Origin of the sequence: Enterobacter soli ATCC BAA-2102, assembly GCF_001654845.1 — a bacterium.
GTDB lineage: Bacteria > Pseudomonadota > Gammaproteobacteria > Enterobacterales > Enterobacteriaceae > Enterobacter > Enterobacter soli.
This window is the reverse complement of the sequence record NZ_LXES01000026.1, coordinates 115,344-161,805: the sequence shown is the minus strand read 5'-3', so window position 1 is coordinate 161,805 and position 46,462 is coordinate 115,344. Positions and strand designations below refer to the sequence as shown.

At 53.0% G+C, this 46,462-nt stretch carries 45 protein-coding genes (1 of these 45 running past the window's edge); 16 read left to right on the top strand and 29 right to left on the bottom strand.

Going from position 1 to position 46,462, the window contains the following annotated elements; translation table 11 throughout:
• Window positions 1-67: 67 nt before the first annotated feature.
• Window positions 68-634 carry a D-glycero-beta-D-manno-heptose 1,7-bisphosphate 7-phosphatase gene (gmhB, locus tag M987_RS09935; RefSeq protein ID WP_014068994.1) on the bottom strand — a complete coding sequence of 189 codons (567 nt, stop codon included), beginning with the start codon at window positions 632-634 and terminating at the stop codon, window positions 68-70.
• 188 nt (window positions 635-822) lie between these two features.
• Between gmhB and metN the strand changes: the two genes are divergently transcribed.
• From metN to proS, 6 genes are all read left to right on the top strand, one after another.
• Entirely contained in the window at window positions 823-1,854 is a 1,032-nt protein-coding gene (metN, locus tag M987_RS09930; RefSeq protein WP_014068993.1) for a methionine ABC transporter ATP-binding protein MetN, read from the top strand.
• Complete coding sequence (locus M987_RS09925; RefSeq protein ID WP_003856130.1) at window positions 1,847-2,500, top strand: methionine ABC transporter permease MetI; 654 nt, start codon at window positions 1,847-1,849, stop codon at window positions 2,498-2,500. The genes metN and M987_RS09925 overlap by 8 nt, the downstream gene beginning before the upstream one ends.
• Window positions 2,501-2,540: 40 nt before the next feature.
• Window positions 2,541-3,356 (top strand): methionine ABC transporter substrate-binding lipoprotein MetQ, encoded by an 816-nt coding sequence (gene metQ, locus M987_RS09920; RefSeq protein WP_014068992.1) that lies wholly within the window; start codon window positions 2,541-2,543, stop codon window positions 3,354-3,356.
• 106 nt (window positions 3,357-3,462) lie between these two features.
• Window positions 3,463-3,867, top strand: a complete 405-nt coding sequence (gene rcsF / locus M987_RS09915) for an Rcs stress response system protein RcsF (protein ID WP_014068991.1) — start codon at window positions 3,463-3,465, stop codon at window positions 3,865-3,867.
• Window positions 3,864-4,571 carry a tRNA (N6-threonylcarbamoyladenosine(37)-N6)-methyltransferase TrmO gene (gene tsaA / locus M987_RS09910; RefSeq protein WP_014068990.1) on the top strand — a complete coding sequence of 236 codons (708 nt, stop codon included), beginning with the start codon at window positions 3,864-3,866 and terminating at the stop codon, window positions 4,569-4,571. Before rcsF ends, tsaA begins: the two co-directional genes overlap by 4 nt.
• 112 nt (window positions 4,572-4,683) lie before the next feature.
• The gene (gene proS, locus M987_RS09905) at window positions 4,684-6,402 is read left to right on the top strand and encodes a proline--tRNA ligase (RefSeq protein WP_014068989.1); all 1,719 of its coding nucleotides are present in this window, start codon (window positions 4,684-4,686) and stop codon (window positions 6,400-6,402) included.
• A 49-nt stretch (window positions 6,403-6,451) separates the two neighbouring features.
• Here the strand turns inward: proS and nlpE are convergent, their stop codons facing one another.
• The 3 genes from nlpE to M987_RS09890 are packed head-to-tail and all read right to left on the bottom strand — an operon-like array spanning window position 6,452 to window position 8,150.
• Complete coding sequence (gene nlpE, locus M987_RS09900) at window positions 6,452-7,150, bottom strand: envelope stress response activation lipoprotein NlpE (RefSeq protein ID WP_014068988.1); 699 nt, start codon at window positions 7,148-7,150, stop codon at window positions 6,452-6,454.
• Window positions 7,151-7,185: 35 nt separating this feature from the next.
• Window positions 7,186-7,608, bottom strand: coding sequence for an alternative ribosome rescue aminoacyl-tRNA hydrolase ArfB (gene arfB / locus M987_RS09895; RefSeq protein WP_014068987.1), 423 nt, complete (start codon window positions 7,606-7,608; stop codon window positions 7,186-7,188).
• Window positions 7,605-8,150: a YaeQ family protein gene (locus M987_RS09890; RefSeq protein WP_014068986.1), complete on the bottom strand. Its 546-nt coding sequence runs from the start codon at window positions 8,148-8,150 to the stop codon at window positions 7,605-7,607. Before M987_RS09890 ends, arfB begins: the two co-directional genes overlap by 4 nt.
• 196 nt (window positions 8,151-8,346) lie before the next feature.
• Here M987_RS09890 and M987_RS09885 point away from each other — a divergent pair, with 196 nt between their 5' ends.
• Together M987_RS09885 and rof are read left to right on the top strand one after the other, a co-directional pair.
• A complete protein-coding gene (locus M987_RS09885; protein WP_006173580.1) occupies window positions 8,347-8,547 on the top strand; it encodes a YaeP family protein in 201 nt (66 codons plus the stop codon).
• Window positions 8,534-8,794: a Rho-binding antiterminator gene (gene rof, locus M987_RS09880; protein ID WP_010426685.1), complete on the top strand. Its 261-nt coding sequence runs from the start codon at window positions 8,534-8,536 to the stop codon at window positions 8,792-8,794. Before M987_RS09885 ends, rof begins: the two co-directional genes overlap by 14 nt.
• 29 nt (window positions 8,795-8,823) lie before the next feature.
• On the opposite strand, the gene tilS is transcribed toward rof, so the two are convergent.
• From tilS to rpsB, 20 genes are all read right to left on the bottom strand, one after another.
• The gene (gene tilS / locus M987_RS09875; protein WP_014068985.1) at window positions 8,824-10,110 is read right to left on the bottom strand and encodes a tRNA lysidine(34) synthetase TilS; all 1,287 of its coding nucleotides are present in this window, start codon (window positions 10,108-10,110) and stop codon (window positions 8,824-8,826) included.
• A gap of 58 nt (window positions 10,111-10,168) precedes the next feature.
• Window positions 10,169-10,558, bottom strand: a complete 390-nt coding sequence (locus M987_RS09870; protein ID WP_014068984.1) for a VOC family protein — start codon at window positions 10,556-10,558, stop codon at window positions 10,169-10,171.
• A gap of 65 nt (window positions 10,559-10,623) precedes the next feature.
• Window positions 10,624-12,756: a lysine decarboxylase LdcC gene (locus M987_RS09865; RefSeq protein WP_014068983.1), complete on the bottom strand. Its 2,133-nt coding sequence runs from the start codon at window positions 12,754-12,756 to the stop codon at window positions 10,624-10,626.
• A gap of 100 nt (window positions 12,757-12,856) precedes the next feature.
• Window positions 12,857-13,816, bottom strand: coding sequence for an acetyl-CoA carboxylase carboxyl transferase subunit alpha (gene accA, locus M987_RS09860; protein ID WP_014068982.1), 960 nt, complete (start codon window positions 13,814-13,816; stop codon window positions 12,857-12,859).
• A gap of 12 nt (window positions 13,817-13,828) precedes the next feature.
• Window positions 13,829-17,311, bottom strand: a complete 3,483-nt coding sequence (gene dnaE / locus M987_RS09855; RefSeq protein WP_014068981.1) for a DNA polymerase III subunit alpha — start codon at window positions 17,309-17,311, stop codon at window positions 13,829-13,831.
• Window positions 17,312-17,349: 38 nt separating this feature from the next.
• The gene (rnhB, locus tag M987_RS09850) at window positions 17,350-17,946 is read right to left on the bottom strand and encodes a ribonuclease HII (RefSeq protein WP_014068980.1); all 597 of its coding nucleotides are present in this window, start codon (window positions 17,944-17,946) and stop codon (window positions 17,350-17,352) included.
• Window positions 17,943-19,091 carry a lipid-A-disaccharide synthase gene (gene lpxB / locus M987_RS09845; protein WP_014068979.1) on the bottom strand — a complete coding sequence of 383 codons (1,149 nt, stop codon included), beginning with the start codon at window positions 19,089-19,091 and terminating at the stop codon, window positions 17,943-17,945. Before lpxB ends, rnhB begins: the two co-directional genes overlap by 4 nt.
• Window positions 19,091-19,879, bottom strand: coding sequence for an acyl-ACP--UDP-N-acetylglucosamine O-acyltransferase (gene lpxA / locus M987_RS09840; protein WP_014068978.1), 789 nt, complete (start codon window positions 19,877-19,879; stop codon window positions 19,091-19,093). The genes lpxB and lpxA overlap by 1 nt, the downstream gene beginning before the upstream one ends.
• 3 nt (window positions 19,880-19,882) lie before the next feature.
• Window positions 19,883-20,338, bottom strand: a complete 456-nt coding sequence (gene fabZ, locus M987_RS09835; RefSeq protein WP_010426706.1) for a 3-hydroxyacyl-ACP dehydratase FabZ — start codon at window positions 20,336-20,338, stop codon at window positions 19,883-19,885.
• A gap of 104 nt (window positions 20,339-20,442) precedes the next feature.
• Complete coding sequence (gene lpxD / locus M987_RS09830; RefSeq protein ID WP_014068977.1) at window positions 20,443-21,468, bottom strand: UDP-3-O-(3-hydroxymyristoyl)glucosamine N-acyltransferase; 1,026 nt, start codon at window positions 21,466-21,468, stop codon at window positions 20,443-20,445.
• 3 nt (window positions 21,469-21,471) lie between these two features.
• On the bottom strand, window positions 21,472-21,966 hold the full coding sequence (gene skp, locus M987_RS09825; protein ID WP_014068976.1) for a molecular chaperone Skp: 495 nt from the start codon (window positions 21,964-21,966) through the stop codon (window positions 21,472-21,474).
• Window positions 21,967-22,087: 121 nt separating this feature from the next.
• Window positions 22,088-24,505: an outer membrane protein assembly factor BamA gene (gene bamA, locus M987_RS09820; RefSeq protein WP_014068975.1), complete on the bottom strand. Its 2,418-nt coding sequence runs from the start codon at window positions 24,503-24,505 to the stop codon at window positions 22,088-22,090.
• Between the two features lie 29 nt (window positions 24,506-24,534).
• Window positions 24,535-25,887 (bottom strand): sigma E protease regulator RseP, encoded by a 1,353-nt coding sequence (rseP, locus tag M987_RS09815; RefSeq protein ID WP_014068974.1) that lies wholly within the window; start codon window positions 25,885-25,887, stop codon window positions 24,535-24,537.
• Between the two features lie 11 nt (window positions 25,888-25,898).
• A complete protein-coding gene (gene cdsA, locus M987_RS09810; protein WP_014068973.1) occupies window positions 25,899-26,756 on the bottom strand; it encodes a phosphatidate cytidylyltransferase in 858 nt (285 codons plus the stop codon).
• Between the two features lie 12 nt (window positions 26,757-26,768).
• Window positions 26,769-27,527, bottom strand: a complete 759-nt coding sequence (gene ispU / locus M987_RS09805; RefSeq protein WP_014068972.1) for a (2E,6E)-farnesyl-diphosphate-specific ditrans,polycis-undecaprenyl-diphosphate synthase — start codon at window positions 27,525-27,527, stop codon at window positions 26,769-26,771.
• 186 nt (window positions 27,528-27,713) lie between these two features.
• Complete coding sequence (gene ispC, locus M987_RS09800; RefSeq protein WP_014068971.1) at window positions 27,714-28,913, bottom strand: 1-deoxy-D-xylulose-5-phosphate reductoisomerase; 1,200 nt, start codon at window positions 28,911-28,913, stop codon at window positions 27,714-27,716.
• Between the two features lie 96 nt (window positions 28,914-29,009).
• The gene (gene frr, locus M987_RS09795) at window positions 29,010-29,567 is read right to left on the bottom strand and encodes a ribosome recycling factor (protein ID WP_014068970.1); all 558 of its coding nucleotides are present in this window, start codon (window positions 29,565-29,567) and stop codon (window positions 29,010-29,012) included.
• 168 nt (window positions 29,568-29,735) lie between these two features.
• Window positions 29,736-30,461, bottom strand: a complete 726-nt coding sequence (pyrH, locus tag M987_RS09790) for a UMP kinase (RefSeq protein ID WP_004098747.1) — start codon at window positions 30,459-30,461, stop codon at window positions 29,736-29,738.
• Window positions 30,462-30,611: 150 nt separating this feature from the next.
• Window positions 30,612-31,463: a translation elongation factor Ts gene (gene tsf / locus M987_RS09785; protein ID WP_006173611.1), complete on the bottom strand. Its 852-nt coding sequence runs from the start codon at window positions 31,461-31,463 to the stop codon at window positions 30,612-30,614.
• 117 nt (window positions 31,464-31,580) lie between these two features.
• Window positions 31,581-32,306 carry a 30S ribosomal protein S2 gene (gene rpsB / locus M987_RS09780; RefSeq protein WP_003856207.1) on the bottom strand — a complete coding sequence of 242 codons (726 nt, stop codon included), beginning with the start codon at window positions 32,304-32,306 and terminating at the stop codon, window positions 31,581-31,583.
• Between the two features lie 321 nt (window positions 32,307-32,627).
• Between rpsB and map the strand changes: the two genes are divergently transcribed.
• From map to M987_RS09760, 4 genes are all read left to right on the top strand, one after another.
• Window positions 32,628-33,422, top strand: coding sequence for a type I methionyl aminopeptidase (map, locus tag M987_RS09775; protein ID WP_014068969.1), 795 nt, complete (start codon window positions 32,628-32,630; stop codon window positions 33,420-33,422).
• 62 nt (window positions 33,423-33,484) lie between these two features.
• Window positions 33,485-36,160, top strand: a complete 2,676-nt coding sequence (glnD, locus tag M987_RS09770; RefSeq protein ID WP_041162188.1) for a bifunctional uridylyltransferase/uridylyl-removing protein GlnD — start codon at window positions 33,485-33,487, stop codon at window positions 36,158-36,160.
• 32 nt (window positions 36,161-36,192) lie between these two features.
• Complete coding sequence (gene dapD / locus M987_RS09765; protein WP_014068967.1) at window positions 36,193-37,017, top strand: 2,3,4,5-tetrahydropyridine-2,6-dicarboxylate N-succinyltransferase; 825 nt, start codon at window positions 36,193-36,195, stop codon at window positions 37,015-37,017.
• Between the two features lie 111 nt (window positions 37,018-37,128).
• Window positions 37,129-37,518, top strand: coding sequence for a DUF3461 family protein (locus tag M987_RS09760; RefSeq protein WP_010426739.1), 390 nt, complete (start codon window positions 37,129-37,131; stop codon window positions 37,516-37,518).
• 60 nt (window positions 37,519-37,578) lie between these two features.
• On the opposite strand, the gene cdaR is transcribed toward M987_RS09760, so the two are convergent.
• From cdaR to dgt, 3 genes are all read right to left on the bottom strand, one after another.
• Window positions 37,579-38,736, bottom strand: coding sequence for a DNA-binding transcriptional regulator CdaR (cdaR, locus tag M987_RS09755; protein WP_014068966.1), 1,158 nt, complete (start codon window positions 38,734-38,736; stop codon window positions 37,579-37,581).
• A gap of 155 nt (window positions 38,737-38,891) precedes the next feature.
• Window positions 38,892-40,337 carry a serine endoprotease DegP gene (gene degP, locus M987_RS09750; RefSeq protein ID WP_014068965.1) on the bottom strand — a complete coding sequence of 482 codons (1,446 nt, stop codon included), beginning with the start codon at window positions 40,335-40,337 and terminating at the stop codon, window positions 38,892-38,894.
• A gap of 131 nt (window positions 40,338-40,468) precedes the next feature.
• A complete protein-coding gene (gene dgt, locus M987_RS09745) occupies window positions 40,469-41,983 on the bottom strand; it encodes a dGTPase (RefSeq protein ID WP_014068964.1) in 1,515 nt (504 codons plus the stop codon).
• 83 nt (window positions 41,984-42,066) lie between these two features.
• Between dgt and mtnN the strand changes: the two genes are divergently transcribed.
• Genes mtnN through M987_RS09730 form a run of 3 tightly spaced genes read left to right on the top strand, consistent with a single transcriptional unit; the run spans window position 42,067 to window position 44,218 of the window.
• Window positions 42,067-42,765 carry a 5'-methylthioadenosine/S-adenosylhomocysteine nucleosidase gene (gene mtnN / locus M987_RS09740; RefSeq protein WP_014068963.1) on the top strand — a complete coding sequence of 233 codons (699 nt, stop codon included), beginning with the start codon at window positions 42,067-42,069 and terminating at the stop codon, window positions 42,763-42,765.
• Window positions 42,758-43,558 (top strand): vitamin B12 ABC transporter substrate-binding protein BtuF, encoded by an 801-nt coding sequence (gene btuF, locus M987_RS09735; protein WP_014068962.1) that lies wholly within the window; start codon window positions 42,758-42,760, stop codon window positions 43,556-43,558. Before mtnN ends, btuF begins: the two co-directional genes overlap by 8 nt.
• 36 nt (window positions 43,559-43,594) lie before the next feature.
• Window positions 43,595-44,218, top strand: coding sequence for a TRIC cation channel family protein (locus M987_RS09730; RefSeq protein WP_014068961.1), 624 nt, complete (start codon window positions 43,595-43,597; stop codon window positions 44,216-44,218).
• 37 nt (window positions 44,219-44,255) lie between these two features.
• On the opposite strand, the gene erpA is transcribed toward M987_RS09730, so the two are convergent.
• The gene (gene erpA, locus M987_RS09725; protein ID WP_014068960.1) at window positions 44,256-44,603 is read right to left on the bottom strand and encodes an iron-sulfur cluster insertion protein ErpA; all 348 of its coding nucleotides are present in this window, start codon (window positions 44,601-44,603) and stop codon (window positions 44,256-44,258) included.
• Window positions 44,604-44,689: 86 nt separating this feature from the next.
• Window positions 44,690-46,090 carry a H(+)/Cl(-) exchange transporter ClcA gene (gene clcA, locus M987_RS09720; RefSeq protein WP_014068959.1) on the bottom strand — a complete coding sequence of 467 codons (1,401 nt, stop codon included), beginning with the start codon at window positions 46,088-46,090 and terminating at the stop codon, window positions 44,690-44,692.
• A 177-nt stretch (window positions 46,091-46,267) separates the two neighbouring features.
• Here clcA and hemL point away from each other — a divergent pair, with 177 nt between their 5' ends.
• On the top strand, window positions 46,268-46,462 hold the 5' portion of the coding sequence (gene hemL / locus M987_RS09715; protein WP_014068958.1) for a glutamate-1-semialdehyde 2,1-aminomutase. The gene runs 1,086 nt beyond the window's last position; the window shows 195 of its 1,281 coding nt (coding positions 1-195); it begins with the start codon at window positions 46,268-46,270; the stop codon falls past the right edge of the window.

Below are 46,462 nucleotides of genomic sequence, written 5' to 3'. Positions count from 1 at the left end.
GCTTCCGAGGAATGACAAGCGGAAAAATACAATTTTATTTCAACCGCTCACCTTTTAGCCAAAACGCCTATTTTTGGTGCTTTTTAATCTCTTTTGGCAGCTCTGCCAGGCTATTAATCACCCAATCCGCTGCATTCTCTGCTTCTGCCGTCACTGGTTTGCCAGTGCGAACTAATATCCTGGTACCTACGCCAGCTGCGGTTGCGGCCTGCATATCTTCCAGTTTATCGCCCACCATATAAGAAGCAGCCATATCAATGTGCAGAAATTCCTGTGCAGAGATAAACATCCCTGGATGAGGCTTACGGCAGTCGCAGGTCTGACGGTACTCTTCTACTGTTCCTTGAGGGTGATGCGGACAATAATAGATACCGTCCAGATCGACACCGCGATCGGCTAACGACCAGTCCATCCATTCCGTCAGAGTTTCAAACTGCGCTTCGGTGAATTTACCGCGAGCAATACCAGACTGGTTGGTGACAACCACCAGCGCATAGCCCATCTCTTTCAGCTGGCGCATTGCATCTATTACGCCTTCGATAAACTCGAACTCATCTATCTCATGGACATAACCGTGATCCACATTAATGGTGCCATCACGATCGAGAAAAATTGCGGGTACTGATTTTGCCACCGGTTTGCTCCTGAAAAAGGCGTGTCCGGCTAGTATCTCATGAATCGCAGTGCAATAAAGTGCTCATCGCACAGAGTTGGATTGATTTAGACGTCTGGATGCCTTAACATCCATTTTGTTTACGGTCATCACCCGTATCTGGCAGAACAAAATGCCACGGCTAACTTACATACGATAAAAATAATCTAATGATTAAACTTTCCAATATCACCAAAGTGTTCCAGCAGGGAAACCGAACCATTCAGGCGCTGAACAACGTCAGCCTGCATGTTCCTGCTGGTCAAATTTATGGCGTCATTGGCGCATCGGGTGCAGGTAAAAGTACGCTAATCCGTTGTGTTAACCTGCTTGAGCGCCCAACCCAGGGCAGCGTAGAAGTTGGCGGACAAGAACTTACCGCCCTATCAGAGAAAGAATTAACGAAAGCGCGTCGCCAGATTGGCATGATCTTCCAGCACTTTAACCTGCTGGCATCCCGCACCGTGTTCGGCAACGTCGCTTTGCCGCTGGAGCTGGACAACACGCCTAAAGAAGAAGTTAAGCGTCGCGTGACCGAACTGCTGGACCTGGTGGGTCTGGCTGATAAACACGACAGCTATCCGGCAAACCTGTCCGGTGGCCAGAAACAGCGTGTGGCAATCGCCCGTGCGCTGGCCAGTAATCCAAAAGTGCTGCTGTGCGATGAAGCCACCAGCGCCTTAGACCCGGCAACCACACGTTCTATTCTGGAACTGCTGAAAGACATTAACCGTCGTCTGGGCCTGACTATCCTTCTTATTACCCATGAGATGGACGTTGTAAAACGCATCTGTGACTGCGTAGCCGTGATCAGCAACGGTGAACTGATTGAACAAGACACCGTAAGTGAAGTGTTCTCTCATCCGAAAACGCCGCTCGCGCAGCAGTTTATTCAATCAACGCTGCATCTGGATATTCCGGAAGATTATCTGGCGCGTTTAAAAGCAGAGCCAACTGCCGACAGTGTTCCAATGCTGCGTATGGAGTTCACCGGTCAGTCTGTGGATGCGCCACTGCTTTCCGAAACCGCGCGTCGCTTTAACGTGAACAACAACATTATTAGCGCGCAGATGGATTACGCCGGCGGCGTGAAGTTCGGCATCATGCTGACAGAAATGCACGGCACACAAGAAGAAACGCAAGGCGCGATCGCCTGGCTGCAAGAACACCATGTAAAAGTAGAGGTATTGGGTTATGTCTGAACCGATGATGTGGCTGCTGGTTCGCGGCGTTTGGGAAACGCTGGCCATGACCTTTGTATCGGGCTTTTTTGGTTTCGTCATTGGTCTGCCGGTCGGCGTACTGCTGTACGTCACTCGTCCTGGGCAAATTATTGAAAACGCGAAGCTCTATCGTACTCTTTCTGCGCTGGTGAACATCTTCCGTTCCATTCCGTTCATTATTCTTCTGGTATGGATGATTCCTTTCACTCGCGTGATTGTGGGTACCTCCATCGGCTTACAGGCCGCAATCGTCCCATTGACCGTCGGCGCTGCACCGTTTATCGCCCGTATGGTTGAGAACGCATTGCTGGAGATCCCGACAGGTCTGATTGAAGCATCCCGTGCTATGGGTGCAACTCCGATGCAGATCGTTCGCAAAGTCCTGCTGCCTGAAGCGCTGCCGGGTCTGGTTAACGCAGCAACCATTACCCTTATTACGCTGGTCGGTTATTCCGCGATGGGCGGTGCTGTCGGCGCCGGTGGTTTGGGGCAGATCGGCTATCAGTACGGCTATATTGGCTATAACGCTACCGTAATGAATACTGTTCTGGTATTGCTGGTTGTTCTGGTTTACTTAATCCAATTCTCTGGCGATCGCATCGTCCGGGCTGTTACTCACAAATAACGTTACACACAACACAAACTCGACGAGTTAAGGATATAACATGGCGTTTAAATTAAAGACCTTTGCAGCGGTAGGCGCGCTGATCGGCTCTCTGGCACTGGTGGGTTGCGGTCAGGACGAAAAAGATCCAAACCACATTAAAGTGGGCGTTATCGTGGGTGCAGAACAGCAGGTAGCTGAAGTCGCTCAGAAAGTGGCGAAAGAAAAATACGGTCTGGACGTTGAGCTGGTCACCTTCAACGACTACGTACTGCCGAACGAAGCGCTGAGCAAAGGTGATATCGACGCTAACGCCTTCCAGCATAAGCCATACCTGGATCAGCAGATCAAAGACCGCGGTTACAAGCTGGTTGCGGCAGGTAACACTTTTGTTTACCCAATTGCCGGTTACTCCAAGAAGATTAAATCTCTGGACGAACTGCAACCTGGCTCCCAGGTCGCTGTGCCTAACGACCCGACTAACCTCGGTCGCTCCCTGCTGCTGTTGCAGAAAGTGGGCCTGATCAAACTGAAAGACGGTGTTGGCCTGCTGCCGACCGTTCTGGATGTGACAGAGAACCCGAAAAATCTGAAAATTGTTGAGCTGGAAGCGCCGCAACTGCCACGTTCCCTGGACGATGCACAGATTGCCTTGGCGGTTATCAACACCACCTACGCCAGCCAGATTGGCCTGACGCCAGCAAAAGACGGTATCTTTGTTGAAGATAAAGACTCTCCATACGTGAACCTGATCGTGACTCGCGAAGACAACAAAGACGCGGAAAACGTGAAGAAATTCGTTCAGGCTTATCAGTCTGACGAAGTATACCAGGAAGCCAACAAGGTGTTTAACGGCGGCGCTGTTAAAGGCTGGTAATCTCACCGCAGTGTAATATCATCAGGACGGGCGAAAGCCCGTCTTGTCATTTATGCAGGCAACTGATTCAATATCTGACGATTTGATTATCCATTGAGGAACTATTATGCGTGCTTTACCGATCTGTCTTTTAGCACTGATGCTGAGCGGCTGTTCTATGCTAAGCAGATCTCCTGTTGAGCCTGTTCAAAGCACTGCAACCCCGCCAAAAGCGGAGCCCGCAAAACCGAAAGCGCCACGTCCTGCGCCGGTGCGCATTATTACCAAAGCCGACGATCTCGTGGGCAAGCCTTTCCGTGAGCTGGGTGATGTGAGCGGCGAATCCTGCCAGGCAACCAATCAGGACTCTCCACCAAACATCCCAACGGCGCGTAAACGCCTACAGATTAACGCCGCAAAAATGAAAGCTAACGCGGTTCTGCTGCACAGCTGTGAAGTGACCAGCGGTACGCCAGGCTGCTACCGTCAGGCGGTTTGTCTGGGAACAGCGCTAACCATTTCGGCGAAATGAGTTCATTTCAGTTCGAGCAGATAGGCGTTATCCGCTCCCCTTATAAAGAGAAGTTCGCCGTACCGCGCCAGCCGGGTCTGGTCAAAAGCGGCGGTGGCGAACTTCACTTCATCGCGCCTTATAATCAGGCCGATGCGGTACGCGGGCTCGAGGCATTCAGCCACTTATGGGTTGTCTTTGTCTTTCACCAGACGATGGAAGGTGGCTGGCGTCCAACCGTTCGCCCTCCGCGTCTGGGTGGCAATGCCAGAATGGGCGTGTTCGCAACCCGTTCAACCTTTCGCCCTAACCCCATTGGCATGTCTCTGGTCGAGCTGAAAGGCATTCGGACGCAGAAAGATCAGGTCATACTGGAGTTAGGCAGCCTTGATCTTGTGGATGGCACCCCGGTTATCGACATCAAGCCTTACCTGCCCTTTGCTGAAGCCCTGCCGGATGCGCGCGCGAGCTATGCCCAGGAAGCGCCGCAGGCTGATATGCCTGTACACTTCACGTCAGAGTTAGCCGCCCAGATAACGCTGCTGGAAAAGCGCTATCCCCGCCTGCGCGATTTTATCGTTGAGGTTCTGGCTCAGGATCCACGTCCGGCCTACCGTAAAGGAGAGGAAACCGGGAAAACCTACGCCGTCTGGCTGCTGGATTTTAACGTTCGCTGGCGCGTGACTGAGACGGGATTTGAAGTCTTTGCCCTTGAACCCAGGTAATTTTATTTTCCTCTCTTTTGGCATCTTTGCCACACTGGTAAACTAAACCACTTTTTTTGTGTCAGGTTGACCATTCAGCCTGTCCTACTCGTCGAAACGGAACCGTAACAACATGCGTACTAGCCAATATCTGCTCTCCACTCTGAAGGAGACACCTGCCGACGCCGAGGTGATCAGCCACCAGCTGATGCTGCGCGCCGGGATGATCCGCAAGCTGGCCTCCGGGTTATACACCTGGCTGCCGACCGGCGTGCGCGTCCTGAAAAAAGTCGAAAACATCGTGCGTGAAGAGATGAACAACGCCGGTGCTATCGAGGTGTTAATGCCGGTAGTTCAGCCCTCTGAACTGTGGCAGGAGAGTGGTCGCTGGGAACAGTACGGTCCTGAACTGCTGCGTATTGCCGATCGCGGCGATCGTCCGTTTGTCCTCGGCCCAACGCATGAAGAAGTCATTACCGATCTTATCCGTAACGAGCTGAGCTCTTACAAACAGCTGCCGCTGAACTTCTTCCAGATCCAGACCAAGTTCCGTGATGAAGTGCGCCCACGTTTTGGCGTCATGCGCTCCCGCGAATTCCTGATGAAAGATGCGTACTCTTTCCACACATCTCAGGAATCTCTGCAAGAGACTTACGACAAGATGTACGAAGCGTACAGCAAAATCTTCTCCCGCATGGGTCTGGATTTCCGTGCGGTACAGGCTGACACCGGCTCTATCGGTGGTAGCGCATCTCATGAATTCCAGGTACTGGCACAGAGCGGTGAAGACGATGTTATCTTCTCTGACTCCTCTGATTACGCCGCTAACATCGAGTTTGCAGAAGCTCTGGCACCAAAAGCGCCACGTGCAGCAGCAACTGAAGAGATGAAACTGGTTGATACGCCAAACGCGAAAACCATTGCTGAGCTGGTTGAGCAGTTCAATCTGCCAGTCGAAAAAACGGTCAAAACGCTGCTGGTGAAATCCACCGAAGGCAGTGCATACCCGCTGGTCGCCCTGCTGGTTCGCGGCGATCACGAACTGAACGAAGTCAAAGCAGAGAAACTGCCGCAGGTTGCCAGCCCGCTGACTTTCGCAACTGAAGCGGAAATCCGCGCGGTGGTAAACGCGGGTCCAGGTTCCCTGGGTCCAGTGAATATGCCAATTCCGGTGGTTGTTGACCGCACAGTTGCGGCAATGAGCGATTTCTCCGCTGGCGCGAACATCGATGGTAAGCACTACTTCGGTATCAACTGGGATCGCGATGTCGCAACGCCAGAAGTGGCGGATATCCGTAACGTGGTTGCCGGTGACCCAAGCCCGGATGGCCAGGGTACCCTGATGATCAAACGCGGTATCGAAGTGGGTCATATTTTCCAGTTGGGCGATAAATATTCCCGCGCGATGAACGCAGCCGTTCAGGGTGAAGATGGTCGTAACCAGGTTCTGACCATGGGTTGCTACGGTATCGGGGTGACGCGTGTGGTCGCGGCGGCGATTGAGCAGAACTACGACGAGCGTGGTATCGTCTGGCCTGACAACATCGCGCCGTTCCAGGTCGCGATCCTGCCAATGAACATGCACAAGTCTTACCGCGTGCAGGAACTGGCTGAAAAACTGTACGCCGAGCTGCGCGCTCAGGGTATCGAAGTGCTGATGGACGATCGTAAAGAGCGCCCAGGCGTGATGTTTGCTGACATGGAACTGATCGGTATTCCACACACTGTGGTTATCGGCGACCGTAACCTCGACAGCGATGATATTGAATACAAATACCGTCGCAGCGGCGAGAAGCAGATGATCAAGACCGGTGACATTCTTGATTACCTGGTGAAAGCCATCAAAGGTTAAGAAACAAAAAACCCCGCACATGCGGGGTTTTTTAATGGGTTAATTCAGCTTACTTGCTGCTGCAATCTTTGCCCGCCAGGAATTTCGCGTCTTTATCCGCCACCAGCGTTTTCACCATCTCCCCGCTATCCGGGTTTGGCTCCATCGTGAAATGACCATCAACCGTCAGTAATACCGGCTTACTGTCATTGCCACGCGCTACGGCAAAATCACGTTCCAGCTGGGCATTGTTCGCCACGCTGACTTTCTTACCTGTCGCGCAGTCAGTAAATACCGCCGCATCAGCCATGTAGAAATACATGCCCCGCATCGCCATCGGCGTAGCCGGGAGTGCCGCTTTTACAGGTGCAAGGGTGTAGTTGAACTGTGACTCAATCGGATTGCCTTCACGATCGAGCATCTCCATCCCTTCACCTTTAGGGCGGAACCAGGTTTTCTCGCCTGTCGAATCCGTCAGGACCAGTTTCTCAGCGGTGCGTGCCCAGGTGCCATAGGTAGCGAAGGAAGAAGGACCTTTCGCGCCCTGATAGTGCTGGTTCATAACCCAGGTACCGTCTTTTTCCAGGAATAACGAGGTTTCGATACCTTCACAATCGGCGCACGGCAGCACGCCGCGCCAGCTCTGCTGCATCGGTTTTAATTCTTCAGACTGCGTTGGCTGTAATGCCTGTGTTTCCGTACGGTTGTTACACCCGAAAAGTGCAAAGAGCGTACTCACTGCCAGTGCTGACAATAGTGCTTTTTTCACAATGAAATCCTTATGAAAAATAATGTTCCTTTTCGTCACTCTGTGGGGCGACGAACTTTACCGCGAAGTGCCTTCACTGTGGATTTTTGCGCCTTCGACGACAACCGGCGCTCTTTTGAAGCGCGGGTTGGCCGCGTAGGGCGGCGGCTTTTCTGTACTGCGGTTAACTCTTTAATGACTGCTACCAGCCTGGAGATCGCCGCTTCCCGGTTTAACTCCTGGCTGCGGTACTCCTGCGCTTTAATCACTATCACGCCATCGCTGGTAATCAGATGATGGCTGGCGGCAAGCAAACTTTCTTTATAATACTCTGGCAGGCTGGAGGCCCGGATGTCAAAGCGCAAATGGATGGCCGTTGAAGCCTTATTGACATGCTGCCCACCCGCCCCCTGAGCGCGGATCGCGGTGATCTCCAGCTCGTTATCAGGGATACTGACATTCCGGGATAAGACAATCATGCGGAGGGTTGCCACGCTGTCAGATGAATTTCCAGATTATTCTGAGAGTCTGAAAGCCAGATAGCCCCGTCCTGAATCGTCGCCTGCAATACCATTGTGCGGCTGGCAAACTCACTCAGCTGAACCAGTTGCTCATCATCCAGATACCATACCGTGAGATTTTTAAACTGTCCGCACTTGCTCTTACTCTGCTGCCACCAGATCTCCGCAGCACGCTGATTATACGCGAATAACGCCACTTCCGCGGACTGGGTGCAGGCCTTTTTCACACGGCGCTCATCCGGCAGGCCGAGTTCAATCCACAAATCGATACCCAGGTGATCGTTGCGCAGCCAGGCTTCTGGCTCATCCTCCGCACTTAAGCCACGCGTAAATTGCAGGCGCTCGTCGGCATACTTAATCCACGCCAGCAGGCGCAGCATCATGCGTTCCTGGGTTTCAGAAGGGTGACGCGCCAGCGTCAATGACGCATCGAGAAACTGGTTGCGGTCAAGATCCGCCACATTGACCACAGCTTTATAAATTGTCGCTTTCAGCGCCATGAGAGAACTCCTTTCGAATCAGGCGCACATTGTAGCGAAAATAGCTCGAAAAGGCTGTTACCAGGTGATGAATGCGTCACCATCAAGGCGCTGATATTGCTTGAATGAGTATGGTATAGTCACCTTGCTAAACCGAGTTTATCTTCGTAGGCTTAATGATATCTCACAGTAAGTCAGTGCGCTGGCAGGAGGGGATGTGAATAATTATTGTGAGTTAATTCGCAAAAGGTATGCGGAAATCGCCAGCGGGGATCTGGGATACATCCCGGATGCGTTGGGCTGTGTATTGAAAGTGCTGAATGAAGTGGCCTCTGATGAGAGCCTTTCAGAATCGGTCAGGGAAAAAGCAGCATATGCTGCGGCGAATTTACTGGTGAGCGATTATGTCGATGAATGATACTTATCAACCCATCAATTGTGATGACTATGACAACCTCGAACTCGCCTGCCAGCATCATTTAATACTGACGCTGGAGCTAAAAGATGGCGAAGTATTGAAGGCGAAAGCCAGCGACCTGGTTTCACGAAAGAATGTGGAATATCTGATAGTGGAAGATGCCGGCGCGACGCGCGAGCTTCGCCTGGACAAAATTGCCAGCTTCAGCCACCCGGAAATCGGCACAGTCGTGGTAAGCGAGTCCTGATTACCCCTAACGGGCAGCCAGACTGCCCGTTACACTTTCCACTCAAAACAGACCCCCTCTTCTGCCCAACCCTCTTCAGTGACAAAGACGCCCGCAGCCGCAATCAGCGTTTCACCGTAGAAAAGCAAAGGCGTGGCATCACGACGCCAGGGGGGAACATTGCACTCCTGCCATATCTTTTTCAGCTTCCGCCCGCCGTTTCTGCCGACAATATGCAACATCCCGCGGGCTTTAAAGCGCACGGTAACGGGCTCATCGGCTTTCGGCAGACGCACATGACCCGTATTCGCCAGGGAAACCTTTCCCGCGCCATAGGGCAGCTCCAGCGCATCGCCAGAGTGCGACCAGTCGAGCACCACATCAGATAGCGAAGGAGCAGATTTAATCCACCAGAGCTGCCCTTTATAGCGTCTTGCCTCATACCCATTCAGATGCAGACAAGGTGCGGCATCGTCACGCGCCTGAGCAACCTCGTCCCAGAGACGGCTCAGCATCGCCCGCGATGGCATAGGGGCGTTATGCGATGCCAGCCACCGTCTTAGCAAGGCAGCACGGCGTACCGCACTCATTACTTCCATCGGTGCGATAGCCAGCGCGCCATCAGCAGAAACCAGCTCGGCCAATTCTGCACTCAGTAACTCGTCCAGCAGGCTTTCCTGCTCAGCGCACAGCATGGCGCTGCGGGCCGTGGCTTCGGCAAAATGTCCCCAGCGCTCAGTCAGCAGTGGCAGGACACGAAGACGCAGGAAATTACGGTCATAGCTGTCGTCCTGATTGCTTTCATCTTCAATCCAGCTAAGACCATGCTCCCGCGCCCAGACCTCCAGCGAGGCACGCGTCTCACCCAGCAATGGGCGGATTAACGCGGTATTAGCAAAATTCGCCCGCTCAGGCATAGCGGACAATCCCGCCGGGCCGCTTCCACGCTTAAGCGCGAGCAAAAAGGTTTCACACTGATCGTCCAGATGCTGCGCCGTCACCAGCACTTCGCCGGGCAGAATTGCACTGGCAAAGGCAGCATAACGGGCTTTACGCGCCTGCGCTTCGATGCCCAGGCCTTCATCCTCGAGTATCACCCGCTCAACGCGCAGCGGAATTGCCCACGCTGCACACAGCGCCTCGCAGTGCGCCACCCAGACATCCGCATGAGGGCTCAACCCATGATGGATATGTATTGCCCTGATCTGGACGTCAGGCTCTTGATCGCGCCAGCATTTCAGGCGATGAAGCAGAACGGTTGAATCCAGCCCACCGCTAAACCCCACCAGCAGCTGGCGGTACGGTGAAACAGCGTGTGCGATAACGGGTAAGGTCATAAAAGGTTTGCGCAAAAAAATGCCCGAACAAGACGGGCATTATCACACATGACGAACATTACTGCTGGTAAAGCTCCAGCGGGAGGCCATCCGGGTCGTTGAAGAAGGTAAATCGCTTATCCGTAAAGGGATCGATGCGAATGGCTTCACACTTCACACCATGCGCTTTCAGATGCTTCACCGCGCTATCAAGGTCATCAACGCTAAAGGCCAGATGGCGCAGACCACAGGCTTCCGGACGCGACGGACGCGCAGGCGGGAAAGGAAAAGAAAACAGCTCAATCACATACTGCCCGTTTAACGCGAGATCGCCTTTCCAGGAGTCACGCTCCTCGCGATAGACTTCGCTCAACAGCGTAAAGCCCAGAATATCGCAGTAGAAAGACTTACTTTTCTCGTAATCGGTCGCAATGATCGCTATATGATGAACCTGTTTTAAACCCAGCATAGCTTCTCCTTTTTATGAAGCCAGAACGTTACAACCGAAAACCCAAACCACGCAAGTCGTCCCACTTATTTTAGGACTCTGACCCAGTAAACTCCCTGTTCATCACGCTTCGCGCCGTGGATGTCCGTTTCAAAGCCCGGATAGTGGCGGCCCACAGAGCAGAGCATCAGCAGAAAATCGAGTACCGCCCGGCTCTCTTCGGTGATCATCTCACCCGGCATCAGAAGTGGAACGCCCGGCGGGTAAGGCAGGATCATATTGGCCGACACTCGCCCGACCAGGTTTTCCAGCTCGACGGTTTGCACCTCGCCTTTGACCTGACGCTGCCAGGCCTCATGCGGCGTCAGCTTCATTTCCGGAAGAACGTCAAAGGCTTGTAACATCAGACGCGGCAGATCGTGCTGACGGATCAGCTTGTGGATCCCCTGAGCCAGATCCTGAATACGCATATTGCGGTAGAAATCAGGATCTTCCGCATAGAGATCCGGCAGCATATTTTTGACCCGCAGATTCAGATCGTAAGCGCGTTTAAACTCCATCAGCCCCCGCAGCAACCCCATCGCGCGGGTTTTGTCGATCCCAATACTGAACAGGAACAGCAGGTTATACGGCCCGGTTTTCTCTACCACAACGCCGCGTTCATCAAGGAATTTCGCCACCAGCGCAGCGGGGATCCCTTCATCGCTCATATTGCCTTGTTCATCCATACCCGGGGTCAGGATCGTCACTTTTACCGGATCAAGGAACATGTGGTCTGCATCGGCATTACGGAAACCGTGCCAGCTTTCACCAGGCGAAACCGGCCAGCACTCTGCCTCCTCAATCTCTTCCGGCTGCCAGATGTCAAAGAACCAGCCGTCGGCTTCTTCTTTCAGGCGCTGAACCTCTTTGCGGAAATGCAGCGCTCGTTCCACCGAACGATTGATTAAACGCTTGCCAGGATTGCCACGTAACATTGCCGCCGCCGTTTCAATAGAGGCCACCAGCGGATAACTTGGAGAAGTAGTGGTATGCATCATAAAGGCTTCGTTGAAAGTCTCTTCGTCATAGTCACCCTTGATGTGGATAAGTGAAGCCTGAGAAAACGCAGCCAGCATTTTGTGGGTCGACTGCGTTTCGAAGAACACTTTACCCGGTACGCGCTCACCGCTCATCCCGCTCTTACCCGCATAAATCGGGTGGAAGTTGGTATATGGCACCCAGGCGGAATCAAAGTGAATCGATGGCACATCCAGCGTTTGTTTGATCCAGTTGGTGTTGTACAGCAGACCGTCGTAAGTCGAATTGGTTATCACTGCGTGGACGGGCCAGCTGGCACCGGCTACTGTGGCCACCTTGTTTTCAATGGCCGTATGGCTAAATTCACGACGCGGGATACCCCCCAAAATACCAAGCGCATTACGCGTGGGCGACAGCCAGAGCGGGACGACATCGCTCATCATCAATAAATGGGCCAGCGACTTATGGCAGTTACGGTCAATCAGCAGCGTGCTTCCGGCCGGTGCTGCATACATTCCAACGATTTTATTCGACGTCGAGGTGCCGTTGGTCACCATGTAACTCTGTTCAGCCCCAAAGGTACGCGCGATATACTCTTCGGCCTCAAGATGCGGGCCGGTATGGTCCAGCAGAGAGCCAAGTTCGGTGACCGAAATCGACACATCCGCCTTAAGGGTGTTGCCGCCGAAGAAATCATAGAACAGGCAGCCCACCGGGCTTTTCTGATACGCCGTTCCCGCCATGTGGCCAGGCGTGCAGAACGTATATTTGCCTTCCTTCACATAAGTGAACAGTGCCCGGGTGAACGGCGGCGTGATGTTATCGAGGTATTCACGGGTGTATTGCTGAATGCGGGTCGCAATATCTTCCGCCACGCCGAGCGAATATTCGAAGAACCACAGCGCCATACGCATATCATGCGCGCTGACGTCCATCGTGGAGTGGGTATTAATAAAGGCATACAGCGGAAGATATTCGTTCAGCTTGTTAATTTCGCTGCATAGCTCCAGGTCGTACTCATCCCAGTCAAAGATAACACCGCAGATACGCGGGTTGTGCTCGATGAACTTCAGCAGGTCGGCGCTGTTATGCGGCCAGATGAGCTGGTATCCACGGGACTGTAGTGTCTGCTCCAGCTCCTTGATGGGCTCGTCTTTATAAAAGACGCCATGTGGCCCCATGATGGCAATAATGTTCATGGTTTACCTCCTTGAAAAACATTAGCTAAGCATAGCCAGGGTAAACCGCAGGTATAAAAAAAGCCGCAACATTGTGCGGCTTTTCAGATAATTGTGAAGTTTATGCGTAACCGTAGGTCATCAGACGCTGATAACGGCGGTTGAGCAGCTCTTCTTTGCTCAGCACATCAAGGTCCGCCAGGTCTGCCAGCAGCTGTGCTTTCAGGGAAGCAGCCATCACTTCCGGCTTACGGTGCGCACCACCCAAAGGTTCTGGGATCACGGAGTCGATAAGCTTCAGCTCTTTCAGACGCGGAGCAATGATGCCCATCGCTTCGGCAGCCAGAGGCGCTTTGTCCGCACTCTTCCAAAGAATAGATGCACAGCCTTCCGGGGAGATAACAGAATAGGTGCTGTATTGCAGCATATTCACTTTATCACCCACGCCGATTGCCAGCGCACCACCGGAACCACCTTCACCGATAACGGTACAGATGACCGGAACGCTCAGACGAGACATTTCACGCAGGTTGCGTGCAATGGCTTCAGACTGGCCGCGCTCTTCCGCGCCCACACCTGGGTATGCACCCGGGGTGTCGATGAAGGTGATGATTGGCATGTTAAAACGCTCAGCCATCTCCATCAGACGCAGTGCCTTACGGTAGCCTTCTGGTGCAGGCATCCCGAAGTTACGACGGATTTTTTCTTTGGTTTCACGACCTTTCTGATGACCAATGATCATCACCGGGCGTCCGTCCAGACGAGCAATACCGCCAACGATAGCTTTGTCGTCGGCATAAGCGCGATCGCCTGCCAGTTCGTCAAATTCATCAAACGCCAGGCGGACATAATCCAGGGTGTACGGACGCTGTGGGTGACGCGCCAGCTGGGCAATCTGCCATGCGCCGAGATCGGCAAAGATTTTGCGCGTCAGCTCTACGCTTTTTTCGCGCAGACGATGCACTTCTTCGTCGATGTTAATATCCAGTTTTTCATCCTGACGGCTAACCGCGGTCAGAGAATCGATTTTCGCTTCCAGCTCTGCAATCGGCTGTTCGAAATCAAGGAAATTCAGACTCATAGTATTCCTGTATTAGTCAAACTCCAGTTCCACCTGCTCCGAACCAATGAGGCCACGGAGATCGTTTAGTAAACGATCGCTCGGAGAGACACGCCACGTTGCACCAAAGCGCAACCGCGCACGTGCATCCGCCCTCTGATAGTAGAGATGTACTGGAATTGTCCCCGAGCGGTGGGGTTCCAGAGACTGACGGAGTCGGTTTAAAAGCTGGTCATCAATTTGCCTGTCCGTCAGCGAGATAGCAAGCCCGCGAGCATATTTTTCCCGGGCTTCGTCAATGTCCATCACTTCGCGGGCGGTCATTTTAAGCCCCCCGCTGAAGTCATCAAAGCTGACCTGTCCGCTGACGATAAGTATGCGGTCTTTTTCCAGCAATTGCTGGTATTTATCCAGCGCGTCGGTGAACAACATCACCTCCAGCCGCCCGGAACGGTCATCCAGCGTACAGATGCCGATTCGATTGCCGCGCTTGGTGACCATAACCCTTGCAGCAATCACGAGCCCCGCAGCCGTGGTGATTTTACCACGATCTGTCGGATGCATGTCTTTTAGCCTGTTGCCTCCGACATAGCGCTCAATTTCTTTGATGTACTGGTTGATGGGGTGACCCGTCAGGTACAAGCCTAACGTTTCACGTTCCCCATCCAGTACTACCTGTTCTGGCCACGGCTGGCAGTTGGAATACGACTGCTCAACCTGCTCTGGCTCTTCTGCCAGTACGCCAAACATATCTGCCTGGCCAATGGCTTCCGCTTTTGCGTGCTGATCGGCGGCTTTCAGGGCATCGCCGAGCGAGTTCATCAGCGCGGCGCGGTGCGGCCCGAGCCGGTCGAACGCACCAGACATGATCAGCTTTTCAAGCACGCGGCGGTTCAATTTTTTGGTATCGGTACGGGCGCACAGATCGAACAACTCACGGAAGTAACCGCCGTTGTTACGCGCTTCGATGATCGCCTCGATCGGACCTTCACCCACACCTTTGATCGCGCCGATCCCGTAGACAATTTCCCCGTGTTCGTTAACGTGGAAATGGTACAGACCAGAGTTAATGTCCGGCGGCAGGATCTTAAGCCCCATGCGCCAGCATTCGTCTACCAGGCCAACCACCTTTTCGGTGTTGTCCATATCGGCAGTCATTACCGCCGCCATAAACTCAGCCGGATAGTGCGCTTTCAGCCACAGCGTCTGGTACGAAACCAAAGCATAGGCGGCAGAGTGAGATTTGTTAAATCCGTACCCGGCGAATTTCTCCACCAGGTCGAAGATTTTCATCGCCAGTTCGCCGTCAACGCCGTTATTTTTTGCCCCTTCTTCGAAGGTGCCACGCTGCTTGGCCATCTCTTCCGGCTTTTTCTTACCCATTGCACGACGCAACATATCCGCGCCGCCGAGGGTATAACCAGAGAGCACCTGGGCAATCTGCATGACCTGTTCCTGGTACAGGATGATGCCATAGGTTGGCTCCAGTACCGGTTTCAGGCTTTCATGCTGCCACTGAACATCCGGGTAGGAAATCTCTTCGCGCCCGTGCTTACGGTCGATAAAGTTATCTACCATCCCTGATTGCAGCGGGCCCGGACGGAACAGGGCCACCAGCGCGATCATATCTTCGAAGCAGTCGGGTTGCAGACGCTTGATCAGATCTTTCATGCCGCGGGATTCAAGCTGGAAAACCGCTGTGGTTTCCGAGCGTTGCAGCATATCGAAACTTTTCTTGTCATCCAGCGGGATGGCGGCAATGTCTATTGGCTCAAGACCTTGCTTTTCGCGGCGCGGGTTGATCATCTTCAGCGCCCAGTCGATGATCGTCAACGTACGCAGGCCGAGGAAGTCGAACTTCACCAGCCCAGCATATTCCACGTCGTTCTTATCAAACTGGGTAACCGGGTGCTGCCCGGCTTCGTCACAATAGAGCGGCGCAAAATCGGTAATTTTGGTGGGCGCGATGACCACACCACCCGCATGTTTACCGGCGTTACGCGTGACCCCTTCGAGCTTGCGCGCCATGTCGATCAGCGCTTTAACTTCTTCGTCTGCTTCGTAGATTTCTGGCAGCTGCGGCTCGGCTTCAAAGGCTTTTGCCAGCGTCATACCTGGATCGGGCGGAACCAGCTTCGAGATGCGATCAACAAAGCCATACGGATGGCCCAGAACACGGCCCACGTCGCGGATAACCGCTTTCGCTGCCATCGTACCGAAGGTAATAATCTGCGAGACCGCATCACGGCCGTACATGTCCGCTACGTGTTCGATAACCTGGTCGCGTTTCTCCATACAGAAGTCAACGTCGAAGTCAGGCATGGATACACGTTCCGGGTTAAGGAAACGTTCGAACAGCAGGTCAAATTCCAGCGGATCGAGGTCGGTAATTTTGAGCGCGTAAGCCACCAGCGAGCCCGCACCGGAACCACGTCCAGGGCCTACCGGCACGCCGTTATCTTTCGACCACTGGATAAACTCCATTACGATCAGGAAGTAACCCGGGAAACCCATCTGGTTAATCACCTGGAGTTCGATATCCAGACGCTCATCATACGGCGGGCGTTTTTCTTTGCGGACGGCCTCATCCGGGAACAGGAATTCCAGACGCTCTTCCAGACCTTCTTTCGATTTCACAACCAGGAAATCTTCCGTGGTCATGTCGCCCGTCGGGAACTGCGGCAGGAAATACTCACCCAGACGCACGGTAACGTTACAGCGTTTGGCAATCTCTACGCTGTTTTCCAGCGCTTCCGGGATGTCAGAGAAGAGCTCGCACATCTCGTCTTCGTTACGCATATACTGCTGCGACGAGTAGTTACGCGGGCGTTTTGGGTCGTCGAGGGTAAAACCATCGTGGATAGCGACACGAATTTCGTGGGCGTCAAAGTCACCCGGCTCAAGAAAACGCACATCGTTCGTCGCCACAACGGGCAAACCACGCTCTTCGGCAAGCGCAACCGCCGCATGAAGATAATTCTCTTCGTCCGCACGTCCGGTACGTATCAGCTCCAGATAGTAGCGATCCGGGAAATACTCTTCATAGAATGCAATGCACTGATCAACCAGCGCACTATTGCCACGCAGCAGACTCTGGCCGACATCACCCATGCGGCCGCCTGAAATCAGCAGCAAACCGTCGTTCAGCTCAGCCAGCCAGTCGCGGTCGATCCACGGCCCCAGCGCGCCATATCCGCGCTGATATGCTTTTGAGATAAGCAGAGTGAGGTTCTGATAACCCGTGTTGTTCATGGCCAGCACGGTTATCTGCGTCATTTCATCGCCAAGCAGCTCGCTCTGCACATGAAAATCTGCCCCGACGATAGGTTTCAACCCAGCGCCATGCGCCGTTCCGTAGAACTTCACCAGGCCACACAGGTTGGTAAAATCGGTGATCGCCAGCGCAGGCATACCCAGAGCGGCCGCCTTTTTCACCAGCGGCCCGGTCTTTGCCAGCCCATCGATCATGGAGTAGTCGCTATGCACCCGCAGGTGTACGAAACGTGGTTCAGCCATCTTCAGATTCCGCGTTACTTAATTGCTTGCGTCTTGATTCAGGACACCAGTCCCAGCGCACGTTTCACCGGGCCAAAACTGCGCCGATGATGTTCAGTTGCGCCATGTTCAGCCAGCTTTTCCAGATGGAAAGCGGTTGGATATCCCTTGTGCTGGGCAAAACCATACTGGGGATAAGTGAGGTCCAGCGCGGCCATTTCGGCATCGCGTGTCACTTTGGCAATAATAGAAGCCGCACTGATTTCTGCTACCCGGCTATCGCCTTTGACGACCGCCATAGATGGCACAGGCAAGGCTGGGCAGCGGTTACCGTCAATCAGTACGTATTCGGGAGCGATTTTCAGACCCGCCACCGCACGCTGCATCGCCAGCATGGTGGCGTGCAGGATGTTCAGTTCATCGATCTCATGCGGCTCTGCGCGCCCAAGACTCCAGGCCAGCGCATGTTCTTTTATCTCGTCGAACAACGCCAGTCGGCGCTTTTCAGACAGTTTTTTCGAATCGTTCAGGCCAATAATCGGACGCGCAGGATCGAGGATCACCGCTGCGGTGACCACTGCGCCAACCAACGGCCCACGTCCTACTTCATCCACACCGGCAACGAGATGCGTGTGCGGGTAAATAAATTCCATCATTTTGCTAGCTCCAGCACCGCGTCAGCCGCTTGCTCATCGGCATTACAGCGGATCTGCTGATGCAATTCCCGGAATGTGTCATGCATCTGGTGGCTGGTTTTACCGTCTGCAAGAAGCGGCAATAGCGCATCGGCCAACGCCTGCGGCTGGCAATCATCCTGCAAGAGCTCTTTCACCAGCTCGCGCCCGGCAAGCAGGTTTGGCAGTGAAACGTAGTCGGTTTTCACCAGACGTTTCGCCAGCCAGAAGGTGAATGGCTTCATACGATAGCCCACCACCATCGGACATTTCGCCAGCATACACTCAAGTGCAGCCGTGCCCGATGCCAGCAGTGCGGCATCGCTGGCGACCATCGCTTCACGCCCCTTCCCGTCCAGCATATGAACGCGGAGATCGGGCGTAACGTCGGCTTTAATGCGCTCAAACTGCTCACGGCGTTTGGCATTAACCAACGGCACAACCACTTCAAGGTCTGGGTAGGTCTGGCGAAGAATCTGCGCTGTTTTCAGGAAATCGGCACTGAGCATTTCCACTTCAGCGCCACGGCTTCCAGGCAACAGCGCCAGACAGTGCACATCGTGCGGAATACCCAGCACATCACGCGCTGCATTTTTATCTGGCTCAAGCGGCATCGCATCCGCCATGGTATGACCGATAAAACGACACGGGACATTAAATTTGTCGTAAAACGCTTTTTCGAAAGGCAGAAAAGCCAGCACCAGATTGGTGGATCTACCAATTTTGAAAACGCGTTTCTGTCGCCACGCCCAGACGGACGGACTGACATAATGAATGGTTTTGATGCCCTGTTTTTTCAGGTTCCCTTCAAGGGTAATGTTGAAATCAGGTGCATCGATACCGACAAACACATCAGGTTTGAGGTCGGTAAAACGACGGGTGAGATCGGCACGAATATGCAGAAGACGACGTAAACGACCGAGCACTTCAACAATGCCCATCACCGCCAGTTCTTCCATTTCATACCAGGCTTCACAGCCTTCAGCCTGCATCAGCGGGCCTGCTACGCCAACAAAGCGAGCATTGGGTACACGAGCCTTGAGCGCGCGGATGAGACCTGCACCAAGAATATCGCCGGAGGTTTCTCCGGCGACCAGGGCTATCGTAAGCGGACGACTGTCGACCATTAACGAATCAGACCACGCGTTGAACGTTCAAAGAATTCCATGAACGCATTCACTTCAGGGTGCTTATTCGCCAGCTCGGCAATTTCCGGCTTCGCCTCTTCCAGCGTTTTACCGCTACGGTACAGAAGTTTGTACGCGTTACGGATGGCTGTAATCGCTTCGCGGCTGAAACCACGACGCTTGAGGCCTTCGATGTTAACGCCAAACGGCGTTGCATGGTTGCCCTGCGCAATCACATACGGCGGGACGTCTTGCGCCACGCCGGAGCAACCGCCGACCATCACGTGTGCACCAATGATGCAGAACTGATGAACTGCGGTCATGCCACCAATGATTGCGAAATCATCAACCGATACGTGTCCTGCCAGCGTTGCGTTGTTGGCAAGAATACAACGGCTACCTACGGTACAGTCATGCGCGATGTGTGCATTGACCATAAACAGGTTGTCGCTGCCCACCTTCGTCAATCCACCACCCTGTACTGTTCCACGATGAATGGTGACGCTTTCGCGAATACGGTTACGATCGCCGATTTCCAGACGGGTCGCTTCACCAGCATATTTCAGATCCTGGTTAACTTCGCCGATGGAGGCGAACTGATAGATCTCGTTATTGCAGCCAATAGTCGTATGACCATTCACCACGACATGAGATTTCAGTACTGTACCCTCACCAATTTCGACATGGGGTCCAACAATACAAAACGGGCCAATGTGAACGTTAGCACCGATGATGGCACCGGTTTCCACAATAGCAGTAGGATGAATAAAGGCGGATTTATCAATCACGTATCAGGACTCCCGGCTACGAGCACACATCATCGTCGCTTCGCAAACAACTTTGCCGTCAACCAGAGCTACGCCTTTGAAGCGAGTCAGGCCGCGACGCGTTTTTTCAAAAGTGACTTCCATGATCATCTGATCACCAGGCACGACTGGACGCTTAAAGCGCGCTTCATCGATACCCGCGAAGTAATACAGCTCACCTGGCTCCAGCTTACCAACGCTTTTAAACGCCAGAATACCGGTAGCCTGTGCCATCGCTTCCAGGATCAACACACCCGGGAAGATAGGTTTACCAGGGAAGTGCCCCTGGAAGAATGGCTCGTTAACGGAGACATTTTTCACTGCGCGCAGAAAACGACCTTCTTCAAAATCCAGCACACGGTCTACCAGCAAGAACGGGTAGCGGTGCGGCAGAAGTTCTAAAATCTCTTCAATATGCAGAGTATGAGTGTCAGTAGTCAAAATACTCTTCCTGTCAAAATGTACTGAATAGCAATAATAACACGGCCTGCCGGATTATAAGAAAGCCGACAGGCCGGGAAATTTAGCGTTTATTGGATGAACGCTTAGTCTTGTTGATCGATCTTGCGCTCAAGAGCCTTGAGTCGCTTGCTCATATCATCAATATTCATCACCAGAGCTGCTGTTTTACGCCACACCTTATTAGGCTGTAGCGGTATACCAGAGGAATAGACGCCTGGCTCAGTGATAGGACGCATCACCATGCCCATTCCTGTTACCGTGACTTTGTCGCATATTTCCATATGCCCGTTAATCACGCTGGCACCACCAATCATACAGTAGCGGCCAATTTTGAGGCTGCCCGCCATGATGACACCACCAGCAACGGCAGTATTGTCGCCAATCACAACGTTATGTGCAATCTGACACTGGTTATCGATGATAACACCGTTACCAATAATGGTGTCGTCAAGCGCGCCACGGTCAATGGTGGTACAGGCACCGATCTCAACACGATCGCCGATAATCACGCGACCAAGCTGCGGGATCTTAACCCAATTACCACGATCGTTGGCATAACCGAATCCGTCAGAACCGATTACGGTACTGGACTGAACGAGGCAATTTTCGCCGATCTCGACTTCGTGGTAAACGGACACATTGGCCCATAAACGGGAACCGGCGCCAATTTTCGTATTTTTCCCAACGAAACAACCTGGGCCAATCACCACGTTATCGCCGAGCACAACCCCGGATTCGATAACGGCGTTTGCGCCAATTGAAACGTTGTTACCCAGCTGCGCCGTTGGATCAATCGCTGCACTGGCAGCAATGTTCTGTGCCGGCTGCGGCGTGGTATCAAGAATTTGAGCCATGCGTGCATACGTCAGGTAGGGATTTTTCACTACCAGTGCAGCGCCTGTGGCAAATGGAAGATCGTCCTGCGTCAGAACAACGGCAGACGCCTGGCATTGAGCCAGATGTTCACGGTACTTAGGGCTTACCATGAAGGTAATGTTGCCAGTTTTAGCAGATTGCATGGACGCAACAGCGGTGATGACGAGATCGCCATCACCGTGTAATTCTGCATCCAACTGCTGAGCTAAATCAGCCAGTCGAATTGAAGGCATTACTTATTTAACCTGTTTCAGAACATCAGCGGTGATGTCTTTAACATCGCTGCTGTTGTAAGCAACGGCATTCGCATCGACAACCAGATCGATACCCTGATCGGCAGCAACTGATTTAACAGCGGTCTGAATGCGAGTCACCAGTTTGCCGCGTTCTTCGTTAGAACGACGCTGACGATCCTGCTCGAAAGCTTGTGCTTTCTGGGAGAAAGTCTGGCGCTGCGCCATGACGTCTTTTTCCATTTTGCTGCGATCGGCGGCTTTCATGGTAGAACCATCACGCTGCAGACGCTGCATCTTGGACTGAAGATCGTTTTCCATACCTTGCAGTTCGCTTGCACGGCCTTTGAACTCGTTTTCCAGCGTTGCGGAAACACCTGTTTTCTGCGCAACCTGCTGGAACAAGCTACCCATATTGACGATTGCAACTTTGTCTGCTGCCTGAGCAGAAGTTACCATCGCTAAACCGAGACCTGCAGCTAATAACCACTTTTTCACAATAAACTCCTTACCATCCCATTAGCACCTAAAGGTACCGTTCTTTGCGTGGCAAGGCGACCGTTTACCGATCGCCGGTTGTCAGCGCTACACTGCCATTGCATTCCGTTGCTGCGGATTATTACCAGGTTTTACCAATGTTAAACTGGAATTGCTCCGACTTATCTCCATCATATTTCTTAAACGGCTGGGCGTAAGAGAAGACCAACGGCCCCAGCGGTGACATCCATTGTAATGCGATACCCGCAGACATGCGAATATTGCTCGGATCGCTGTAGTCCGGAACGCCTTCTGCACGCATCTGAGCGGTATTTTCCCAGTTGGTATCCCACACTGTACCCGCATCCCAGAATACGGATGTACGTACGGAGTTTGCATACTTGTCACTGATAAACGGCGTTGGAGTGATGAACTCCAGGCTGGCAACCGCCATCGCGTTACCGCCCACCGCATCATTGGAGCTACAAACTTCCGTTGACGAGGATTTATTACAGTTATCCGACTTGTTTCCACCGTAGTAAACCGCTTTCGGACCAATGTTGTTGGACTGGAAGCCACGTACGGTGCTGGAACCACCCGCATAGAAGTTTTCATAGAATGGCAGTTCTTTGCCACCTAAACCATCGCCATAACCCCAACGGGTACGACCCAAGACGACCCACTTATGGTCATCATCGATTGGGAAGTAAGACGCGGTATCCAGCGTGACTTTGTAGAACTCGTTATCGGAACCCGGCACGGTAACTTTACCGTTCAGGTTGACGCGAGAACCTTCCGTCGGGAAGTAACCACGGTCAAGACGGTTATACGTCCAGCCATAGTTGAAGGTGAAGTCATCTGCCGCAAAACCGTTGTTGTCGCCAGTCTTACTGGTTGACTGCCCGATGGAATCCAGGTACCGCCACATCGCCACCTGCGGCTGCATGTTAGACAGGTCGTTATGCACGTAGCCTAAACCAGCACGCAGGGTGTTGTATTCGTTAATCGGGAAGCCGAGCGTTCCGTCTACACCGTAACTCTTGTTGGTATAGGAGGACAGATCTGCATCATCTGCTTTAAAGTCGTTATAGAAGATACGACCACCCAGGCTTACACCGTCAACGGTGAAGTATGGGTTGGTAACAGAGAACTCAGAATAGGTCTGGTAGTCGTTTTTGGTGCCGTTGATACCAACAGAGTAACCTGTACCCAGCCAGTTATCCTGCTGAACACCCACCTGGAAGCTCACGCCGCTTTCAGTACCGTAACCCACACCGAAGTTAAAGCTACCGGTGTTACGCTCTTTGACTTTATAGACGACATCAACCTGATCAGGGCTGCCCGGTACGCGTTGGGTATCAGTATCTACCGTTTCAAAGTAACCCAGACGGTTCAGACGCTCTTTACCCTGGTCTACCAGGTCGCTACCCAGCCATGCACCTTCCATCTGACGCATTTCGCGGCGCAGTACGGAATCTTTGGAGGTATCGTTACCTTCGAAACGGATCTTACGCACGTAGAAACGGTTGCCCGCGTCCACATTTACGCGCAGCTTAACGGTCTTATCCGTGTCGTTGATTTCAGGCTGAGTTTGTACACGCGGGTACGCATAACCGTAACGGCCGAGCAGCTTCTTAATGCTGTCTTCCATTTTGGTCACTTTCGCGCCGCTATACAGTTCGCCCGGCTGAATTTTAGTCAGAGACTCGATCTCAGCAGAGTGCCCCGCCAGGTTTCCACTCACTTCAACACCAGAAAGCTTGTACTGCTCGCCTTCAGTAATGTTAATCGTAATGTAGATACCTTTCTTGTCCGGAGTCAGACTGACCTGAGTAGAGTCAATGTTGAAACGGGCATAACCGCGATCCAGGTAGTAGCTGCGCAGGGTTTCAAGGTCACCCGCCAGTTTCTGTTTCTGGTATTTACGATCGCCAACAACGTTCCACCACGGCACTTCGTCGCGCAGCTGGAAGGTTGAGATCAGTTCGTCGGTACTGAAAGCATGGTTCCCTACGATGTTGATCTGTTGGATCTTCGCAGAGACACCTTCCTGGAATACCAGCTTCAGGTCTACACGGTTACGTGGCAGCGGAGTCACCACCGCTTTCACGCTGGCGCTGTATTTACCGACGCTGTAGTAGAAATCTTCCAGACCTTTCTCAATATCGGAAAGAGTGGTGCGGTCCAGAGATTCACCGACACGGACACCAGATGCTTCAAGGTTTTGCTTGAGCATGTCATCTTTAACCGATTTGTTACCGGAGAAAGTGATACTGGCGATCGTTGGGCGTTCTTTTACCTGAACCAGCAGCGTATCACCATCGCGCAGAACGCGAACGTCCTCAAAGTTGCCGGTGGCAAACAGAGCACGGATGGTGTTACTGATATCATCATCATTAACCGTATCGCCGGGGCGTACAGGCATACTGAGGAGGGCCGCACCAACGGCGACACGCTGGAGGCCTTCGAAATGAATGTCTTTCACTACGAACCCGTCAGCACCGTATACGGTGGCGCTGCTAAACAGCAGCGACGCTATGAGCAACTTTTTCATCGCCATCGTTATTATGCGTTCTTCCTAACACTCTCTTACAACCGAGAGAAATCATTGAAAAGTGCAAGCCCCATTAACAGCACCAGCAAAATCGAGCCAATGCGATAACTAAAGTCTTGAACTCGCTCGGATACCGGTCCGCCTTTTAGCTTTTCAATCGCTAAAAACAGCAGATGACCCCCGTCTAATACGGGAAGCGGGAACAGGTTGATTATCCCAAGGTTCACGCTAATGAGCGCGAGGAACATGAGATAGTAAATCACCCCGAATTCCGCTGACATCCCAGCCCCCTGGGCAATAGAGATTGGCCCACTGAGGTTGTTCAGTTTCACATCACCGGTTATCAATTTCCCCAACATGTTGACCGTTAGCTTCATCAGTTGCCATGTTTTATCCGTGGCTTCAAGGATGGCGCTGAACGGCCCATACTGGCGTATTGTCTTGTACTCATCTGGCAGTGGGATGACTTTCGGCACAACGCCTGCAAACCCTTCCGCCTTTTTGCCGCCCGATTTGGTATCCGGGATAAGCGTCAGTGACAGCGGACTCCCCTGCCTTTCTACTTCCAGTGCGAGTGAAGTGCCTGGATTATCGCGCACCAGATTAACAAAGGTCATCCACTGTGTTAATGGCTGACCATCGACTTTAACGATCCTGTCGCCCGCTTGCAAACCCGCTTTGCTCGCCGCCGAATTAGCCTGTACTTCTGCTAATACCGGTTCGATCTGCGCGCCGCGCGGTCGAATCCCCAGTGCAGAGACCGGGTCCTCTTTGTCAGGCTCAAAACTCCAGTGGCGTAAATCCAGCACTTTGTTCTGCCGCTGGTCAGAACCAAATGGCGACACGCTGACGGTGGTCTGCGCATCACCGATTTTGGCGACCAGTTGCAGTCGCACGGCATCCCAATCAGGGGTTTCGATGCCATCAATCGCTTTAAGTTCCATCCCTGGTGTAATTTGCGCACTCGCCGCGATGGAGTTAGGGGCAATTTCACCCACAACCGGGCGAACGCCAGGGACGCCGATGATAAACACCAGCCAGTAGGCGAAAATAGCAAAGATGAAATTGGCTACCGGTCCGGCAGCAATGATGGCGGCGCGTTGTCCAACCGTTTTGTTGTTAAACGCGCTATGTCGAAGTTCAGGGGCGACAGGCTCGACGCGTTCGTCGAGCATTTTGACATAACCGCCCAGAGGAATAAGTGCGAGGACAAACTCGGTGCCATGTTTGTCGGTGCGCTTCCAGAGCGATTTACCAAAACCAATGGAAAATCGTTCTACCCGCACACCGCAACGGCGAGCAACCCAGAAATGGCCAAATTCATGCACGGTAATCAGTACACCCAGTGCAACTATGAACGCCGCCAGATTCCAGAGAATGCTCAGCATAAAACCTTCCGTTAAATCGTCCCAAATACCAGTAAAAGCAGGCAAGCAAACACTGGAACAGCCGCTGTCAGGCTGTCAATGCGATCCAGTATACCGCCATGTCCTGGGATAAGGTGACCACTATCTTTGATCCCTGCTTCGCGCTTAAACATGCTTTCGGTCAAATCACCTAAAACAGATGCCAGCGCAGCGAAAATAGAGCATACCAGCAGGGTTGACGGTGCAACCTCAAGATTCGCCCAGACGCCGTAGCCCCAGGAGATAATCGCTGCTGTAAACAAGCCGCCGATGAATCCTTGCCAGGTTTTCCCCGGAGAGACCTTCGGTGCGAGTTTATGTTTGCCAAACAGTTTACCAAACATATAAGCACCTGAGTCAGCCCCCCAGACGAGAATCATCACGTAGAGCAGCCATAACGCGCCGCTGTAGTGGTTGTCGTCATAGTGCCATGCGCGCAGCGCGAGCATACCCCAGAAAAAAGGAACAATTGTGAGCAGGCCAAAAATAAGGCGTAAAACTTTAGAATTACGCCACAGCGCCGCGGATCCTGGATAAAAAAGCACCAGCAACAGCGCGGCAACCCACCAGCCCAGCGACACCCAAAGCGCGCCAGCAACCAGCGGTTGATGAATATCATGATGATATTCAGGCAATGTAAACAGCATCAGGGCCAGAATAAAGCCACAGAGCACCGCCAGCCATACCCGCTGAGTGCGCGAGGTAAAGCCGCTAAACTGTCCCCATTCCCACGCGGCGAGCATACACACCACCAGCGTAACAATCGCGAATCCCACTGGGGGCAGTAAAAACAGCGCCGCAATGACAATGGGTATTAATACAAAAGCGGAAATCAGGCGATACTTCAGCAAAAGCTACCCCCATCAGGCGTTGTCGCCACCAGGCTCGGTGCCGCCGAAACGACGCTCTCGATTGGCAAAGGCATGCAGCGCACCTTCAAAGTCTTGTTCATCAAAATCGGGCCAGAGAACATCCGTAAAGTAAAGTTCGGCATAGGCTATTTGCCAAAGCAAAAAGTTACTTATGCGATGCTCCCCCCCTGTCCTAATTACCAAATCCACGGGAGCCAGTTCATTCATGCAGATTTGCTGACCCAGCGCCTCTTCATCAATTTGGTCGGGTCTCAACAGCCCTTCCTGAACCTGTTCGGCCAAATGCCGAACGCCCTGGATAATATCCCAGCGTCCGCCGTAATTCGCCGCGATATTGAGCGTCAGACCGGTATTATTTTCAGTCAACGCTTCTGCTTTACGAATTCGTTCCTGCAAACGTGAGTTAAAACGACTGGTTTCACCAATAATACGCAGGCGGACGTTGTGGCGATGCAGGCTTTTTACTTCGCTGTCGAGCGCCCACACAAACAATTCCATCAACGCACTGACTTCCTGCGCAGGTCGATTCCAGTTTTCGCTGCTAAAAGCATAGAGCGTTAACGCATCAATGCCGTTATTAGCGGCAAAAGAAACGGCGCGGCGAACAGATTTCGCCCCGGCTTTATGCCCAAAGGCTCTTATCTTCCCTTGTCTTTTCGCCCAGCGGCCGTTGCCATCCATGATGATTGCTACATGACGGCAGCCATGAGCTGGCAAGTTTTCGCTTAATGGTTGATTCGCAGACAACATAACGCGTTTTTAGTCCCTGAAAAGGATTTAACGGTACTCAGGAATACTGAAGCCTATACATAAAAAAGCCGTGTCAAACCACGGCTTACCTGACCACGTAAAGTCAAATTCCTGCGATCAGGTGGCGCAGACTATATCACTGAAGCCCTACGCTAACAAATAGCACGACCACTAGTGGCTGCTTTATCACCAGCTTGCGAGATGTGTCACCTGTTTACGCGCAATAATACGAGCCTGTTCATCCACCGCCAGCACCTCTTCCACGCTCTGAGGTTCGCGCAAATCCATCATCTCAAGTACCGACAAATTCAGTGCCGCGATATCGGTAAAACGGATTTGCTGATTCAGAAATGCCTCAACGGTAATTTCATTGGCTGCATTGAGTGCTGTCGTCGCCGCTTGCCCCTGGTCAAACGCATTCATGGCAAGCTTCAGACACGGGTAGCGGTCATAGTCAGGTTCGCTGAAGGTCAGTGAACTCAACTTGCAAAAATCGAGGGGTTTTACGCCCGATTTCACGCGATTTGGCCACGCCATTGAGTGCGCGATAGGTGTACGCATATCCGGCTCACCCAACTGTGCCAGCACGCTACCATCCTGATAACGCACCATCGAATGAATCACCGATTGCGGGTGGATCAGCACTTCCATCTGTTTCGCCGATGCATTAAACAACCAGCGAGCTTCAATGTATTCCAGACCTTTGTTCATCATGGTGGCAGAATCAACGGAGATCTTACGCCCCATCGACCAGTTCGGATGACGACACGCCTGATCCGGCGTCATTGCGCGCAGTTCAGACAGTGGTGTTTCCCGGAACGGGCCACCAGACCCGGTAAGCAGAATAGACACAACGCCATTTTGCTCCAGGTCAGCGTACCCCAGGTTCTGTTGAAAAGGTTGAGGTAAACTCTGAAAAATCGCGTTGTGTTCGCTGTCTACCGGCAAAAGGCGCGCCCCGCGCTGTTTTACGGCATCCATGAACAGGCGCCCGCAGGTCACCAATGACTCTTTATTTGCCAGCAATACCGTTTTACCGGCATCAATAGCGGCAAGCGTCGGCAGAAGCCCTGCCGCGCCGACGATTGCCGCCATCACCTGATCAACCTCATCCAGCGCAGCCATTTCGCAAGCTGCCTGCTGCCCGCTCAACACTTCGGTACGGCTGCCCTTCTCTTCCAGCAAGGCTTTCACCTGGCGAGCACTGCCCTCGTCATCCATTACCGCATAGCGAGGCGCAAACTCCAGACACTGTTCAACCATGCGCTGCACATTCTTTCCGGCCACGAGGGCGGTCACGGTGTAGATGTCAGGATTATGGCGAACAACGTCGAGAGTGCTGCAACCAATAGAGCCGGTTGAGCCAAGGAGAGTTAAATGCTTCATGAGATGCCCGGAAAAATGTTAGACCAGATAAAAGCAAAACGCCGCCAGCAAGCCACGTAGGCTCTCTGAACGGCGTTTATCAGTGTACGACAGAAATCAGAACTGCATCAGTTCCGCTTCTTTATCTGCCAGCGCCGCATCAATTTTCTTGATAGCTGCGTCAGTCAGTTTCTGCACGTCGTCCTGGGAACGACGATCGTCGTCTTCGCTGATTTCTTTGTCTTTCAGCAGTGCTTTAACTTTATCGTTCGCATCGCGACGCACGTTACGCACGGAAACACGACCCTGCTCAGCTTCGCCACGCACAACTTTGATCAGATCTTTACGACGTTCTTCCGTCAGCGGAGGCAGTGGAACACGGATATCAGTGCCCGCTGAGCTTGGGTTCAGACCCAGATCGGACGCCATAATCGCTTTTTCAACTGCCGGGCCCATGGAACGATCGAATACGTTGATTTTCAGCGTACGGGTGTCTTCAACAGTGACGTTAGCCAACTGACGCAGTGGAGTTGGCGTGCCGTAGTATTCCACTACGATGCCATCCAGCAGGCTTGGGGAAGCACGGCCAGTACGAATTTTGCTGATTTGGGTTTTGAACGCTTCTACGCATTTGTCCATGCGTACTTCAGCATCTTTTCTGATGTCGTTAATCACGTTACGAATCCTTGAAAACTTGTCTCAGGCAGACTATCCGCCAGCACAGCTGCTACAGGTGTGCTAAGTATAGTCGCGTTTAATTCATGACAACGCCAAAGGCGCGCCCGGGTAAGATACCACTACAAAATAAAGCGGAATCTTACCTGTATTTATCGCCAACGGAAATTATTCCGTGATCAAAGTGCCTTCTTTTTCGCCCATAACCACGCGACGCAGCGCGCCAGGCTTGTTCATATTGAAGACACGGATCGGCAGTTTGTGGTCGCGAGCCAGCGTGAAGGCGGCAAGATCCATCACTTTCAGCTCTTTATCCAGCACTTCGCTGTAAGTCAGCTGATCGTACATGGTGGCAGAAGGATCTTTTGCCGGGTCGGCAGTAAACACGCCGTCTACTTTGGTCGCTTTCAGGACCACATCGGCTTCGATCTCGATACCGCGCAGGCAGGCAGCGGAATCGGTGGTAAAGAACGGGTTACCCGTACCGGCGGAGAGGATCACCACGCGGTTGTTGCGCAGCAGGCTGATGGCTTCTGCCCAGCTGTAATTATCGCAAACGCCATTCAGGGGGATCGCGGACATCAGGCGGGCATTCACATAGGCGCGATGCAGTGCATCACGCATTGCCAGGCCATTCATGACGGTTGCCAGCATACCCATGTGGTCACCCACAACGCGGTTCATCCCCGCTTTCGCCAGACCAGCACCACGGAAAAGGTTGCCACCGCCAATGACCACGCCAACCTGGATACCCAGTTCGACCAGTTCTTTGATTTCCTGTGCCATGCGATCAAGGATGCTTGCGTCAATACCGAAGCCTTCCGATCCCTGCAGCGCTTCGCCACTCAGCTTAAGCAGAATGCGTTTGTACACGGGTTTTGCATTGGTAGCCATGTTTCTTTCCTGAGACTGTCAACGATTAAGATGGGGGTTAATTCTGGCGACATGATATGCCGCAAATCAGCACAGCGATACTGGAGCCTGTCTGATTTCCTGTGACGGGTGACAAAAAGAAGCCGCCCTCAGGCGGCTCCTTTTCAATCATTAAGACTGCTTGGACATTGCAGCAACTTCTGCTGCGAAGTCAGTCTCAACTTTCTCGATGCCTTCGCCCACTTCGAAGCGGATGAAGCCAGTTACGTCAGCATTGTGCTCTTTCAGCAGCTGAGCAACAGACTTGCTTGGATCCATTACGAAAGGCTGGCCAGTCAGAGAAACTTCGCCGGTGAATTTCTTCATGCGGCCTTCAACCATTTTCTCTGCGATTTCTTTTGGCTTACCAGACTGCATCGCGATGTCCAGCTGAACCTGGTATTCTTTCTCTACCACTTCAGCAGACACGTCTTCTGGTTTAACGAATTCTGGCTTGCTTGCAGCGATGTGCATTGCCAGCTGTTTAACCAGCTCTTCGTCAGCGCCTTTAGCAGCAACCAGAACACCGATGCGAGCACCGTGCTGGTATGAACCCAGAACGTCACCTTCCAGAGAAGAAACGCGACGGATGTTGATGTTCTCACCGATTTTAGCAACCAGAGCAACACGTTCTTCTTCGAACTGTGCTTTCAGAACTTCAACGTCAGTGATTTTACCAGCAACAGCTGCGTCCAGTACTTTGTTCGCAAATGCCTGGAAACCGCCATCTTTAGCAACGAAGTCAGTCTGGCAGTTAACTTCCAGAATGATACCGTAGGTGCCGTCGATCTTAGTGATGATCACGCCGTCAGCAGCAACGTTGCCTGCTTTTTTAGCTGCTTTGATCGCACCGGATTTACGCATGTTTTCGATTGCCAGCTCGATGTCGCCGTTCGCTTCAGTCAGCGCTTTTTTGCAATCCATCATGCCTGCGCCAGTACGCTCGCGCAGCTCTTTTACCAGGGATGCGGTAATTTCAGCCATTCTTAAATCCTCGGGAGATGTGAACTGCCCGGCCAGAAGCCAAACAGTATAAATTGAAAAAAGGGGCCGATAATTGGCCCCTATTCATACACGGTACTAATAAGGGGTGAAACCTTATTATTCAGCTTCTACGAAGCTTTCTTCCGCCTGAGAAGCCAGATCCTGGGAACGGCCTTCACGAACGGTAGCAGCTACAGCGCTCAGGTACAGGCTAACAGCACGGATTGCATCGTCGTTACCCGGGATAACGAAGTCAACACCGTCCGGATCGGAGTTGGTATCAACGATAGCGAATACCGGGATACCCAGGTTGTTAGCTTCTTTGATTGCGATGTGCTCGTGGTCTGCATCGATTACGAACAGCGCGTCTGGCAGGCCGCCCATATCTTTGATACCGCCCAGGCTGTTTTCCAGCTTGTCCAGTTCACGAGTGCGCATCAGCGCTTCTTTCTTAGTCAGCTTGTCGAAAGTACCGTCCTGAGACTGGGTTTCCAGATCTTTCAGGCGTTTGATTGACTGACGAACGGTTTTCCAGTTGGTCAGCATGCCGCCCAACCAGCGATGGTTCACGAAGAACTGATCGCAGCTGTTAGCAGCATCTTTCACAGCTTCGCTTGCAGCGCGCTTAGTACCAACGAACAGAATCTTACCTTTACGGGAAGAGATCTTGTTCAGCTCAGCCAGGGCTTCGTTGAACATTGGTACAGTTTTCTCAAGGTTGATGATGTGAACTTTGTTACGTGCGCCGAAGATGAAAGGCTTCATTTTCGGGTTCCAGTAACGGGTCTGGTGACCAAAGTGAACACCAGCCTTGAGCATGTCGCGCATGGAAACAGTTGCCATGTTTAAAACCTCTATATTAAAAGTTGGGGTTATGCCTCCACGTATCCCATGTTACCGACCCCAAAGGGCACCCCGGAACATGTGCCGATACGTGTGTGTTGTTACACAAAGTGAGATTTGTCGCTTCCGTCCACCCTGTGTATCTGAAATGGATCGGAAGTCCGGCGCGCTTTATACCACAAAACACGACCAGACACCAACAGTTGTTGGCTGAGTGTGCTGTTAATGATTCTCAGTTTGGCACGGGGTGCGCCTGACTGATACCATTGACGACACTTGAACTAGTATTGTCGAAAAAATCGACACCGATGGACAGATTACATGGCTATCTCTATTAAGACACCTGAAGAAATTGAAAAGATGCGCGTCGCCGGTCGTCTGGCCGCGGAAGTGCTGGAAATGATCGAGCCGTTCGTGAAACCGGGCGTCAGCACCGGCGAACTGGATCGCATTTGTAATGACTATATCGTGAACGAGCAGCATGCAGTCTCCGCCTGCCTCGGCTATCACGGTTTCCCGAAATCCGTTTGCATCTCTATTAATGAAGTGGTTTGCCACGGTATTCCGGATGACGAAAAACTGCTGAAAGATGGCGACATTGTGAACATCGACGTGACCGTTATTAAAGACGAGTATCACGGCGACACCTCAAAGATGTTCATCGTCGGTAAGCCAACCATCCTGGGTGAGCGCCTGTGCAAAGTGACGCAGGAAAGCCTCTACCTGGCGCTGAAAATGGTTAAGCCGGGTATCCGTCTGCGCACCATTGGTGCCGCTATCCAGAAATTCGTTGAAGCCGAAGGTTTCTCTGTGGTGCGCGAATATTGCGGTCATGGCATTGGCCGCGTCTTCCACGAAGAGCCACAGGTTCTGCACTATGATGCCGATGACGGCGGTGTGGTGCTGCAAAAAGGGATGACTTTCACCATTGAACCGATGGTCAACTCTGGCGACTACCGCATCCGTACCATGAAAGATGGCTGGACAGTGAAAACCAAAGACAGAAGCTTGTCTGCGCAGTACGAGCATACTATTGTGGTGACAGACAACGGCTGCGAAATTATGACGTTGCGCAAGGATGACACCATCCCGGCGATACTGACGCACAACGAATGATGAAAAGCCGGCAAATGCCGGCTTTTTTAATGGCGATAGCTTTTTCTTATGGGTGGCACGCGATGAGTAATCTTTTACCCGAACAGTATGCTAACACAGCACTTCCCACCCTCCCCGATCAGCCCGATAACCCCGGCGTCTGGCCGCAGCGTGAGCTGACCTGTGCCGACATCAAAGCACATATGGATGTCTTCCAGCGCTGGCTGGGCAGTGCTTTCGACGCAGGCATCTCTGCCGAACAGTTGATTGAAGCGCGAACCGAGTTTATCGACCAGCTACTGCAACGCTTATGGATCGATTACGGTTTCGGGCAGATTAGCGATGTCGCACTGGTTGCCGTCGGGGGCTATGGCCGTGGTGAACTTCATCCCCTCTCCGACATTGACCTGCTGATCCTGAGCCGCAAGAAACTCCCGGACGAACAAGCACAAAAAATTGGCGAGCTGTTGACGCTGCTCTGGGATGTGAAGCTGGAAGTCGGCCACAGTGTGCGCACACTTGAAGAGTGCCTGCTGGAAGGGTTATCTGACCTTACCGTTGCCACTAACCTGATTGAAACCCGCCTGTTGATTGGCGATGTCGCGCTGTTCCTGGAGCTACAGAAACACATTTTCAGCGACGGCTTCTGGCCATCAGAAAAGTTCTTTGCCGCGAAGGTCGAAGAGCAAAACCAGCGCCATCAGCGCTACCACGGCACCAGCTATAACCTCGAGCCCGATATCAAAAGCAGCCCAGGCGGCCTGCGCGACATCCATACCTTACAGTGGGTGGCCCGGCGCCATTTCGGCGCCACCTCTCTGGATGAGATGGTGGGTTTCGGCTTTTTGACCGAAGCCGAACGTAATGAGCTGAATGAATGTCTGCACCTGCTCTGGCGTATTCGCTTTGCCCTGCATCTGGAACTGAATCGCTATGACAACCGCCTGCTATTCGACCGTCAGCTCAGCGTTGCCCAACGCCTGAATTACAGCGGCGAAGGCAACGAGCCCGTCGAGCATATGATGAAGGATTTCTTCCGTGTGACTCGCCGTGTGACCGAACTGAACCAGATGCTGTTGCAGCTGTTCGATGAGGCGATCCTGGCGCTGACGGCAGACGAAAAACCGCGCCCGATTGACGATGAATTCCAGCTGCGCGGCACGCTTATCGATCTGCGCGACGAAACGCTGTTCATTCGAGAGCCAGAAGCGATCCTGCGTATGTTCTACACCATGGTTCGCAACAGCGCGATCACCGGGATCTACTCCACTACCCTGCGTCATCTGCGCCATGCACGCCGTCATCTGACACAACCCCTGTGCTATATCCCGGAAGCGCGTTCACTGTTCCTCAGTATGCTCCGCCATCCTGGTGCTGTAAGCCGTGGCCTGTTGCCCATGCACCGTCACAGTGTATTGTGGGCCTACATGCCCCAGTGGTCACATATCGTCGGCCAGATGCAGTTCGATCTTTTCCATGCCTACACGGTGGATGAACACACGATCCGCGTCATGCTCAAGCTGGAAAGCTTTGCTCAGGAAGAGACCCGCTCTCGCCACCCATTGTGCGTTGAACTTTGGCCACGTCTGTCGCACCCGGAACTGATCCTGATTGCCGCCCTGTTCCACGACATTGCCAAAGGCCGTGGTGGCGACCACTCGGTGCTCGGGGCGCAGGATGTTCTAAAATTTGCCGAACTGCATGGACTCAATTCACGAGAAACGCAGCTTGTGGCCTGGCTGGTACGCCATCACCTGCTGATGTCGGTCACGGCGCAGCGTCGTGATATCCAGGATCCAGAAGTCATCAAGCAATTCGCCGAAGAGGTACAGACGGAAAACCGCCTGCGCTATCTGGTCTGCCTGACGGTAGCGGATATCTGCGCCACCAACGAAACGCTGTGGAACAGCTGGAAACAAAGCCTGCTGCGCGAACTCTACTTCGCCACCGAAAAACAGCTGCGCCGCGGGATGCAGAACACCCCGGATATGCGCGAGCGCGTGCGCCATCACCAGCTACAGGCGCTGGCGTTATTGCGTATGGATAACATTGATGAAGAGGCGTTGCATCAGATTTGGGCGCGCTGTCGGGCGAACTACTTTGTCCGCCACAGCCCAAATCAGCTGGCGTGGCACGCTCGGCATCTGCTGAAGCACGACCTGTCGAAGCCGATGATCCTGCTGAGCCCGCAGGCCACACGCGGCGGTACGGAGATCTTTATCTGGAGCCCGGACCGTGCCTATCTGTTTGCCGCAGTTTGCGCCGAGCTGGACAGACGAAACCTGAGCGTTCACGACGCGCAGATTTTTACCACCCGCGACGGCATGGCGATGGACACCTTTATTGTGCTGGAACCGGATGGCAGCCCGCTGTCGTCGGACAGGCACGAAGGGATACGCTTTGGCCTGGAGCAGGCGATTACCCAGCACAGCTGGCAACCGCCGCAGCCACGTCGTCAGCCCGCGAAATTACGGCACTTTACCGTCGATACCGAGGTCAATTTCCTGCCGACCCATACCGACCGTAAATCGTTCCTGGAGCTGATCGCGCTCGACCAGCCAGGGCTACTCGCCCGCGTGGGTCAGGTTTTTGCCGATCTGGGAATTTCGCTTCACGGGGCCAGAATTACAACCATTGGCGAGCGAGTAGAAGATTTATTTATAATCGCGACCGCCGACCGGCGTGCCCTTAATAATGACCTGCAACTTGAAGTGCAACAACGGTTGACAGCAGCCCTCAATCCAAACGATAAAGGGTGACGTGTTTTTTAGTGAAATGGAAAGAGTAAACAATGCAGCAGTTACAGAACGTTATTGAGTCCGCTTTTGAGCGTCGCGCCGAGATTACCCCGGCAAATGTGGATACCGTTACCCGTGAAGCCGTTAACCAGGTGATTTCCCTGCTGGATTCCGGCGCACTGCGCGTAGCAGAAAAGATCAACGGTCAGTGGGTAACTCATCAGTGGCTGAAAAAAGCCGTGCTGCTCTCTTTCCGTATCAACGATAACCAGGTTATCGACGGAGCAGAAAGCCGCTACTTCGATAAAGTCCCGATGAAATTCGCTGACTACGACGAAGCGCGCTTCCAGAAAGAAGGTTTCCGCGTGGTTCCGCCAGCAGCAGTTCGTCAGGGCGCATTCATCGCTCGCAACACCGTGCTGATGCCATCCTACGTGAACATCGGTGCTTACGTTGACGAAGGCACTATGGTGGATACCTGGGCGACAGTAGGTTCTTGCGCGCAGATCGGTAAAAACGTCCACCTGTCTGGCGGCGTGGGTATCGGTGGCGTTCTGGAGCCGCTCCAGGCGAACCCAACCATCATCGAAGACAACTGCTTCATCGGCGCACGCTCTGAAGTGGTTGAAGGCGTTATCGTGGAAGAAGGCTCTGTTATCTCCATGGGCGTTTACATCGGCCAGAGCACCCGTATTTATGACCGTGAAACCGGCGAAGTACATTACGGCCGCGTACCAGCAGGCTCCGTGGTTGTTTCCGGTAACCTGCCGTCAAAAGATGGCAAATACAGCCTGTACTGTGCGGTTATCGTGAAGAAAGTCGATGCGAAAACGCGCGGCAAAGTAGGTATCAATGAACTGCTGCGCACCATCGATTAATCGGGTATAACAAAAAGCGGGGGCGACCCCGCTTTTTTTGTATCTGAGGGTGGCGAAAATAGATTTTTTCGTTAATTATTCAAAGGTTATGTTGAGATCAAGGGTACCGCTATGTACGATAATCTGAAAAGTCTGGGCATTACCAATCCTGATGAAATTGATCGTTACAGCCTCCGTCAGGAAGCCAATAACGATATTTTGAAAATCTATTTTCACAAGGACAAAGGAGAGTTTTTCGCCAAGAGCGTGAAGTTTAAATACCCACGCCAGCGTAAGACCGTCGTTGCCGATGGCATCGGTCAGGGATACAAAGAGGTTCAGGAAATTAGCCCGAACCTGCGCTATGTGATCGATGAACTCGATCAGATCTGCCAGCGCGATCGCACCGAAGTCGATCTCAAACGTAAGATCCTTGATGACCTGCGTCATCTGGAAAGCGTTGTTACCAACAAGATCAGCGAAATTGAAGCGGATCTTGAGAAATTAACTCGCAATAAATAAGTTGGGTGCGGCCTGATGCCCTCACCCCGGCCCTCTCCCACAGGGAGAGGGTGAAACCCTTTATCTCTGCTCATCCAGCTGCAACGCCACATACAACAACAGCCTGTCATCGAAATTCCCCAGATCCAGCCCCGTCAGTTCCGAGATCCGGTTAAGCCGGTATTCCAGCGTATTACGGTGAATAAACAGCGCTTTCGATGTAGCCAGAGGCTGCACGTTATGGCGAAACCACGCCTGCAATGTACGCCGCAGCAAGCCGTTGTTATCCATTGCTTTCAGTCGTACTAACGGGCGCGCCAGTTCATTGGCCTGCCAGCCACCTCGCAGGCTGTCGAGCAGAACGGGTAGCATCAGATCCTGATAGAAGTAGCTACGGCTCTCGGGCATCCGTTGCTTGCCCACCATCATAGTAGTGCGCGCGGTTCGCCAGGAGCGGGCAATGCTGCCCGGTCCGGTAAAGTAGTTCCCCAGCGCAACGCGAAAACGAAGCTGGCCGTTCTCTTTCATCCGCGCGATAAGCTGATCAACCCGGCGACGGTGATCTTCGGCGTCCCAGCGCCCAAACTGATTGAGTGCGGGTTTGAGCACCACCATCTCGGTCAGAGAAACAATCGCCACCAGGTTGTTGCGCTCTGGTGTTGCCAGCGCATTTTGCAGTTGCTGTAGCTCCGCCATCGCGCTGTCCACGCCAAGCTGACCGCTGTCCACTTCAATCACCGCCACTACGCGCGGCTGATTAAGATCGATACCCAGACGCTGCGCCCACTCGCTGAGTGCAGGAGTGTGCTCTTCTGCCTGGATAAGATTCATAACCAGCTCTTCGCGCAACCGGCTGTCCTGCGCCAGCAGGTGCATCAGGCGCGACTGTTCAAGCATCATTTCTGCCGTCATGCAGACCAGCTCGCCATATTTACGCAGAGATTCCGGCTCCCCGGTCAGGCCGATCACCCCGACAATTTCGCCTTCAAGTCGCAGCGGTAAGTTAATGCCCTGCCGTACGCCATGGAGATGTTTCGCCACCGCATCGTCGATATCCACCACGCGCCCCTGAGAGAGCACCAACAGCGCACCTTCGTGCAATTCCCCAATGCGCTCGCGATCGCCACTGCCGATAATGCGCCCACGGGCATCCATTACGTTGATATTGGTATCGATGATGCGCATGGTACGCGCCACGATATCCTGCGCCATTTTGGTATCAAGATGCCAGCCAGCCATGTAACCCTCCTGTGAGCAGAGCTCAAGCATAGGGGAGTTCAATCGCTGTCGCATTGTGCGAATGCACAAAGTCAGGGGAATAAGTATGGACTTGTGGAAAGGGTCACAGAAACGAAAAAGCCCCTGCTCAGCAACGAGCAGGAGCCTGGGCGGGATTACTGCATCAGCAGATAGAGTGAGGAGTCGCCACGCTGGATGTTCAACGCCAGCACTGATGGTTTGCTGTCGAGAATTTTGCGCAATTCAGCGATGTTTTTCACTGGCTGCTGGTTCGCACCCATGATCACATCACCCTTTTTCAGGCCGATACGGGCAGCCGGTGAATTCGCTTTCACGTTGTTCACCACCACACCTTTATCCTCGCCCTTGTTGCTCATCTCTGCGCCTTCAATGCCGCTGAAGATGGTACTGGAGTCAACCTGGTTCTGACTGCTCTGCTGCAACTCAAGGCTTACGTTTACAGGCTTGCCATCACGCAGCAGGCCGAGGGTGATTTTGCTGCCCACCGGCATAGAACCCACCTCTGCACGCAGTGCGGCGAAGCTGCTGATAGGTTTCCCGTTCAGGGAGGTAATGACATCACCCGCCTTGATACCCGCTTTCGCGGCGGACGAGTTCGGCATCACCTGGCTTACGAATGCACCGCGCTGAGCATCCACTTTCATCGCTTTTGCCAGCTCAGAGTTCAGCTCGGTCCCCAGGATACCCAGTTCACCGCGTTTCACCTGGCCATACTGCACCATCTGAGCGGTCAGGTTTTTCACCATGTTGCTTGGGATAGCAAAGCCGATACCGATGTTACCGCCGTCTGGTGCCAGAATCGCGGTGTTGATACCAATCAGCTCACCATTAAGGTTAACCAGCGCACCACCAGAGTTACCACGGTTGATAGCCGCATCTGTCTGGATAAAGTTCTCGTAGTTCTCTGCATTCAGGCCGCTACGACCGAGGGCGGAGACAATACCGGAGGTCACGGTTTCACCCAGACCGAACGGGTTACCGATGGCCACGGTGTAATCGCCTACGCGCAGGGCATCGGAGTCGGCAATTTTAATCGCCGTCAGGTTTTTCGGATCCTGAATCTGGATCAGCGCGATGTCAGAACGCGGATCTTTACCCACGACTTTCGCGTCAAACTTGCGGCCATCGCTCAGCTGAACTTTGATGCTATTGGCGTTATCAACCACGTGGTTGTTGGTGACGACATAGCCTTTTGCTGCGTCAATAATTACGCCGGATCCAAGCGCCATGAATTTCTGTTGCTGGCCACCGCCATTACCGCCCTGGCTGTCATCGCCTGCGCCACCCCCCTGACAGAACGGGGAGCTCTGGAACGGCGAACCGTCCTGGCAGAACGGCGAGTTATCGCCAAAGAACTGCTGGAAGTTACGCGGCATCCGCGGCGTGTTGACGGTCGTGCTGCCCTCAACGTTAATACTCACCACCGATGGCATCACTTTTTCGAGCATCGGTGCCAGGCTTGGCATCTGCTGCGCGGTTGCTGCCGACGACGCTGTCTCGGCTGCAAAAGCAGACAGAGGGGACAGCGCTAAACCTAAACTCAGAGCCAGTGCACTCATTGCTAATGTGGTTTTTTTCATATTTCTCAATCTCGATTTACAGATAACGCAGAATTGCTGTGTAACTCAGATTCGTTTTATACCGCTTAGTTCCGGGATTAAGTTTATGGAAAAAGTAAAAATTTATTGGTCGTCTTTACAAAACTCCGAAATTATTCAACCGCCATCAGCTTGCGGTATTCATCCCAGGCATACAAATCCGTCATCCCGCTGATATAGTCCTGAATAAGGCGGCAGCGATAATAATATTCCAGCACCGGCCACTGGACAGAATGGCGGTCAATCTTGCTAATCGCCTCAACGTAAGCAAGACGATGCCGGGTCGAGAGTTTATGGTACAACCGGGATTCAATCGGTAAGCGGCGCACGCGTTCTTTTTCCACCAACTCGCTAAATTCGTCGACCGATAATTGTAGCAATGGCCGATAAATTTCCAGCAAACCGCTTATCACCCGGTACCCCTGCAACTCGAGCTGCTCAACATCGGGATGACTAAAGACATGGCGCATGGCCACATTCTTATATAACTCAAGAAGTTGGCTAAAACCACTATCATCTTCCAGCAACGCGTGATTGAATTCTCCGCTAAAAATCAGCGGCAGGTTATCAATAAAGCGCGAGGCCGCGTAGGGAACCAATTTATTTAATGTATTGACCCGCAAATACATAAAGAACTGATCTTCTGTACTGCGACTCAGTGAATTTGAGCGTGATTTTTCCCATGCATTTTCGACAACCTGAGCAAACAAAGACCCTTTTTCGTGTTTTCCCCAGGCTTCATAAAGATGCTGATAAAGCTCCTCAACGCTGAATATTCTTTTCTCAACGGCATCTTCGAGGTCAGCAACACAATAGGAAATATCGTCTGCGGCCTCCATAATCCAGGTCAATGGGAAACGGCCATTCGGCGTCAGTAAAAGTTCTTTACGCAGCCGTTCAATATAAACTTCTTCGGATAAATAATAGCCCGGCTTTTTCATCAAATAACTGTGTGATGCCGGGGGTTCACCCATCCACCATGCCGGACGCGTATATTTAAGGATGCATCCCACCTGCGCCCAGGTCAGGTTCATGCGCATCAGGGTATGCACCAGCCGGATGCCCTGGGCATTTCCTTCAAAGTGGCACAGATCCTGGCGAACTTTACGTCGCAGCTCGTTAAGCGCTTCCTCGCCCTCCCGCAAACGCAGGTCCCGGACAACACAGCGGTCATCGCTTAGCGGCTGGCTGATGGCGTCAGAAGGGAAAAGCCGCTGTTTGAACCAGTCATTAATGGCAGCCTCGCCAAAATGGCCAAAAGGTGGATTCCCGATATCGTGCATCAGGCAGGCCATCTCGACGATGCTTTCAAACGGGCCGGTCAACTCATCAAGACCGTATGTTTCCAGCAAGCGCTGCTCTTTGAGACGGCTTAAAATCTCTTTGGCAATGTAGCGGCCCACCTGCTGAACTTCCATGGAATGGGTTAAGCGCGTACGCACCGCGGCGTTACGCTCAAGCGGAAATACCTGCGTTTTTTGCTGTAAACGACGTATCGCAGGCGAGTTAATGATGCGTCCGCGATCGCTTTCAAAAATGCGCAGGATTTCGTGCTCACTCTTGTCTCCCTGCGGAGAACGGAAACGGCGATGCCAGTTAATTTTGGTGCGAAAATCGATCTGCGCCATGTGCTCCCCCGCGTGAGAAATGCGCTTCCACTAAAGCCCATGATAGACTATGCATCTTAACAAGGCACATCGCGAGTAAATCTATGAAAATCGGCATTATTGGTGCAATGGAAGAAGAAGTTACGCTGCTGCGTGACAAAATTGAGAACCGTCAGACCCTCTCTCTGGGTGGTTGTGAGATCTATACCGGCCAGCTGAATGGTGTTGAGGTTGCTCTGCTGAAATCAGGCATCGGTAAAGTTGCTGCTGCGCTTGGCGCAACGCTGTTGCTGGAACGCTGCAAGCCAGATGTCATCATTAACACCGGCTCTGCGGGTGGCCTGGCGCCAACGCTGAAAGTGGGTGATATCGTAGTATCCGATGAAGCGCGTTACCACGATGCCGACGTTACTGCGTTTGGTTATGAATATGGCCAGCTTCCGGGTTGCCCGGCAGGTTTTAAAGCGGATGACAAACTGATTGCCGCAGCAGAAAGCTGCATTGCCGAACTGAACCTCAACGCCGTGCGCGGTCTGATTGTCAGCGGTGATGCGTTCATCAACGGTTCCGTGGGTCTGGCGAAAATTCGTCACAACTTCCCGCAGGCGGTTGCCGTTGAGATGGAAGCCACTGCCATTGCGCACGTATGTCATAACTTCAGCGTCCCGTTCGTGGTGGTTCGCGCCATTTCCGACGTTGCAGATCAGCAGTCTCACCTGAGCTTTGACGAGTTCCTGGCCGTTGCAGCAAAACAGTCTACCGTGATGGTAGAAACCCTGGTGCAGAAACTGGCACGTGGGTAAGCACGCCCTCAGGGCGCTGGGCGCCCTGCTTCTGCTCGCACCAGTATGGCTTTATGCTGTGCCGCGCGTGATTACCCTCTCCCCCGCCAATACTGAACTGGCTTTTGCGGCCGGGATCACGCCCATTGGCGTAAGCAGTTTTTCGGATTATCCGCCACAGGCCGCAGGCATCGAGCAAGTCTCGACATGGCAAGGTATGAACCTTGAACGCATTGTGGCGCTTAAGCCAGACGTGGTACTGGCCTGGCGCGGGGGTAATGCAGAGCGGCAAGTCAATCAGTTGAGCTCGCTGGGGATTAAGGTCATGTGGATTGATGCGGTCAGCATTGAGCAGGTTGCTCAGGCGCTGCGCGACCTGGCGCCTTATAGCCCTGCGCCGCAAAAAGCTGAGCTTGCCGCACAAAACATGCTTCGCGACTATGCGGCATTAAAAGCGAAATACGATACCACCACGAAAAAGCGCGTCTTCCTGCAATTTGGCAGCCAGCCGCTGTTTACCACCGGACAAGGCTCTATCCAGAATCAGGTGCTGGAAGTGTGTGGCGGTGAAAATATCTTTGCTGCGAGCCGGGTGCCCTGGCCGCAGGTCAGCCGGGAACAGGTCCTGGCGCGGCAGCCGCAGGCGATTGTGGTGGTCGGAAGTGCAAGCGAAATTCCTAAAGTTGAACAATTCTGGCAGGGCCAGTTAAAAATACCGGTGATACCACTCAACAGTGACTGGTTTGAACGCGCCAGCCCGCGTATTATCCTCGCCGCAAAACAGCTCTGCGCCGCACTGGCACAGAGTCATTAACGTAGATGTAGACCTGATCATTTCGAGGATTTAACGATGCTCGTGTATTGGCTGGATATTCTTGGCACAGCCGTTTTTGCTATCTCCGGCGTTCTGCTGGCCGGGAAATTACGCATGGATCCGTTTGGCGTGCTGGTATTGGGCGTGGTGACGGCCGTCGGCGGAGGAACGATCCGCGATATGGCACTGGCAAATGGTCCGGTATTTTGGGTAAAGGATCCGACCGATCTGGTGGTGGCGATGGTCACCTGCCTGCTCACCATTGTGCTGGTGCGCCAGCCGCGCAGGCTGCCTAAATGGATACTACCGGTACTGGATGCCGTGGGTCTTGCGGTGTTTGTCGGCATTGGCGTTAACAAAGCCTTCAACGCGGGCACGGGGCCAATGGTCGCCATCTGCATGGGCGTTTTAACGGGCGTCGGTGGCGGGATCATCCGCGACATTCTGGCACGTGAAGTCCCGATGATCCTGCGAACAGAAATCTACGCAACAGCCTGTATTGCTGGCGGAATTGTTCACGCCACAGCCTACTACACCTTTGCTTTACCGCTGGAAATCTCAGCCATGCTGGGGATGGTGGTGACGCTGGGGATACGTTTAGCGGCGATACGCTGGCACCTTAAATTGCCAACCTTTGCGCTGGATGATAACGGAAGGTAAAAGCAAAACGGTAACCCAAGGGTTACCGTTTTTCGTGTCAGATACTGAAAGAAGAACCACACCCACAGGTGCTTGTCGCGTTCGGGTTGGTGACCACAAAGCGCGAACCTTCCAGACCTTCGCTGTAATCAACCGCACCGCCCACCAGATATTGCAGGCTCATCGGGTCAACCACCAGCGCAACGCCCTGTTTCTCGATAGTCATATCACCATCGTTAACCTGGTCGTCAAAGGTAAAACCATACTGGAAGCCGCTACAGCCGCCACCGGTAATATATACACGCAGTTTCAGATCCGGATTGTCTTCGTCGGCAATCAGGGTTTTCACTTTGTTGGCTGCGGCTTCGGTAAATTCCAGCGGCACAGCGACTACGTCATCACTCATCTTATGCTCCCATGAATACTGCTTACTGCGATTGGGCAAAAATCACCCAATTCTTTTTTTCATTATCTAATACCCTGGTAATTCATTCAAGTATTCTGCTTCAAGGCCTGTTCAGCCTCTTGTTTTGCCAGGGTACGAGCAAGAATGGTGGAGTATAGCGGTTTTCCACCCAGGAATTGGGCTAATAGTGTCGCCCCGAGACAGGTAATGATCATTGGCAAAATGAGCTGGTAATTGTCTGTCATTTCCAGAACCAGCACGATCCCGGTCAGCGGTGCGCGCAGGGAGGCGGCGAGCAGCGCCCCCATTCCGGCAATCGCGAATGTTCCCGCATCAAGGTGATACGCCGGGAATCCCACGGCAGCGGCGGAGCCAAAAGCCGTCCCAAGCAACGTACCGAGCGCCAGCATTGGCGCAAAAATGCCCCCCGGTGCACCGGAAGAGAAGCAGAGAACCGTGGTGATCACGCGTGAAATAAACATAAACAGCAGCAGACCAACACTGAAATTACCCGCCGCCGCTATGGGGATCAGGCCAAAACCGCCACCAGCCGCATTAGGCTCAATCACGCCGAGGATGCCGCACATCCCGCCGAGCAGACCGCCCACCAGAACCCATTTGGTCGTATTCCCGCCGTGAATACGCTGGAACATATCCTGGGCACGTAAGATAAGGGTGTTAAACAGAGGGCCGACAACACCAAACACCATGCCGAGCACCAGATAGAGCCACAGGGTATTCACTGGGGCATTGGTGAGTTTACCCACCTCAATCACCGCGCCTTCGCCATTAAAAATGCGAAAGACAATGCTCGACATAATGACGCCAGTAAACACCGCTTTAATTGAGATCAGGTTGTAGCGAAACTGGGCGCGCATCTCTTCAATAATGAACAGGATCCCCGCCAGCGGCGCATTGAACGCCGCGGAAAGCCCGGCCGCAGCCCCGGTTGCCAGCAACGTATGGCGCGCTTCGGCGCTGCGCATCCGGAACATATCACCCACCATGCGCCCGACGTTTCCGCCGAGCTGCACCGTTGGCCCCTCTCGTCCGAGCACCATTCCGGCCCCCAGGGTGCCCATACCGCCGATAAATTTAACCGGGATCACCCGCCACCAGCGCACCGGGCGCAGCTCTTCAAGTGCCCCTTCAATTTCCGGGATCCCCGAGCCACCGGCCTCTGGCGCAAATTTGCGTACCAGAAAATAACCTGCCATGGCAAAAATGGCAGACAAACCAAATGCCCACACCCAGACCAGCCATTTGCTATCTGCATACCCTGCCACCGTACCGATGCGCCAGTTGAGGACGGCATTCACCGCTTTCTCAAAGGCCACACCGGCCAGCCCGGCAAGCGTCCCCACCACGGCCGCAGCCAGCAAAATAGCCAGCGGTGTCTTGTCGCGATTGAGCAGCCGTCGGATGCTGATACGGTGCCGCGCACGCGCAAACTGTTGTTCTTCAAATGAGGGAGAATCTGCTTTCATTGCCTGTTCTTTTTAATCATACAAATCGCCACAAGGATTTTACCAGAGACGGCTGTCGCGTCCCCTGAAAAATCCTTAACAATTGTTTATGCATTAATGGGGCAAAAATTTCATAACCTTCCGGGAATCACTTAGAATAGCCGCCTTAACTTATTTCTACGAACCAGGAACGACGCAATGAGCAAGTCTGAAAACCTCTACAGTGCAGCCCGCGAGCTTATCCCGGGGGGTGTGAACTCGCCTGTGCGCGCATTTACCGGTGTAGGCGGTACGCCGCTGTTTATCGAACGTGCTGACGGCGCGTATCTGTATGATGTCGATGGCAAAGCCTATATTGATTACGTTGGCTCCTGGGGCCCAATGGTGCTGGGG

What these genes read in the sequence shown, in the direction of transcription:
- metN (WP_014068993.1), top strand. Translation starts at nt 823, where the DNA reads ATGATTAAACTTTCCAATATCACCAAAGTGTTCCAGCAGGGAAACCGA.
- M987_RS09925 (WP_003856130.1), top strand. Translation starts at nt 1,847, where the DNA reads ATGTCTGAACCGATGATGTGGCTGCTGGTTCGCGGCGTTTGGGAAACG.
- metQ (WP_014068992.1), top strand. Translation starts at nt 2,541, where the DNA reads ATGGCGTTTAAATTAAAGACCTTTGCAGCGGTAGGCGCGCTGATCGGC.
- rcsF (WP_014068991.1), top strand. Translation starts at nt 3,463, where the DNA reads ATGCGTGCTTTACCGATCTGTCTTTTAGCACTGATGCTGAGCGGCTGT.
- tsaA (WP_014068990.1), top strand. Translation starts at nt 3,864, where the DNA reads ATGAGTTCATTTCAGTTCGAGCAGATAGGCGTTATCCGCTCCCCTTAT.
- proS (WP_014068989.1), top strand. Translation starts at nt 4,684, where the DNA reads ATGCGTACTAGCCAATATCTGCTCTCCACTCTGAAGGAGACACCTGCC.
- arfB (WP_014068987.1), bottom strand. Translation starts at nt 7,608, where the DNA reads ATGATTGTCTTATCCCGGAATGTCAGTATCCCTGATAACGAGCTGGAG.
- M987_RS09890 (WP_014068986.1), bottom strand. Translation starts at nt 8,150, where the DNA reads ATGGCGCTGAAAGCGACAATTTATAAAGCTGTGGTCAATGTGGCGGAT.
- rof (WP_010426685.1), top strand. Translation starts at nt 8,534, where the DNA reads ATGTCGATGAATGATACTTATCAACCCATCAATTGTGATGACTATGAC.
- tilS (WP_014068985.1), bottom strand. Translation starts at nt 10,110, where the DNA reads ATGACCTTACCCGTTATCGCACACGCTGTTTCACCGTACCGCCAGCTG.
- M987_RS09870 (WP_014068984.1), bottom strand. Translation starts at nt 10,558, where the DNA reads ATGCTGGGTTTAAAACAGGTTCATCATATAGCGATCATTGCGACCGAT.
- M987_RS09865 (WP_014068983.1), bottom strand. Translation starts at nt 12,756, where the DNA reads ATGAACATTATTGCCATCATGGGGCCACATGGCGTCTTTTATAAAGAC.
- accA (WP_014068982.1), bottom strand. Translation starts at nt 13,816, where the DNA reads ATGAGTCTGAATTTCCTTGATTTCGAACAGCCGATTGCAGAGCTGGAA.
- dnaE (WP_014068981.1), bottom strand. Translation starts at nt 17,311, where the DNA reads ATGGCTGAACCACGTTTCGTACACCTGCGGGTGCATAGCGACTACTCC.
- rnhB (WP_014068980.1), bottom strand. Translation starts at nt 17,946, where the DNA reads ATGATGGAATTTATTTACCCGCACACGCATCTCGTTGCCGGTGTGGAT.
- lpxB (WP_014068979.1), bottom strand. Translation starts at nt 19,091, where the DNA reads ATGGTCGACAGTCGTCCGCTTACGATAGCCCTGGTCGCCGGAGAAACC.
- lpxD (WP_014068977.1), bottom strand. Translation starts at nt 21,468, where the DNA reads ATGCCTTCAATTCGACTGGCTGATTTAGCTCAGCAGTTGGATGCAGAA.
- bamA (WP_014068975.1), bottom strand. Translation starts at nt 24,505, where the DNA reads ATGGCGATGAAAAAGTTGCTCATAGCGTCGCTGCTGTTTAGCAGCGCC.
- rseP (WP_014068974.1), bottom strand. Translation starts at nt 25,887, where the DNA reads ATGCTGAGCATTCTCTGGAATCTGGCGGCGTTCATAGTTGCACTGGGT.
- ispU (WP_014068972.1), bottom strand. Translation starts at nt 27,527, where the DNA reads ATGTTGTCTGCGAATCAACCATTAAGCGAAAACTTGCCAGCTCATGGC.
- ispC (WP_014068971.1), bottom strand. Translation starts at nt 28,913, where the DNA reads ATGAAGCATTTAACTCTCCTTGGCTCAACCGGCTCTATTGGTTGCAGC.
- pyrH (WP_004098747.1), bottom strand. Translation starts at nt 30,461, where the DNA reads ATGGCTACCAATGCAAAACCCGTGTACAAACGCATTCTGCTTAAGCTG.
- tsf (WP_006173611.1), bottom strand. Translation starts at nt 31,463, where the DNA reads ATGGCTGAAATTACCGCATCCCTGGTAAAAGAGCTGCGCGAGCGTACT.
- rpsB (WP_003856207.1), bottom strand. Translation starts at nt 32,306, where the DNA reads ATGGCAACTGTTTCCATGCGCGACATGCTCAAGGCTGGTGTTCACTTT.
- map (WP_014068969.1), top strand. Translation starts at nt 32,628, where the DNA reads ATGGCTATCTCTATTAAGACACCTGAAGAAATTGAAAAGATGCGCGTC.
- glnD (WP_041162188.1), top strand. Translation starts at nt 33,485, where the DNA reads ATGAGTAATCTTTTACCCGAACAGTATGCTAACACAGCACTTCCCACC.
- dapD (WP_014068967.1), top strand. Translation starts at nt 36,193, where the DNA reads ATGCAGCAGTTACAGAACGTTATTGAGTCCGCTTTTGAGCGTCGCGCC.
- M987_RS09760 (WP_010426739.1), top strand. Translation starts at nt 37,129, where the DNA reads ATGTACGATAATCTGAAAAGTCTGGGCATTACCAATCCTGATGAAATT.
- cdaR (WP_014068966.1), bottom strand. Translation starts at nt 38,736, where the DNA reads ATGGCTGGCTGGCATCTTGATACCAAAATGGCGCAGGATATCGTGGCG.
- degP (WP_014068965.1), bottom strand. Translation starts at nt 40,337, where the DNA reads ATGAAAAAAACCACATTAGCAATGAGTGCACTGGCTCTGAGTTTAGGT.
- dgt (WP_014068964.1), bottom strand. Translation starts at nt 41,983, where the DNA reads ATGGCGCAGATCGATTTTCGCACCAAAATTAACTGGCATCGCCGTTTC.
- mtnN (WP_014068963.1), top strand. Translation starts at nt 42,067, where the DNA reads ATGAAAATCGGCATTATTGGTGCAATGGAAGAAGAAGTTACGCTGCTG.
- M987_RS09730 (WP_014068961.1), top strand. Translation starts at nt 43,595, where the DNA reads ATGCTCGTGTATTGGCTGGATATTCTTGGCACAGCCGTTTTTGCTATC.
- erpA (WP_014068960.1), bottom strand. Translation starts at nt 44,603, where the DNA reads ATGAGTGATGACGTAGTCGCTGTGCCGCTGGAATTTACCGAAGCCGCA.
- clcA (WP_014068959.1), bottom strand. Translation starts at nt 46,090, where the DNA reads ATGAAAGCAGATTCTCCCTCATTTGAAGAACAACAGTTTGCGCGTGCG.